This window comes from Thalassospira lucentensis, from assembly GCF_001613805.1.
Taxonomy (GTDB): Bacteria; Pseudomonadota; Alphaproteobacteria; order Rhodospirillales; family Thalassospiraceae; genus Thalassospira; species Thalassospira lucentensis_A.
In genome coordinates, this window is sequence record NZ_LPVY01000020.1 from 1 (window position 1) to 54054 (window position 54054).

68 protein-coding genes (1 of these 68 only partly in view) are annotated in these 54054 nt (G+C 55.9%); 53 read left to right on the forward strand and 15 right to left on the reverse strand.

Annotation, left to right across the window (positions count from 1 at the left end):
• The 34 genes from AUP42_RS21220 to AUP42_RS14665 form a co-directional block, all read left to right on the forward strand.
• A partial coding sequence (locus tag AUP42_RS21220) for an elongation factor Tu (protein WP_082817764.1) occupies positions 1–116 on the forward strand: 116 nt, incomplete at its 5' end.
• Between the two features lie 118 nt (positions 117–234).
• Positions 235–543 (forward strand): 30S ribosomal protein S10, encoded by a 309-nt coding sequence (gene rpsJ / locus AUP42_RS14505; protein ID WP_007091508.1) that lies wholly within the window; start codon positions 235–237, stop codon positions 541–543.
• 16 nt (positions 544–559) lie between these two features.
• Entirely contained in the window at positions 560–1279 is a 720-nt protein-coding gene (gene rplC / locus AUP42_RS14510; protein WP_062952329.1) for a 50S ribosomal protein L3, read from the forward strand.
• A gap of 5 nt (positions 1280–1284) precedes the next feature.
• A complete protein-coding gene (gene rplD, locus AUP42_RS14515; RefSeq protein WP_062952330.1) occupies positions 1285–1905 on the forward strand; it encodes a 50S ribosomal protein L4 in 621 nt (206 codons plus the stop codon).
• Positions 1902–2204 carry a 50S ribosomal protein L23 gene (locus tag AUP42_RS14520; RefSeq protein WP_007091505.1) on the forward strand — a complete coding sequence of 101 codons (303 nt, stop codon included), beginning with the start codon at positions 1902–1904 and terminating at the stop codon, positions 2202–2204. Before rplD ends, AUP42_RS14520 begins: the two co-directional genes overlap by 4 nt.
• Before the next feature lie 3 nt (positions 2205–2207).
• Complete coding sequence (rplB, locus tag AUP42_RS14525) at positions 2208–3035, forward strand: 50S ribosomal protein L2 (RefSeq protein WP_062952331.1); 828 nt, start codon at positions 2208–2210, stop codon at positions 3033–3035.
• Positions 3036–3051: 16 nt separating this feature from the next.
• Positions 3052–3330: a 30S ribosomal protein S19 gene (gene rpsS, locus AUP42_RS14530; RefSeq protein ID WP_007091503.1), complete on the forward strand. Its 279-nt coding sequence runs from the start codon at positions 3052–3054 to the stop codon at positions 3328–3330.
• 2 nt (positions 3331–3332) lie between these two features.
• Positions 3333–3713 (forward strand): 50S ribosomal protein L22, encoded by a 381-nt coding sequence (gene rplV, locus AUP42_RS14535; RefSeq protein WP_062952332.1) that lies wholly within the window; start codon positions 3333–3335, stop codon positions 3711–3713.
• Entirely contained in the window at positions 3713–4399 is a 687-nt protein-coding gene (rpsC, locus tag AUP42_RS14540; RefSeq protein WP_062952333.1) for a 30S ribosomal protein S3, read from the forward strand. Before rplV ends, rpsC begins: the two co-directional genes overlap by 1 nt.
• 12 nt (positions 4400–4411) lie before the next feature.
• The gene (gene rplP, locus AUP42_RS14545) at positions 4412–4831 is read left to right on the forward strand and encodes a 50S ribosomal protein L16 (RefSeq protein WP_007091500.1); all 420 of its coding nucleotides are present in this window, start codon (positions 4412–4414) and stop codon (positions 4829–4831) included.
• A 6-nt stretch (positions 4832–4837) separates the two neighbouring features.
• A complete protein-coding gene (gene rpmC, locus AUP42_RS14550) occupies positions 4838–5038 on the forward strand; it encodes a 50S ribosomal protein L29 (protein ID WP_007091499.1) in 201 nt (66 codons plus the stop codon).
• A 26-nt stretch (positions 5039–5064) separates the two neighbouring features.
• Positions 5065–5298 carry a 30S ribosomal protein S17 gene (gene rpsQ / locus AUP42_RS14555; RefSeq protein ID WP_007091498.1) on the forward strand — a complete coding sequence of 78 codons (234 nt, stop codon included), beginning with the start codon at positions 5065–5067 and terminating at the stop codon, positions 5296–5298.
• 34 nt (positions 5299–5332) lie between these two features.
• On the forward strand, positions 5333–5701 hold the full coding sequence (gene rplN / locus AUP42_RS14560; protein WP_007091497.1) for a 50S ribosomal protein L14: 369 nt from the start codon (positions 5333–5335) through the stop codon (positions 5699–5701).
• Positions 5701–6018, forward strand: a complete 318-nt coding sequence (gene rplX, locus AUP42_RS14565) for a 50S ribosomal protein L24 (RefSeq protein WP_007091496.1) — start codon at positions 5701–5703, stop codon at positions 6016–6018. Before rplN ends, rplX begins: the two co-directional genes overlap by 1 nt.
• A gap of 11 nt (positions 6019–6029) precedes the next feature.
• Positions 6030–6569, forward strand: a complete 540-nt coding sequence (rplE, locus tag AUP42_RS14570) for a 50S ribosomal protein L5 (protein ID WP_062952334.1) — start codon at positions 6030–6032, stop codon at positions 6567–6569.
• Between the two features lie 14 nt (positions 6570–6583).
• Positions 6584–6889 carry a 30S ribosomal protein S14 gene (gene rpsN / locus AUP42_RS14575; RefSeq protein WP_062952335.1) on the forward strand — a complete coding sequence of 102 codons (306 nt, stop codon included), beginning with the start codon at positions 6584–6586 and terminating at the stop codon, positions 6887–6889.
• A 12-nt stretch (positions 6890–6901) separates the two neighbouring features.
• A complete protein-coding gene (gene rpsH, locus AUP42_RS14580; RefSeq protein ID WP_062952336.1) occupies positions 6902–7300 on the forward strand; it encodes a 30S ribosomal protein S8 in 399 nt (132 codons plus the stop codon).
• 12 nt (positions 7301–7312) lie between these two features.
• Positions 7313–7846 carry a 50S ribosomal protein L6 gene (gene rplF, locus AUP42_RS14585; RefSeq protein WP_062952337.1) on the forward strand — a complete coding sequence of 178 codons (534 nt, stop codon included), beginning with the start codon at positions 7313–7315 and terminating at the stop codon, positions 7844–7846.
• 11 nt (positions 7847–7857) lie between these two features.
• A complete protein-coding gene (gene rplR / locus AUP42_RS14590) occupies positions 7858–8211 on the forward strand; it encodes a 50S ribosomal protein L18 (RefSeq protein WP_062952338.1) in 354 nt (117 codons plus the stop codon).
• Between the two features lie 11 nt (positions 8212–8222).
• On the forward strand, positions 8223–8804 hold the full coding sequence (gene rpsE / locus AUP42_RS14595; protein ID WP_007091490.1) for a 30S ribosomal protein S5: 582 nt from the start codon (positions 8223–8225) through the stop codon (positions 8802–8804).
• Positions 8805–8810: 6 nt separating this feature from the next.
• Positions 8811–9005 carry a 50S ribosomal protein L30 gene (gene rpmD, locus AUP42_RS14600; protein ID WP_007091489.1) on the forward strand — a complete coding sequence of 65 codons (195 nt, stop codon included), beginning with the start codon at positions 8811–8813 and terminating at the stop codon, positions 9003–9005.
• A 30-nt stretch (positions 9006–9035) separates the two neighbouring features.
• Positions 9036–9521, forward strand: a complete 486-nt coding sequence (gene rplO, locus AUP42_RS14605) for a 50S ribosomal protein L15 (RefSeq protein ID WP_062952339.1) — start codon at positions 9036–9038, stop codon at positions 9519–9521.
• Positions 9522–9602: 81 nt separating this feature from the next.
• On the forward strand, positions 9603–10949 hold the full coding sequence (gene secY / locus AUP42_RS14610; protein ID WP_062952340.1) for a preprotein translocase subunit SecY: 1347 nt from the start codon (positions 9603–9605) through the stop codon (positions 10947–10949).
• Positions 10950–10982: 33 nt separating this feature from the next.
• Positions 10983–11627, forward strand: a complete 645-nt coding sequence (locus tag AUP42_RS14615; protein ID WP_037990968.1) for an adenylate kinase — start codon at positions 10983–10985, stop codon at positions 11625–11627.
• Between the two features lie 120 nt (positions 11628–11747).
• Positions 11748–12116: a 30S ribosomal protein S13 gene (gene rpsM / locus AUP42_RS14620; RefSeq protein WP_007091485.1), complete on the forward strand. Its 369-nt coding sequence runs from the start codon at positions 11748–11750 to the stop codon at positions 12114–12116.
• A 15-nt stretch (positions 12117–12131) separates the two neighbouring features.
• Positions 12132–12524 (forward strand): 30S ribosomal protein S11, encoded by a 393-nt coding sequence (rpsK, locus tag AUP42_RS14625; RefSeq protein WP_062952341.1) that lies wholly within the window; start codon positions 12132–12134, stop codon positions 12522–12524.
• A gap of 120 nt (positions 12525–12644) precedes the next feature.
• Positions 12645–13661 (forward strand): DNA-directed RNA polymerase subunit alpha, encoded by a 1017-nt coding sequence (locus AUP42_RS14630; RefSeq protein WP_007091483.1) that lies wholly within the window; start codon positions 12645–12647, stop codon positions 13659–13661.
• Between the two features lie 196 nt (positions 13662–13857).
• Positions 13858–14289, forward strand: coding sequence for a 50S ribosomal protein L17 (rplQ, locus tag AUP42_RS14635; protein ID WP_007091482.1), 432 nt, complete (start codon positions 13858–13860; stop codon positions 14287–14289).
• Between the two features lie 235 nt (positions 14290–14524).
• Positions 14525–16000 carry a DegQ family serine endoprotease gene (locus tag AUP42_RS14640; protein ID WP_062952342.1) on the forward strand — a complete coding sequence of 492 codons (1476 nt, stop codon included), beginning with the start codon at positions 14525–14527 and terminating at the stop codon, positions 15998–16000.
• A 39-nt stretch (positions 16001–16039) separates the two neighbouring features.
• Positions 16040–17350 (forward strand): replication-associated recombination protein A, encoded by a 1311-nt coding sequence (locus AUP42_RS14645; protein ID WP_062952343.1) that lies wholly within the window; start codon positions 16040–16042, stop codon positions 17348–17350.
• 119 nt (positions 17351–17469) lie between these two features.
• Entirely contained in the window at positions 17470–18075 is a 606-nt protein-coding gene (locus tag AUP42_RS14650) for an FMN-dependent NADH-azoreductase (protein WP_062952344.1), read from the forward strand.
• Between the two features lie 201 nt (positions 18076–18276).
• Positions 18277–18804 (forward strand): DUF1499 domain-containing protein, encoded by a 528-nt coding sequence (locus AUP42_RS14655; RefSeq protein ID WP_062952345.1) that lies wholly within the window; start codon positions 18277–18279, stop codon positions 18802–18804.
• Positions 18805–18906: 102 nt separating this feature from the next.
• Positions 18907–19299, forward strand: coding sequence for a fluoride efflux transporter CrcB (crcB, locus tag AUP42_RS14660; RefSeq protein ID WP_062952346.1), 393 nt, complete (start codon positions 18907–18909; stop codon positions 19297–19299).
• On the forward strand, positions 19296–20387 hold the full coding sequence (locus AUP42_RS14665; protein WP_062952347.1) for an RluA family pseudouridine synthase: 1092 nt from the start codon (positions 19296–19298) through the stop codon (positions 20385–20387). The genes crcB and AUP42_RS14665 overlap by 4 nt, the downstream gene beginning before the upstream one ends.
• 91 nt (positions 20388–20478) lie before the next feature.
• Here the strand turns inward: AUP42_RS14665 and AUP42_RS14670 are convergent, their stop codons facing one another.
• On the reverse strand, positions 20479–20751 hold the full coding sequence (locus tag AUP42_RS14670) for a hypothetical protein (RefSeq protein ID WP_062952348.1): 273 nt from the start codon (positions 20749–20751) through the stop codon (positions 20479–20481).
• A 202-nt stretch (positions 20752–20953) separates the two neighbouring features.
• Here AUP42_RS14670 and AUP42_RS14675 point away from each other — a divergent pair, with 202 nt between their 5' ends.
• Complete coding sequence (locus AUP42_RS14675; protein WP_062952349.1) at positions 20954–21652, forward strand: HAD-IA family hydrolase; 699 nt, start codon at positions 20954–20956, stop codon at positions 21650–21652.
• Entirely contained in the window at positions 21642–22127 is a 486-nt protein-coding gene (locus AUP42_RS14680; RefSeq protein ID WP_062952350.1) for an SRPBCC domain-containing protein, read from the forward strand. The genes AUP42_RS14675 and AUP42_RS14680 overlap by 11 nt, the downstream gene beginning before the upstream one ends.
• Before the next feature lie 68 nt (positions 22128–22195).
• Here the strand turns inward: AUP42_RS14680 and AUP42_RS14685 are convergent, their stop codons facing one another.
• A complete protein-coding gene (locus tag AUP42_RS14685) occupies positions 22196–22810 on the reverse strand; it encodes an HAD family hydrolase (protein WP_062952351.1) in 615 nt (204 codons plus the stop codon).
• 280 nt (positions 22811–23090) lie between these two features.
• Between AUP42_RS14685 and AUP42_RS14690 the strand changes: the two genes are divergently transcribed.
• Positions 23091–23915, forward strand: coding sequence for a dienelactone hydrolase family protein (locus AUP42_RS14690; protein WP_062952352.1), 825 nt, complete (start codon positions 23091–23093; stop codon positions 23913–23915).
• Positions 23916–23991: 76 nt separating this feature from the next.
• On the opposite strand, the gene AUP42_RS14695 is transcribed toward AUP42_RS14690, so the two are convergent.
• The 3 genes from AUP42_RS14695 to AUP42_RS14705 all read right to left on the reverse strand — a co-directional run bounded on the left by AUP42_RS14695 (position 23992) and on the right by AUP42_RS14705 (position 26678).
• The gene (locus AUP42_RS14695; protein WP_062952353.1) at positions 23992–24762 is read right to left on the reverse strand and encodes an ABC transporter permease; all 771 of its coding nucleotides are present in this window, start codon (positions 24760–24762) and stop codon (positions 23992–23994) included.
• A gap of 16 nt (positions 24763–24778) precedes the next feature.
• Entirely contained in the window at positions 24779–25564 is a 786-nt protein-coding gene (locus AUP42_RS14700; protein ID WP_062952354.1) for an ABC transporter ATP-binding protein, read from the reverse strand.
• 91 nt (positions 25565–25655) lie between these two features.
• Positions 25656–26678 (reverse strand): ABC transporter substrate-binding protein, encoded by a 1023-nt coding sequence (locus AUP42_RS14705; protein WP_062952355.1) that lies wholly within the window; start codon positions 26676–26678, stop codon positions 25656–25658.
• Positions 26679–26943: 265 nt separating this feature from the next.
• Between AUP42_RS14705 and AUP42_RS14710 the strand changes: the two genes are divergently transcribed.
• Positions 26944–27663, forward strand: coding sequence for an ATP12 family chaperone protein (locus AUP42_RS14710; RefSeq protein ID WP_231858302.1), 720 nt, complete (start codon positions 26944–26946; stop codon positions 27661–27663).
• Between the two features lie 16 nt (positions 27664–27679).
• On the opposite strand, the gene AUP42_RS14715 is transcribed toward AUP42_RS14710, so the two are convergent.
• Entirely contained in the window at positions 27680–28657 is a 978-nt protein-coding gene (locus AUP42_RS14715; protein WP_062952357.1) for an ABC transporter transmembrane domain-containing protein, read from the reverse strand.
• Positions 28658–28964: 307 nt separating this feature from the next.
• Here AUP42_RS14715 and AUP42_RS14720 point away from each other — a divergent pair, with 307 nt between their 5' ends.
• The 7 genes from AUP42_RS14720 to AUP42_RS14750 all read left to right on the forward strand — a co-directional run bounded on the left by AUP42_RS14720 (position 28965) and on the right by AUP42_RS14750 (position 36335).
• Complete coding sequence (locus tag AUP42_RS14720; protein ID WP_062952358.1) at positions 28965–30497, forward strand: acyl-CoA carboxylase subunit beta; 1533 nt, start codon at positions 28965–28967, stop codon at positions 30495–30497.
• Between the two features lie 29 nt (positions 30498–30526).
• Positions 30527–32533, forward strand: a complete 2007-nt coding sequence (locus AUP42_RS14725) for an acetyl-CoA carboxylase biotin carboxylase subunit (protein ID WP_062952359.1) — start codon at positions 30527–30529, stop codon at positions 32531–32533.
• Between the two features lie 241 nt (positions 32534–32774).
• The gene (locus tag AUP42_RS14730) at positions 32775–33524 is read left to right on the forward strand and encodes an HAD family hydrolase (RefSeq protein WP_062952360.1); all 750 of its coding nucleotides are present in this window, start codon (positions 32775–32777) and stop codon (positions 33522–33524) included.
• 16 nt (positions 33525–33540) lie between these two features.
• Positions 33541–33900: a DUF1244 domain-containing protein gene (locus AUP42_RS14735; protein ID WP_062952521.1), complete on the forward strand. Its 360-nt coding sequence runs from the start codon at positions 33541–33543 to the stop codon at positions 33898–33900.
• Positions 33901–33937: 37 nt separating this feature from the next.
• Positions 33938–34252, forward strand: a complete 315-nt coding sequence (locus tag AUP42_RS14740; protein ID WP_062952361.1) for an acylphosphatase — start codon at positions 33938–33940, stop codon at positions 34250–34252.
• A gap of 192 nt (positions 34253–34444) precedes the next feature.
• Positions 34445–35299, forward strand: a complete 855-nt coding sequence (locus tag AUP42_RS14745; RefSeq protein WP_062952362.1) for a 5'-nucleotidase, lipoprotein e(P4) family — start codon at positions 34445–34447, stop codon at positions 35297–35299.
• A gap of 121 nt (positions 35300–35420) precedes the next feature.
• The gene (locus tag AUP42_RS14750) at positions 35421–36335 is read left to right on the forward strand and encodes a DMT family transporter (protein ID WP_062952363.1); all 915 of its coding nucleotides are present in this window, start codon (positions 35421–35423) and stop codon (positions 36333–36335) included.
• 16 nt (positions 36336–36351) lie between these two features.
• Here the strand turns inward: AUP42_RS14750 and AUP42_RS14755 are convergent, their stop codons facing one another.
• The 3 genes from AUP42_RS14755 to AUP42_RS14765 are packed head-to-tail and all read right to left on the reverse strand — an operon-like array spanning position 36352 to position 39585.
• Positions 36352–37101, reverse strand: a complete 750-nt coding sequence (locus AUP42_RS14755) for a DUF4336 domain-containing protein (protein ID WP_062952364.1) — start codon at positions 37099–37101, stop codon at positions 36352–36354.
• A gap of 37 nt (positions 37102–37138) precedes the next feature.
• Positions 37139–38554, reverse strand: coding sequence for an FAD-binding oxidoreductase (locus AUP42_RS14760; RefSeq protein WP_062952365.1), 1416 nt, complete (start codon positions 38552–38554; stop codon positions 37139–37141).
• A 35-nt stretch (positions 38555–38589) separates the two neighbouring features.
• Positions 38590–39585, reverse strand: a complete 996-nt coding sequence (locus AUP42_RS14765; protein ID WP_062952366.1) for an L-threonylcarbamoyladenylate synthase — start codon at positions 39583–39585, stop codon at positions 38590–38592.
• Positions 39586–39844: 259 nt separating this feature from the next.
• Between AUP42_RS14765 and AUP42_RS14770 the strand changes: the two genes are divergently transcribed.
• A complete protein-coding gene (locus AUP42_RS14770; RefSeq protein WP_062952367.1) occupies positions 39845–41014 on the forward strand; it encodes an MFS transporter in 1170 nt (389 codons plus the stop codon).
• 302 nt (positions 41015–41316) lie between these two features.
• Here the strand turns inward: AUP42_RS14770 and cysQ are convergent, their stop codons facing one another.
• Complete coding sequence (gene cysQ / locus AUP42_RS14775; RefSeq protein WP_062952368.1) at positions 41317–42138, reverse strand: 3'(2'),5'-bisphosphate nucleotidase CysQ; 822 nt, start codon at positions 42136–42138, stop codon at positions 41317–41319.
• Positions 42139–42291: 153 nt separating this feature from the next.
• Complete coding sequence (ftrA, locus tag AUP42_RS14780) at positions 42292–43287, reverse strand: transcriptional regulator FtrA (protein ID WP_062952369.1); 996 nt, start codon at positions 43285–43287, stop codon at positions 42292–42294.
• 134 nt (positions 43288–43421) lie between these two features.
• Between ftrA and AUP42_RS14785 the strand changes: the two genes are divergently transcribed.
• Together AUP42_RS14785 and AUP42_RS14790 are read left to right on the forward strand one after the other, a co-directional pair.
• A complete protein-coding gene (locus AUP42_RS14785) occupies positions 43422–43823 on the forward strand; it encodes a rhodanese-like domain-containing protein (RefSeq protein ID WP_062952370.1) in 402 nt (133 codons plus the stop codon).
• An 86-nt stretch (positions 43824–43909) separates the two neighbouring features.
• On the forward strand, positions 43910–44392 hold the full coding sequence (locus AUP42_RS14790; protein WP_062952371.1) for a GNAT family N-acetyltransferase: 483 nt from the start codon (positions 43910–43912) through the stop codon (positions 44390–44392).
• Here the strand turns inward: AUP42_RS14790 and AUP42_RS14795 are convergent.
• On the reverse strand, positions 44382–44762 hold the full coding sequence (locus AUP42_RS14795; RefSeq protein WP_062952372.1) for a DUF2750 domain-containing protein: 381 nt from the start codon (positions 44760–44762) through the stop codon (positions 44382–44384). The genes AUP42_RS14790 and AUP42_RS14795 overlap by 11 nt on opposite strands.
• Positions 44759–46246 carry an AmmeMemoRadiSam system protein B gene (amrB, locus tag AUP42_RS14800; protein WP_062952373.1) on the reverse strand — a complete coding sequence of 496 codons (1488 nt, stop codon included), beginning with the start codon at positions 46244–46246 and terminating at the stop codon, positions 44759–44761. Before amrB ends, AUP42_RS14795 begins: the two co-directional genes overlap by 4 nt.
• A 325-nt stretch (positions 46247–46571) precedes the next feature.
• On the opposite strand from amrB, the gene AUP42_RS14805 reads away from it, so the two are divergent.
• From AUP42_RS14805 to AUP42_RS14815, 3 genes are all read left to right on the forward strand, one after another.
• Positions 46572–48434: an AAA family ATPase gene (locus AUP42_RS14805; protein WP_062952374.1), complete on the forward strand. Its 1863-nt coding sequence runs from the start codon at positions 46572–46574 to the stop codon at positions 48432–48434.
• A gap of 20 nt (positions 48435–48454) precedes the next feature.
• Positions 48455–49558, forward strand: coding sequence for an AmmeMemoRadiSam system radical SAM enzyme (gene amrS / locus AUP42_RS14810; RefSeq protein WP_062952375.1), 1104 nt, complete (start codon positions 48455–48457; stop codon positions 49556–49558).
• A gap of 73 nt (positions 49559–49631) precedes the next feature.
• Positions 49632–50096, forward strand: a complete 465-nt coding sequence (locus AUP42_RS14815; protein ID WP_062952376.1) for a GNAT family N-acetyltransferase — start codon at positions 49632–49634, stop codon at positions 50094–50096.
• A 13-nt stretch (positions 50097–50109) separates the two neighbouring features.
• Here the strand turns inward: AUP42_RS14815 and AUP42_RS14820 are convergent, their stop codons facing one another.
• Entirely contained in the window at positions 50110–50979 is an 870-nt protein-coding gene (locus AUP42_RS14820; RefSeq protein WP_062952377.1) for a LysR family transcriptional regulator, read from the reverse strand.
• A gap of 119 nt (positions 50980–51098) precedes the next feature.
• Here AUP42_RS14820 and AUP42_RS14825 point away from each other — a divergent pair, with 119 nt between their 5' ends.
• A complete protein-coding gene (locus AUP42_RS14825) occupies positions 51099–52070 on the forward strand; it encodes a quinone oxidoreductase family protein (RefSeq protein ID WP_062952378.1) in 972 nt (323 codons plus the stop codon).
• Between the two features lie 37 nt (positions 52071–52107).
• Here AUP42_RS14825 and AUP42_RS14830 read toward each other — a convergent pair whose 3' ends face one another.
• Positions 52108–53373 carry an NnrS family protein gene (locus AUP42_RS14830; protein WP_231858303.1) on the reverse strand — a complete coding sequence of 422 codons (1266 nt, stop codon included), beginning with the start codon at positions 53371–53373 and terminating at the stop codon, positions 52108–52110.
• A gap of 222 nt (positions 53374–53595) precedes the next feature.
• Here AUP42_RS14830 and AUP42_RS14835 point away from each other — a divergent pair, with 222 nt between their 5' ends.
• Positions 53596–54054, forward strand: the beginning of a protein-coding gene (locus AUP42_RS14835) for a leucyl aminopeptidase (protein WP_062952379.1). It continues 1011 nt past the right edge of the window; 459 of the gene's 1470 nt are visible here — the first part of the coding sequence; its start codon is at positions 53596–53598; the stop codon falls past the right edge of the window.

Consider the following 54054-nt stretch of genomic DNA (forward strand, 5'->3'; position numbering starts at 1 on the left):
TCCAGATGACCGCGACCCTCATTGCACCGATCGCAATGGACGAAGGTCTGCGTTTCGCAATCCGTGAAGGCGGTCGTACCGTCGGCGCGGGCGTTGTTGCCAAGATCATCGAGTAATTTTCTCTTGATCTTTGTGAAGCGGGCGGCTATGTAAGCCGCCCGCAACACTTTTGCGGCAATCGTCAACTCCAGTTGAGGGGCCGGTGTCCTTTTGAGGGCTCCGGTACATAATTACATGGATAGTCAGAACATTCGCATTCGCCTGAAGGCGTTTGACCATCGCGTGCTGGATCAGTCCACGCGCGAGATCGTCAATACGGCGAAGCGCACTGGCGCAGAGGTCCGCGGCCCGATTCCGCTGCCGACCCGCATTGAGAAATACACTGTTCTGCGGTCTCCGCACATCGATAAGAAATCGCGTGAACAGTTCGAAATCCGTACGCATAAGCGTCTTCTCGACATTGTCGACCCGACTCCCCAGACCGTTGATGCTCTGATGAAGCTCGACCTGGCTGCAGGCGTCGACGTCGAGATCAAACTTTAATCGGGAGTAAGCCGCAATGCGTAGTGGACTTATTACCCAGAAGGTTGGCATGACTCGCGTCTTCACGGACGAAGGCGTGCACCTTCCTGTCACCGTTCTGAAAGTCGATAACCTTCAGGTCGTTGCTAATCGTACCAGCGACACCGACGGTTACGTTGCTGTTCAGCTTGGCTATGGCAAAGCAAAAGTGAAAAACGTATCGAAGCCGATGCGCGGTCACTTTGCAAAAGCCAAGGTTGAGCCGAAAGCGAAACTTGCTGAATTCCGCGTTAGCGAAGATGCGCTGATCGAAGTCGGTGCCGAACTTTCGGCTGCCCACTTTGTCGAAGGCCAGTTCGTTGACGTTATCGGCACCTCCATCGGTAAAGGTTTTGCCGGTGCGATGAAGCGCCATAACTTCGGTGGTCTGCGTGCGTCGCACGGTGTGTCTGTATCGCACCGTTCGCATGGTTCCACCGGTCAGTGCCAGGATCCGGGCCGCGTCTTCAAAGGTAAGAAGATGGCTGGTCACATGGGTGCGGCTCGCGTTACCGTTCAGTCCCTGAAAATCGTCTCTACCGACGCTGACAAGGGTCTTGTTCTGGTTCACGGTGCTGTTCCGGGTCATGCTGGTGCGTATGTCCTTGTTAAGGATGCTGTGAAACGTGCTGCACCGGAAGGTCTGCCGTTCCCGGCCGCGCTTAAGGGTGCTGCTGCCCCGGCTGCTGAAGAAGCTGCCGCCGAGGATAAGGAATAAGCATCATGAAGCACGATATTCTGAAACTTGACGCGTCCAAGGCAGGTAACATCGATCTTGCAGAAGAGATCTTTGGTCTGGACGTTCGTCGTGACATCCTTCACCGCATGGTGAACTGGCAGCTGGCAAAGCGTCGCGCCGGGACCCATAAGGTCAAGGAAAAGAGCGAGATCTCTGCGACCACGAAAAAGTTCGTACGTCAGAAGGGTAGTGGCGGTGCACGTCACGGTTCCCGGAAAGCCGTACAGTTCCGTGGTGGTGGTGTAGCGCATGGTCCGCGTGTTCGCGATCATTCGCACGATCTGACCAAGAAATTCCGTAAGCTCGCGCTGAAAACCGCTCTGTCGGCCAAAGCAAAGGACGGTAAGCTTATCGTTCTGGACTCCGCGGAATTCTCGGACGCCAAAACCAAGAATCTGGTCGCAGTTTTCGCTAAGCTCGGCTGGAAATCTGCACTGATCATCGACGGTTCGCAGGTCAATGAGGGCTTTGCACGCGCTGCGCGCAACATCCCGCAGATTGATGTGCTGCCCGAGATTGGTGCTAACGTCTATGACATCCTGCGCCGTGACACCCTGGTGCTGACCAAGGGTGCGGTCGAAGCGTTGGAGGCACGTCTCAAATGACGATCATCAGCAAAGAGCGGATGTACGAAGTCATCCGCGCCCCGCATATCACTGAAAAGTCGACGCTGATTTCTGAACACAACGCAGTTGCGTTCAAAGTTGCGATCGACGCCACCAAGCCGGAGATCAAGGCTGCTGTGGAGGGTCTGTTCGGGGTGAAGGTCAAGGCGGTCAATACCTCTGTGGTAAAAGGCAAGACCAAGCGTTTTCGCGGTACTGTCGGTCGCCGGAGCGATTTCAAGAAAGCGATGGTTACCCTCGAAGAGGGTCAGTCCATCGACGTGACGACGGGAATCTAAGACATGGCTTTGAAGAAGTTTAAACCAACCTCTCCTGGTCGCCGTCAGCTGGTTCTTGTCGATCGTTCCGATCTCCACAAGGGCAAGCCGATCAAAGCGTTGACCGAAGGTCTTCGCAAGAAAGGTGGCCGTAACAACTCTGGTCGTATCACCGCCCGCCGTATTGGTGGTGGTCACAAGCGTCGTTACCGCATCATCGACTTCAAACGTACCAAGTTTGATGTCGTCGGTACGGTCGAACGTCTGGAATATGATCCGAACCGCACGGCGTTCATCGCCCTGGTTCGTTATTCCGATGACGAGTTGGCCTACATCCTCGCACCGCAGCGTCTTGCTGTCGGCGACAACGTTGTTGCTGCCGAACGCGTAGACATTAAGCCGGGTAATGCCGCACCGCTGAAGAATATTCCGGTCGGTACCATCGTCCATAACGTCGAACTGAAAGCCGGTAAAGGTGGTCAGATCGCACGTTCGGCAGGCACCTATGTGCAGCTTGTCGGCAAGGACCAGGGTTACGCCCAGCTTAAGCTGTCCTCCGGTGAGGTACGTTTGGTTCGTGGTGAATGCATGGCTACCATCGGTGCCGTGTCCAACCAGGACCAGCAGAACACAAACCTTGGTAAAGCAGGCCGCAATCGCTGGCTTGGCAAGCGTCCTTCGGTTCGTGGTGTTGCCATGAACCCGATCGATCACCCGCATGGTGGTGGTGAAGGTCGCACTTCGGGTGGTCGTCACCCGGTTACGCCGTGGGGCAAGCCTACCAAGGGCAAACGTACCCGCTCGAACAAAAAGACTGACGCGCTCATCATGCGCCGTCGTCATAAGAGCTAACGGAGGAGGCTAGACTATGGCGCGTTCCGTTTGGAAGGGTCCGTTTGTAGACGGATACCTTCTTAAGAAAGCCGAAACAGTCCGTGCTTCAGGCCGGAATGAGGTAATTAAGACCTGGTCGCGGCGCTCGACGATTTTGCCGCAATTCGTAGGCCTCACCTTTGGGGTTTACAATGGCCAGAAGTTTCTGCCGGTACTTGTGAACGAAGATATGATCGGTCATAAGTTCGGCGAGTTTTCGCCGACCCGTACCTACTATGGTCACGCGGCCGACAAGAAGGCGAAGAGGAAGTAACGATGGGTAAAAAAGCTGACATCCGTCGGCTGGCGGATAACGAGGCCGCGGCTTCGCTCCGGGCAGTACGCATTTCCCCGCGTAAGCTCAACCTCGTCGCCGAGTCGATCCGTGGTATGAAGGCAGAGGCTGCTTTGGCAGAGCTCACCTTCTCCAATAAACGCATTTCGCAGGACGTCAAAAAGCTGCTGGAATCGGCGATTGCTAACGCCGAGAACAACCACCAGCTTGATGTCGACCGTCTCTATATCAAAGAGGCGACTGTTGGTAAGGCATTCGTGATGAAACGTTGGCGGGCCCGCGCACGCGGTCGCGTTGGCAAGATCGTCAAGCCGTTCTCCAACATGCGCATCGTCGTCTGCGAACGTGAGGAGGCCGAGTAATGGGTCAGAAAGTAAATCCGATCGGTCTGCGCGTTGGCATTAACCGTACCTGGGATTCCCGCTGGTACGCCAACAAGTCCGATTTCGCTGGCCTTCTTCATGAAGATCTGGCGATCCGTAAATACATCTTCGACCGTCTGAAACAGGCGGGTGTTTCGAAGGTGATTATCGAACGTCCGGCGAAAAAAGCCCGCATTTCGATCCACTCCGCCCGTCCGGGTGTTGTGATCGGGAAAAAAGGCCAGGACATCGAGAAGCTCAAGAACGATCTGCAGAAACTGACCAAGTCGGAAGTGCAGGTTAACATCATCGAAATCCGTAAACCGGAAATCGATGCCAAGCTGGTCGCTGATAACATCGCCCAGCAGCTTGAGCGCCGTGTTTCGTTCCGTCGCGCGATGAAGCGCTCGGTTCAGAACGCAATCCGTCTCGGTGCTGGTGGCATTCGTATTAATGCTGCTGGTCGTCTTGGTGGTGCTGAAATCGCTCGTACCGAATGGTACCGTGAAGGTCGCGTTCCGCTGCATACCCTGCGTGCGGACGTTGATTATGGCACTTCGGAAGCTCACACCACCTATGGTGTTTGCGGTCTGAAGGTCTGGATCTTCAAGGGCGAAATCATGGCTCACGATCCGTTGGCTTCAGAGCGTAAAGCGCTCGAGTCGGCTGGTTCAGGTCGTAAGTAAGGAGATAGAGAGATGCTTTCTCCAAAACGTACAAAGTTCCGTAAAGCACACAAAGGTCGCCTTAAAGGTGAGGCCAAAGGTGGTACGGAACTTAATTTCGGCGCTTATGGCTTGAAAGCCTTGGAGCCGGAGCGTATAACGGCGCGTCAGATCGAAGCGGCTCGCCGCGCGATCACCCGCCACATGCGCCGTCAGGGCCGTGTGTGGATCCGTGTTTTCCCGGATCTCCCGGTATCGCAGAAGCCTGCTGAAGTCCGTCAGGGTAAAGGCAAAGGCTCGGTCGAATATTGGGCGGCACGCGTAAAACCGGGTCGGATTATGTTTGAACTTGACGGTGTTCCGCTGGATCTTGCACGTCGGGCTTTCGAGCTCGCAGCGGCAAAATTGCCGATCAAGACCAAGTTTGTCACGCGTCTTGGTGAAGGGGAGTAATTAGTGATGAAAATTGCTGATCTCCGCGCGAAAAGCGCTGATGAACTAAAACAGATGCTGCTCGACCTGCGTAAGGAATCGTTCAATATGCGTTTCCAGCAGGCTTCCGGTCAGTTCGAGAACACTGCGCAGGTCCGTAAGGTCCGCCGTGATATCGCCCGCATCAAAACCCTTCTCGGAAACGAGAAGGGTGCTACTGCGGCCTAACTGGACACGCATAGGAGTTAAGACACATGCCGAGGCGTGTATTGCAGGGGACAGTCGTTTCGACAAAAAACGACAAGACCGTGGTGGTCCGTGTGGAACGCCAGGTCATGCACCCGCTGTATAAAAAGTATGTGCGCAAGTCGAAGAAATTCCACGCGCATGATGAAGAGAACCGCTTCAAGACGGGTGACGTCGTTCGTATTCGCGAATGCCGGCCGATCTCGAAATTGAAGTCTTGGGAAGTAGTGGTCGAGGAGTGAGTCCTCAGCCCAACCATAGTCAAGGGGTAAACCCATGATCCAGATGCAGTCCAATCTGGACGTTGCCGATAATAGCGGCGCTCGCCGTGTTCAGTGCATCAAGGTGCTGGGCGGCTCGAAGCGCAAAACCGCTAATGTCGGTGATGTTATCGTGGTTTCCGTCAAGGAAGCCATTCCGCGCGGTCGTGTTAAGAAGGGTGCAGTTCACAAAGCTGTCATCGTTCGGACCGCAAAGGAAATTCGTCGTTCCGATGGTTCGGCGATCCGCTTTGACCGTAATGCTGCCGTTCTTATTAATGCGAACGGTGAGCCTATCGGTACGCGTATTTTCGGCCCGGTGACCCGTGAACTTCGTTCGCGTGGTTACATGAAGATCATTTCGCTTGCCCCGGAGGTGCTGTAATGGCTGCCAAGATTAAAAAGGGTGATCGCGTCATTGTTCTTACGGGTAAAGACAAAGGGAAAACCGGCGAAGTTATCGCCGCTTTCCCGACCGAGAACAAAGTTCTGGTTTCGGGCATCAACCTGGTGAAACGTCACCAGCGTCCGACCGGTGCTGATGCTGGCGGCATCGTCGAGAAGGAAGCGAAAATCAACGTTTCCAACGTGGCGATTGTCGACCCGAAAGAAAACAAGCCGACCCGCGTCGGTTTCAAGACCCTCGATGATGGTCGCAAGGTTCGCGTAGCGAAGCTCAGCGGCGAAGTCATCGACAACTGAGGGACGGAAAAATGACGCGCCTGCGCGAACATTACAAAGAAGTGGTGCGTGACGCACTCCAGAAGGAGTTCTCCTACGAGAACTCCATGGAGGTTCCGCGCCTCGAGAAGATCGTGATCAATATGGGTGTCGGCGACGCCACCCAGGATCGCAAGAAGCTGGAAGGTGCGGCAGCAGATCTTACTGCCATCACCGGTCAGAAGCCTATCTTCACCAAAGCGAAAAAGTCGGTAGCGGCTTTCAAGCTTCGTGAAGGCATGAACATCGGTTGTAAAGTGACCCTGCGTCGCGACCGTATGTACGAGTTCCTGGACCGTCTGGTCACTGTCGCGCTTCCGCGCGTTCGTGACTTCCGCGGCCTGAACAAAAAATCCTTCGATGGTCGTGGCAACTTTGCCATGGGCCTCAAGGAACAGTTCGTCTTTCCTGAAGTCGAGTACGACAAAGTCGACTCGGTTCGCGGGATGGACATCATCATTTGCACCACGGCAAAGTCCGACGCCGAAGCTCTCGCCCTTCTCAAGGGCTTTGATCTTCCGTTCGGAAACTAACTGGAGGTTGGCCCATGGCCAAGAAAAGCGCCGTTCAGCGCGAACTTAAACGTGAGCGCCTGGCTAAGCAGCATGCTGCCAAGCGTGCCGCCCTTAAAGCGGTCATCAGCAACCGCGAGACGTCCCCTGAGGATCGTATCGCGGCTGTGATCAAACTCGCCCAGCTGCCACGCAACTCGGCCCGTATCCGTCAGCGTATTCGCTGCCAGGTTTCCGGTCGTCCGCGCGGTGTCTATCGCAAATTCCGCCTGTCCCGTATCGCCCTTCGTGAACTTGCTTCGCGTGGTCAGATCCCGGGCATGGTGAAGTCGAGCTGGTAAGGAGGACATCACATGTCGATGACTGATCCCGTAGGCGATATGCTCACGCGTATCCGCAACGGTCAGCGCGTTGGTAAATCCAGCGTTGCTTCGCCGGCTTCAAAACTGCGTACCGGTGTGCTGGATGTTCTCCAGCGCGAAGGTTATATCCGCGGTTACAGCATTAATGAAATTCGCAAGGGCGTCAGCGAAATCAACATCGAACTCAAATATTTTGAGGGCGAAGGCGTGATTAAGCAGATCGACCGCGTCTCGACCCCTGGTCGTCGTGTCTATTCGAAGATCAAAGATCTTCCGAAAGTTTACAACGGCCTGGGCATCGCAGTCCTGTCCACTCCGAAAGGGGTTCTGTCGGATCAGGAGGCTCGCGAGCAGAATGTCGGCGGCGAAATCCTCTGCAAGGTATTCTAAGGAGGGCCAACGATGTCGCGAGTAGGAAAAAACCCGGTGGTCGTGCCTAACGGCGTTACCATCACCCTGACCGAAGAACAGATCAGTGCAAAAGGCAAGCTCGGTGAGCTTCGTCTGCCGCTGACCTCGGACGTAACTGTTTCACAGGATGACAACCAGATCACCGTGAAACCGGCCAACGATAGCAAGCGCGCACGTGCCCTTTGGGGTACCACCCGTGCCAATATCGCAAACCTCGTAACCGGGGTTTCGGACGGCTTCACCAAGAAACTGGAAATCACCGGTGTTGGTTACCGTGCGCAGGTCCAGGGCAATAAACTGGTTCTGCAGCTTGGCTTCTCTCATGACGTGGAAATGGAGATCCCCGCGGGTCTTAACGTCGTCGCAGAAAAGCCGACCCTTATCGCCATCTCTGGCGCAGATAAACAGCTCGTTGGTCAGTTCGCTGCAAATGCACGCGGCTGGCGCGGTCCGGAGCCTTACAAAGGCAAAGGTGTCCGTTACGAAGGCGAGTATATCTTGCGCAAAGAAGGCAAGAAGAAGTAAGGACTGGCACGATGAAAAACGCGAGAAACCTCTTCGAGCGCCGCAAACGCCGCGTTCGTTTTGCGATCCGCCAGAAAGCGGCCGGTCGCCCGCGCCTCAGCGTGCACCGTTCCAACGCGCATATCTATGCACAGATCATCGACGATCTGGCAGGCAAGACCCTTGCCTGCGCATCGTCGGCCGAGAAAGATCTCGGTGGCAAAGGCAGCAATGCCGAAGCAGCTGTGCTGGTCGGTAAAGCTATTGCCGAACGTGCCGTTGCCGCTGGTGTGAAAACGGTCGTATTCGATCGTGGCGGGTATTTGTTCCATGGCCGGGTGAAAGCTCTGGCCGATGCCGCCCGTGAGGGCGGTCTGGACTTCTAAGGAGCACGACCATGGCACGTAATCAGAATACACAACAGCAGCAGCAGGCGCCGAAAGCCCGTGAAGAAAACGAACTCGTCGACAAGCTGGTTGGTATCAACCGCGTCGCGAAAGTCGTTAAGGGCGGCCGTCGCTTTGCTTTCTCCGCAATGGTTGTCGTCGGTGACCAGCGCGGTCGCGTCGGATACGGCACGGGTAAAGCCCGTGAAGTTCCGGAAGCGATCCGCAAGGCTACCGAAGCAGCCAAGCGCAACATGATCCGCGTTCCGTTGCGTGAAGGCCGTACCCTTCACCACGATGTGCAGGGCCACTTTGGTGCAGGTCGGGTTATTCTCCGTTCTGCTCCGGCTGGTACCGGTATCATTGCTGGCGGTGCGATGCGCGCAGTTTTCGAAACCATGGGTGTTCAGGACGTCGTGTCCAAATGCACCGGTTCGAACAACCCGCACAACGTTATCCGTGCAACTCTTGACGCTCTGGTCAACGGCGCTTCACCGCGTCAGGTCGCTGCAAAACGCGGCCTGAAGGTTGGCGAGATCGTTGCCCGTCGCGATAGCGGTTCGGCTGCGGCCGCCGTTCTCGAAAAGGAGTAATTCGATATGGCTGCTAAGAAAAAAGCGACCGTACGCGTTACCCAGACGGGTTCGCCGATCGGACGTCCGGCTGATCAGCGCCAGACCCTTGTGGGTCTTGGCCTGAACAAACTGCACCGGACTCGTGAGCTGGAAGATACTCCGGCTGTTCGCGGTATGATCGCCAAGGTCAAGCACCTCGTCCGCGTGGACGAGGCCTGATTGGCCCCCAGATCGAAAAGGTGTTGATTAATGAAACTCAACGAACTTGCCGATAACCCGGGTGCCCGCAAGGCGCGCACCCGCGTCGGTCGCGGTATCGGTTCGGGCAAAGGCAAAACTTCTGGCGCAGGCCAGAAGGGTCAGACTTCCCGTTCCGGTGTAGCGATCAATGGCTTCGAAGGCGGGCAGATGCCAATCTACCGTCGTCTTCCGAAGCGCGGCTTTAAAAATCCGTTCCGGAAACTGTTCGGTGTTGTGAACCTTGGTACCCTTCAGACCGCCGTTGATAACGGTGTTCTTGAAGAAGGTGCGAATGTCACCATCGAAGTTCTGGTCGAAAAAGGCCTGGCCCGTCCGCAGAAAGACGGTCTGCGTCTGCTCGCCAAAGGCGAACTGAAAGCGAAACTGAACATCGAAGTTACCGGTGCTTCCAAGTCGGCTATCGAAGCCGTCGAGAAAGCTGGTGGTTCGGTCAAGGTTCTTGCTCCGGTCGTCGCAGCAGAAACCGCAGAATAAGCCTCTATGACTACGTGAGGGTCCGGTTCCCAAGATTACGGGACCGGACCCTCCAGTTTTAGCGTATTGGGAGATGAGTGCATGGCATCGGCCGCCGAGCAGCTTGCCGCGAACCTGAACTGGTCGTCTTTTTCTAAGGCAACCGAGCTTAAAAAGCGTATCTGGTTCACTTTGGGCGCGCTTATAGTTTACCGTCTGGGAACCTATATTCCTATTCCCGGCGTTGACCCGTCCATTCTTGCTGATATTTTCCAGCAGAATGCTGGTGGCGTCCTGGGCATGTTTGACATGTTTGCTGGTGGTGCGCTTGGGCGTATGACCATCTTCGCGCTGAACATCATGCCTTATATCTCTGCCTCGATCATCATTCAACTGATGACCACTGTTTCGCCAAGCCTTGAGGCTATGAAAAAAGAGGGCGAGCAGGGGCGTAAAAAGATTAATCAATATACCCGTTATCTGACCGTTCTGATCGCCACGATCCAGGCGTGGGGCATTGCCGTTGGTCTTGAAAGCATGAGCGGTTCAACCGGCTCTGCGGTTCATGATCCGGGCATGTTCTTCCGCTTTACCGCGGTCGTGACGCTTGTTGGCGGCACCATGTTCCTGATGTGGCTGGGCGAACAGATCACCCAGCGCGGTATCGGTAACGGCATTTCGCTTATCATCTTTACCGGCATTGTTGCGGGCCTTCCGGCAGCGATTGCGGGTACCCTTGAACTGGGCCGTACCGGTGCGATTTCGGCACTGGTGATCGTTGCGATCCTCGTGCTGGCTGTTGCTGTCATTGCCTTCATCGTGTTCGTCGAACGTGCGCAGCGCCGTGTTCTGATCCAGTACCCGAAACGCCAGGTCGGCATGAAGGTCATGGAAGGTCAGAGCTCGCACCTGCCGCTCAAGATCAACACGGCCGGCGTTATTCCGCCGATCTTTGCAAGCTCGCTTCTGCTGATGCCGCTTTCGGTTGCACAGTTCACTGCCGGTGCGGATGCGCCTGTGTGGCTCAGCACCGTGACAGCACTGCTTGGCCGTGGCCAGCCGCTTTATATCGGTCTGTATATCGCGCTTATCGTCTTCTTTGCCTTCTTCTACACCGCGGTTGTTTTCAACCCGGAAGATACGGCAGACAACCTGAAAAAACATGGCGGCTTCATTCCGGGCATCCGTCCGGGCAAGAATACCGCCAACTATCTGGATTTCATCCTGACCCGTCTGACGGTCATCGGTGCGGCTTATCTGGCATTTGTCTGTATCCTGCCGGAACTGCTGATCGCCGAATGGTCTGTGCCGTTCTACTTTGGTGGGACTAGCTTGCTGATCGTTGTCACGGTAACCATGGATACCGTAGCACAGATCCAGTCGCATATGCTGGCTCACCAGTATGAAGGCCTGATCAAGAAATCCAAATTGCGTGGACGCCGCCGCTAAGGCGGCGCCACCAAGACCGTCAGGGGGACGACAATGAACATTATCCTTCTTGGCCCTCCGGGTGCTGGCAAAGGGACCCAGGCAAAGCGTCTTGAAACCGGACGCGGCATGATTCAGCTTTCGACCGGTGACATGCTGCGCGCAGCGGTCGCCGCCGGTACCGAGCTGGGGCAGAAGGCAAAGGAAGTCATGGATGCGGGCAAGCTCGTCTCCGACGATCTGATGATCGGTCTGATTTCCGAACGACTTGACCAGGACGATACCAAGAACGGTTTCATTCTGGATGGTTTTCCGCGCACCACAGCCCAGGCACATGCCCTGGATGTGATGCTGGAAACCAAGGGACTGGCACTTGATTATGTGATCGAGTTGCGGGTTGACGATGCCGCCCTTGTGGCACGTATCGTTGGTCGCTACACCTGCGCGAAATGCGGGCAGGGATACCATGACGAGTTCCAGAAACCCAAGCAGGACGGTGTGTGCGACGTATGTGGCAGCACCGAATTCAAACGCCGTGCGGATGACAATGCCGAGACGGTCACATCGCGACTGGAAGCTTATCACAAGCAGACAGCACCGATCATTCCCTACTATGAGAATGCCGGTAAGCTGAAAACAGTTGACGGGATGGCCGAAATCGACGAAGTTACGCGCGAGATAGAAGCCATCCTGGGGTAATTTCCCGGGCAGGGCATTTTTTTGCTGGCGGGTTGGCAGTATTGCTGGCCCGCTTTTGCAGCGCCCCGTCCTACCGGATCTGCCGCAGGGTTTGTTAACAGGAAACAGGAGTCTCACACAGTGGCTCGTATTGCTGGCGTAAACATCCCGACCGCTAAGCGTGTCGTGATTGCGCTTACCTACATCACCGGCATTGGCCCGGCGAAAGCTAAAGAAATTTGCGCAAAGGTTGGCATCGAAGCAGCAACCCGCGTTCATCAGCTCTCTGATGACCAGGTTCTCAAGGTGCGTGAAGTCATCGACGCTGATTACACCGTCGAAGGCGACCTTCGTCGTGAAACCGCAATGAACATTAAACGTCTGATGGACCTGGGCTGCTATCGCGGTCTGCGTCATCGTCGCGGTCTCCCGGTACGCGGTCAGCGTACCCACACCAACGCCCGCACCCGCAAGGGCCCGGCTAAGCCGATCGCTGGCAAGAAGAAGTAAGGTAGGGGACAGACAATGGCAAAAGCTCCTCAGACTCGCGTGCGTCGCCGCGAGCGGAAGAACATTACGAACGGTATCGCGCACGTAAACGCGACCTTCAACAACACCATGATCACCATCACCGACGTTCAGGGTAACACCATTTCCTGGTCGACCGCTGGTGGTATGGGTTTCCGCGGTTCGCGTAAATCGACCCCGTATGCTGCACAGATTGCTGCTGAAGACGCAGGTAAAAAAGCTGCTGAACACGGCATGAAAACCCTTGAAGTTCAGGTTAAAGGCCCGGGTTCGGGACGTGAATCTGCTCTTCGTGCGCTGCAGGCGGTTGGTTTCACCATTACGTCGATCAAAGACGTAACGCCGATTCCGCACAACGGTTGCCGTCCGCGTAAACGTCGCCGCGTCTAATCGCGCCGATCTGCGGACGACCCCGCGTTTGGGCCCGGGCGACCGGGCCTCTTCGCGTTTCTCGCGGGGGCCAATTTTGTGCCCCCCTTACCATAGGCTCCAGTTGCGAAGGTGGGTCTCGTGATTCAAAAGAACTGGCAGGAACTGATTAAGCCGACCAAGCTTGATGTTACTCCGGGTACGGATGCCAGCCGCATCGGTACGATCGTGGCGGAACCGCTGGAGCGCGGTTTTGGTCAGACTCTGGGTAACGCGCTGCGTCGCATTCTGCTGTCGTCGCTCCAGGGTTCGGCGGTTACTGCGATCCAGATCGACGGTGTATTGCACGAATTTTCGTCGATCCCGGGCGTGCGTGAAGATGTCACCGACATCATCCTGAATATCAAGACCATGGGTGTGCGCATGCATGCCGAAGGTCCGAAGAAAATGGCGCTTAAAGCGACCGGTCCGGGTGCTGTCACCGCGGGTCAGATCGAAACCGGTGCCGACATCGAAATCCTTAACCCGGATCTCGAGCTGTGCCATCTTGATGATGGTGCGACGCTGAACATCGAATTCACCGTTGATAACGGTAAAGGCTATGTTGCTGCGACCTCGCATCGTTCGTCGGATGCGCCGATCGGTCTTATTCCGATTGATGCAATCTTCAGCCCTATCCGTAAAGTGGCCTACAAGGTGGAAAACACCCGTGTTGGTCAGGATACCGATTATGACAAGCTGTCGCTGACCGTTGAAACCAACGGCTCGGTCACCCCGGAAGATGCAATGGCACTTGCTGCCCGTATCCTTCAGGACCAGTTGTCGCTGTTCGTCAACTTCGACGAGCCGGAAGCGGTTGTCGAAGAGAAGAAAGAAGACGAACTGCCGTTCAACCGCAATCTGCTGCGCAAGGTCGACGAGCTCGAGCTGTCGGTCCGTTCGGCAAACTGCCTCAAGAACGACAACATCATCTATATCGGTGATCTGGTTCAGAAAACCGAAGCAGAAATGCTTCGTACGCCGAACTTCGGCCGTAAGTCGCTGAACGAAATCAAGGATGTTCTGGCTCAGATGGGTCTGCATCTTGGTATGGAAGTCGGCGGTTGGCCGCCGGAAAACATCGAAGAACTCGCTCGCAAGTTCGAAGACCCGTTCTAAGAACGGATCTTCGGCCTTCGGGTCGGTACTTTGGACTGCCGGGGCAGGCGTTCTGCCCCAACCAGAAACCCGGTTTTCGGAATTTCTGGCGGGCTGGTGCCCAAAACCGCACGTGCATGACCTGATTTAATCAGGGTGGCGGCGCGGTATCACAATCGGTTTCGTGAGCGAAGCCAAGGCAATAAGGAGAGTTCCTATGCGTCACGGTATGCAAGGCCGTAAGCTTAATCGTACGTCGTCCCATCGTAAGGCGATGTTCTCTAACATGGCGGTTTCGCTGCTCACCCACGAGCAGATCAAAACCACTCTTCCGAAGGCCAAGGATCTTCGCCCGTATGTCGAAAAACTGATTACGCTGGGCAAGCGGGGCGACCTGCATGCACGCCGTCAGGCCATTTCGATCCTGCGTGACGAGAAAGTCGTTGCCAAGCTGTTCGGCGAAATTGCTGATCGCTACAAAGAGCGTTCGGGTGGTTACACCCGCGTTCTCAAGGCTGGCTTCCGTTATGGCGATGCTGCTCCGGTTGCTGTGATCGAACTCGTTGATCGCAACCCGGAAGCAAAAGGCGCGGAAGACCGTGCTCGCCTTGAAGCAGAGGGCGAAGGCGAAGAAGCGTCTGCTGAATAAGCAACGTTTCGGCCTTTAAGATAGAAACGGGCGGTGCCAATGGTACCGCCCGTTTTCTTTTGGCATTATCGCGCATTGGAAATATTTCGAAATTCATCATATTTCCGCCAAGGTTGCGCGCAAATCCTGATCACCCTAATTTCTGTCGGGGATCTAGAACCCGACCAGACTGTTTTCCGCCCTGATCGGGGCATGTATCCCTTGATACGGCCGATTTTGTTCTATCAAGGGATAGATGCGCTGGCTTTATGAAGAAAAGAGAGAGTTCGACGTGCAGGCACGATTGATTGCGACCGTCATGACCGGGATCATGATTGTATCGGGGGCCATGTTTGGCCAGATTGGGTTGGCATCGGCACAGGATCGGCGCCTGCCCGAAAGCCAGACCGAAATAAAGATGTCCCTGTCGCCGCTGGTGAAGCAAACCGCCCCGGCCGTGGTCAATATCTATACCAAAAAGGTCGTCACCACCCAGCAACGCAGCCCGTTTTTCAACGATCCGTTCTTCCGCCAGTTCTTTGGCGACCGTTTTGGCGGGGCATTTGGCGCACCGCGCCAACGGGTTGAACGCTCGCTTGGTTCCGGGGTGATTGTCTCGTCGGATGGCACAATCGTGACCAACCACCACGTGATCGAAGGGGCCAGCGAAATTCGCGTCGTTCTGCATGACAATCGCGAATTCGATGCCGAACTGGTTGGTTCGGACGAACGCACCGACCTTGCCGTTCTGCGCCTGCGCGATGTGAAGGATGAATTGCCGGCGATTACCCTTGGCGACTCCGACGCGGTCGAAGTCGGTGATCTGGTCCTTGCCATCGGCAACCCGTTCGGGGTCGGGCAGACCGTCACCAGCGGCATTGTTTCCGCATTGGCACGTGCCGGTGTCACGGGGCAGGATTACCAATCCTTTATCCAGACCGATGCCGCGATCAACCCGGGGAATTCCGGCGGGGCGCTTGTCGATATCGATGGCAAGCTGATCGGGGTAAACTCGGCGATCTTTACCAAATCGGGCGGATCGAACGGCATTGGTTTTGCCGTTCCGGTCAATATGGTCAAGGTGGTGATGCGCGGCCTGATCAGTGGCGATTTGCGTCGCCCGTGGCTGGGAGCAGCCGGGCAGTCGGTGACCGCCGATCTGGCATCGTCGCTTGATCTGGATCGCCCGCACGGTGTTCTGATCAACGAAGTACGCCAGGGCAGCCCGGCCAATCGGGGCGGGCTGCTGCCCGGTGACGTCGTGATTGCGGTGAATGGTCTGCCGGTCGATAACCCGAACGAGCTTAAATTCCGTATCGCGACGCTGGAACTTGATCACGATGCGGAACTTTCCGTGCTGCGCAAGGGGCAGGAAGTGATGCTCCGGATGCCGCTTGAAGTCGCCCCGGAACTGCCGGCGCGCGATGAAACCGAGGTCGAGGGTCGCAATCCGTTCAGTGGATCAAAAATCGCCAATGTGAACCCCGCACTTGCCGATGAAATTGGCATCGATACGCTAAGCAACGGTGTGGTCGTCCTTGCTGTAAAACGCGACAGCCTTGCGCGGCGGGCGCGCATCCAGCCCGGCGATTATATCGTCGAGGTCAATGGGGTGCCGATTGACACGGTGGCCCGCCTGACGGAAGTTGTGAAGGCTGGCGAACGCGCCCGTGAATGGTCGATTGCGGTCAAACGCGATGGCAAGGTTCTGACCGCTGAATTCACGCTGTAACCGGCCGCCGCAACGCTTACCAAGGATCAAAGGCCCTACATGGTATCACTGTTTGAAAGTCAGGCATCCCGGCCCTTGGCCGACAGGCTGCGTCCGGCAAAGCTGGATGAAGTCGTCGGGCAGGGGCACCTGTTTGGGGATGACGGGCCGATCACGCGGATGATCAATACCGGGCGGGTGCCATCGGTGATTCTTTGGGGGCCGCCCGGTTGTGGCAAGACAACACTGGCCCGCCTGATGGCCAATGTTGCCGATATGGCGTTTGAACCGCTTTCGGCGATCTTTTCCGGGGTTGCCGACCTGCGCAAGGTGTTTGACCGGGCACGCGGGCGGCGGGCAACCGGGGCGTCGACCCTGTTATTCATCGACGAAATCCACCGTTTCAACAAGGCCCAGCAGGACAGCTTCCTGCCATTCGTTGAAGACGGCACCATTACCCTGATCGGGGCGACAACCGAAAACCCGTCGTTCGAACTGAACGCGGCATTGCTGTCACGCTGTCAGGTGCTGGTGCTTAAACGGTTGGATGATCAGGGGCTTGAAGAGCTTCTGGTGCGGGCGGAAAAGGAAATGGGGTTCGAGTTGCCCCTGTCGCCCGAGGCACGGGTCACGCTGCGTGCCATGGCCGATGGTGACGGGCGCTATTTGCTGAACCTTGCCGAAGAACTGTTTCTGTTGCCGCCCAGCGACGATGGCCCGCTTGGCGTTGCCGAACTGTCGCGCACGGTGCAAAAGCGCATGCCGCTTTATGACAAGGGCGATGACAGTCATTACAACCTGATCAGTGCCCTGCATAAATCGGTGCGCGGGTCGGACCCGGATGCGGCCCTGTACTGGTTTAACCGCATGCTAGCCGGGGGCGAGGACCCGAAATTTGTCGCACGCCGCATCACCCGCATGGCGGTCGAGGATATCGGACTTGCCGATCCGCAGGCGCAGCAGATTTGCGTGGGTGCGTGGGAGGCGTACGAACGCCTCGGAAGCCCGGAAGGTGAACTGGCGCTGGCACAGGCGGTGATCTATCTGGCGCTGGCGCCCAAATCGAATGCCGGTTATGCCGCCTATAAACGGTCATTGAAGGTCGCGCGCGATACCGGGTCGTTGATGCCGCCGGCCCATATCCTAAATGCCCCGACCAAGCTGATGAAGGATATCGGATATGGCACCGGCTATGCCTATGACCATGATCAGGAAGACGGTTTTTCCGGGCAGAATTATTTTCCCGATGGCATGCGCCGCCAGAATTTTTATGAACCGGTCGAACGCGGTTTTGAACGTGATTTGAAAAAACGGGTCGAATATTTCGACAAATTGCGCCGGGAACGTCAAAAGCAGCGCGGTGAAGACTAACCGGCAGGTGTGTTGTTCTCTTTTGGTCAACAATCTGGTGAAAAGACATCAGATAATCATCGTCATGGAAACTGTTAAAGTCAGGGCAACAGAAACAAACCCGGACTTGGAGAATTCACATGACTTCGATCCTGCATATCAATGCCTCGGTTAACGGCGAAAATTCCAATTCGCGCCAGATCGCATCCAAGCTGATCGAACGCATTGTTGCCGCAACCCCGGCTGCCAACGTTGTTGAACGTGACCTGAACGATAAATCGATCCCGGCCCTGACCGGCGAGATTGTCGGCGCGTTCTATACCCCGGCTGAAAACCGTTCCGGCGCACAGAAAGACGTGATCGCCGTTTCCGACAAACTGGTTGCCGAACTTCAGGCATCCGACGTCGTTGTCATCGGTGCGCCGATGTACAATTTCTCGGTTCCGTCGACCCTTAAGGCATGGGTTGACCTGATCGCCCGCGTCGGCGTGACTTTCAACTATACCGAAAACGGCCCGAAAGGCCTGCTTGAAGGCAAGAAAGCCTATATCGTTGTTGCCACCGGCGGCGTTCCGGTCAACAGCCCGGCGGACTTCGCGACCCCGTATCTGAAACAGGTTCTTGGTTTTGTCGGTATTTCCGATGTTGATGTTATCGATGCATCCGGTTTTGCCGTAAATGCCGAGGAAGCCATGGAACGCGCGATTGCCAATGTTGCTGCCGCACCGCTTCCGAAGGCGGCATAACGCACTGCCTGTTGCCCGCGGAAATCGATAGTCGCACCCATTCCCCCCCCGATGTGGCTTGCTGGTTTCCAGATTATGCCCGAACGAGTATCTCGTTCGGGCATTTTTGCATTTGTTAACTTGACGAATTACAACAATTAACCGGTATTTAGGGAGTCCTGCGGTAGAGCAGGTCTCACAAAATGGGAACGGGGAATTTTTGTGAAACGCTTGGCGATTGTACTTGCATGGCTTCTGTTTGTTGGCGGGCTGACTTTTGCGGTGATCCGTTTTAGCGGATTGCTCGACAGTATGCTGGTCGCAGGAGAACCGGCGGATATCAGCCTGGGCCCGGATATCGAGCTGCCAAAGTCGCCGACCTATTTCCTGATCTGTCCGCTTGAAGCATGTCCATCGACGCATCGGAATGCCCAAAGCCCGGCATTTGACGCCGCACCCGATACCGTTGCAACCGCCTTGCAGGCAACGGCGGGCGAGCTGGGCATGAAACTGGTTGAAGGCGATGGCCTGTCGCTTGAATTGCGTTTCCTTGCCCGGACACCAATATTCCGTTTTCCCGACTGGGTTGATGTTAAAGTCATCCCCAGCGAACAGGGGGGCAGCCGTGTCTTTGCCTATTCCCGGTCGGTTTATGGCAATGACGATTTCGGCCAGAATGAAAAACGTCTGAAATCATGGATGGCGGCAACCGTTGCCCTGATCGGTCAGCAGGCCGTGCCGCAAAACTGAGTGTTCCCTTTGGAGCCGGGGCGGCCTGGCGTATTGTTATGCGACCCGCCTATGATGTTTTCACACGTGACTTTTCAAAACCGAAAGACTAGGTTCCGCGCCATGCAATTTTCACCGTTGTTTATCGCATCCATCGCATTGGGCGGAGCTATCGGGGCGGTTGCCCGATATGGTGTTTCGGCCTTTATGGGGGCGATGCTTGGTCACGGTTTTCCCTGGGGGACGTTGACGGTCAATATCGTCGGGTCTTTTGTCATGGGGCTTCTGATCGAGCTTTCGGCGGTCAAGCTATCGCTCAGTCCTGAAATGCGGGCCTTTCTTGTGACGGGCTTTTTGGGGGCGTTTACAACGTTTTCTACTTTTTCGCTCGATGTCGCGACCTTATATGAACGCGGCAACCTTGGCCTTTCGGGGCTTTATGTTGCGGTTTCGGTCTGCGTTGGCATCGCAGCATTGTTCGGCGCGATCGCGCTGGTAAGGGGAGTTCTGCAATGAGTGGTGTCACTCTGCGCAAGGTTAAGAATGATGAAGCCGAAATGCGGCTTGATCGCTGGTTCAAGCGGAACTGCCCGGAATTTACCTTTGGGCAGGTTCAGAAGCTGCTGCGTGGCGGCCAGATCCGTGTGGATGGCAAACGTGCCAAGGCCAATCAGCGGCTTGAGCCCGGACAGGAAGTGCGTGTTCCACCCGCACCGGTCATGTCGGGTGGCGGACTGGGGCCGTGGGCCGAAGGCAATTACGATGCGGCCAACGCGGCACAGCATGTGAAATCAGGCCCGTCCAAGTCGGATGCGACCGAGGAAGAACTTCAGGCGCTGCGCGATTCCGTCATTTTCTATGACGAGGTGGTTCTTGCGATCAACAAGCCCGCGGGGCTTGCGGTGCAGGGCGGGACCAATACCGACCTGCATGTCGATGGCATGCTGGATGCGCTGAAACTTGATAGCAAGGAACGCCCGAAGCTTGTTCACCGTCTTGACAAGGACACCAGCGGGGTTTTGCTGCTGGCACGTTCGGCATCGGCGGCCAATGCCCTGACCAAGGCGTTCAAGGACAAAACCACGCGCAAACTGTATTGGGCGATTGTTACCGGCGCACCCGATGAACGCGAAGGCCTGATTGATGCGCCGCTTGCCAAACATGGCGGCAAGGGTGGCGAAAAGATGATGATCGACGAGAAAGAGGGCAAATCGGCCCAGACGATCTATCGTCAGCTTGCCCGTGCGGGGCGTCGGGCAGCGTGGCTTGCCCTGTCGCCACTGACCGGTCGTACCCACCAGCTTCGCGCCCATTGCCAGGCAATGGAATGCCCGATCTTGGGCGATGGTAAATATGGCGGGGCCAAAGCATTCATGGATGGTCTGTCAAACCAGATGCATCTGCATGCGCGTGCGATTGATTTTCCCCATCCGGTGACCGGCCATCGGGTCGTGATCGAGGCGCCGGTGCCCGAACATTTCAGCGCAACCATCAAGGCGCTGAATTTCGATCCGAAAACGCCGACCAAATTCCTGACCCCGGAAATCCACCGGGAAAAGGAAGTAAAGCCAAAGCCGAAGCCGTCGAGAACACGCAAAAGATAGGTGTTCGAAAAAGCTTTCCGAAACGCGAAAAGCCGACGCACTGCGTCGGCTTTTTCGTCCCTGTCAACGGCGTTGATGACAAATGGTTTGGTTACGGGCGCGCGACCATTTTACCGAAACGGTTAACAAACGCATCGTGAACCCGGCGTAAATGCTGGGCGTGAACCGTGTTTCCCGTGCGTTCGCAGATTTCGGCCTGGCTTTTGATCATGACCGCGATCCGTTTGCGGCCACGTGGTGTGTGCACCATGCTTTCGCCTTCCTCAAGGGCGGTGAGAAGGGGGATGTGTTCACACTCGGCAATCGCGAGAATTTCTTCTTCGCGCAGATCGCTGAAATCGATGCAGTCCCGAAGCGTGAGCATATTTGCCTCCGCAGTTCGCGTGCCAACCCTGTTATCGTATCCCTACCTTGGGGTGTTCGAAAGCGGGATGAAATTCACCAGTGGTTTCCATTGCTTGCCGCATAGCAAAAAATGCATCTGCGTTGCATCGGCTAGAGACTCGATATTTGGCGAAGTTTGGAATAATCTCCGGCCCGATATAAACAGAACTGGATGACTTTTGATGGCGAACGATCCGCTCAGGCTTGTGGTATTTGATTGTGACGGCACGCTGGTTGATAGCCAGCATGCGATTGCGCATTGCATGGATCATGCCTTTGCCGCACATGACCTTGATTGCCCCGGCCTTGAAAAGACACGTACCATCATCGGTCTGAGCCTGCCCGAAGCGATCCGCAAGCTTGCCACACCGGGCATGCTTGATGACGCGATTATCGAAGGCGTTACCGCGGCCTATAAGGCGGCATTCCTTGAATTGCGCCAGACCCCGGATTTTTACGAGCCGCTTTTCCCCGGCGTGCGCGAAATGCTGGCCGAACTTGACACACGCAACTGGCTTTTGGGCGTTGCGACGGGCAAGGCGCGCCGCGGGCTTGATGCGGTTCTGGCGCGCAACGCGCTTGAAAGACGGTTTGTTACCCTTCAGACCTGCGACAATCATCCATCCAAGCCCCATCCATCGATGTTGCATGCGGCGATGGATGAAACCGGTGTCGATGCGCCCAATGCGGTGATCATTGGTGATACGGCCTATGACATTGAAATGGGGCGGGCTGCCGGAATGCTGGCCATTGGCGTCAGTTGGGGCTATCACGATGTTGAAACGCTCAACAAGTCCGGGGCACATGCCGTGATTGATCATTTTGATCAGTTGCCCGGGCTGCTGGAAACCATGTGGGGAACTGGCCGCGATGCTGCCTGAAGCCGATCACAAAGACGACGATCTGAAACCGATCCGGGTCGAAATTACCGTCCCGGTCGAGCCCGAATATGCGTTCGAGGCGTTCACCAACGGCTTTGGCAACTGGTGGCCGACCGACAGCCATTCACTGGCGCGCGAAAACTGCAAATCGGTCGAGATGAATCCCGGGCTTGGTGGCAGGATCGTTGAACATGCCAAGGGTCGCGACCCTGTGGTCTGGGGGACTGTCGATATCTGGCAGGCGGGCGAGCATATTGCCTTTACCTGGCATCCCGGCTGGGAAGAAGGGGCCTATACCCGCATCAGCGTCACGTTCGAGCAGAATGCCTTTGGCCGTTGCGTGATCCGGCTCAAACACTGGGACTGGAAAAATCTGGGTGAAATCGCCCCGATGGTCCGCGACGGGTATGAAAGCGGCTGGAAATATGTTTTCGAACAGTGCTTTGCCAATTACCTGACAGCCAAGCGCCACTGATCGGCTGACCATCGCACAAAAAAGGGCGCCCGGTGTGGCGCCCTTTGTCATTCTGGTTCGGTCCGCGATTACAGAAGACCATATTCCATCAGGTCACGGCGCAGGCGGATCGGGTCACGGAACCAGTGGGTGGCAAAGCCCATTTCGCGCGCCTGCTGAATGTTCTTTTCGCTGTCATCGATAAACAGGGTTTCGCGCGGATCAAGTTTGAAACGTGCTGCCGTCAGATCGAAAATCTGTGGATCGGGCTTGGCCAGTTTTTCCTGACCTGATACCAGAATGCCTTCGAAATGGCTTAGGAAACCGAACCGTTCAATCGCATGCGGCCAGGTATCCGCCGACCAGTTGGTCAGGGCAAACAAACGCACATTGCCGCGCGATTTCAGTTCTTCCAGGATGTGAACGGTGCGGTCAATCGAGCCTTTCATCATTTCCGGCCAGCGTTCCATCCATGCCGCGATCTGATCGCTATATTCCGGATAGCGATGCTGAAGATCGGGGATTGATTTGGCAAAGCGAAGCGCACCCTTGTCATGCAGGAAATTCCAGTGCGGATGACAGATTTCGGTCAGGAAGCGTTCCATTTCGGCCGGGTCGGTGAAAATCTTGCGATACAGATGCCGGGGGTCCCAATCGACCAGAACGCCGCCCAGATCAAAAAGAACCGTTTCGATAGTACGCATGATTTCCTCGGGATGAATTGCAGCACGATTGCAGTCGGCTTGTTAAAGCAGGCAAGCGGGGCCGGGGCAAGGGGGCATTTTGATGACAATTGCCGCCATGATCATACAAGGGGTTGATCCGTAACGGATTTGGGCGCGTACTCTTTGCGATGACAGGGATTTATGACGCGCGTGTGATTTGCAAATTCTTCGCATCTTGCGAAATGATGACGCGAAGAGCATCATGCAAAATACAACCTGAAAAAACGCCTGATCGTAACAAGACAGAGGAGGCTTGAATATGTGCACGCTTGACGGATGTGGCGTAAACGACCATCTCGGCCCGCCGCCGAAGGCCACGGATGAAGATCGCCGTCTGTTCCTTAAAGGCGCGGTTGCCTTGCCACTCGCAGTCGTTCTGGCCGACCCGATTTTGGCCCATGCCGCGGGATCGATGTTGGAGCCGGTGACGATCACGACCCCTGGCGGGGAAAAAATGACCGCCGAAATCGCCATGCCAGCAACCCTTCCGGCTCCGACCGTCATTCTGATCCATGAATGGTGGGGGCTTAATGATCAGATCCGTGCGGTTGCCGCCGAATATGCCAAGCAGGGCTATATCGCGCTTGCGGTTGATCTGTATGGCAAACCGGCTGCGACCACGCCGGACGGGGCCAAGGCCCTGATGTCGGCGGTTGATCCGGCGATTGCCACCGAAAAATTGCAGGAATCCGTCAAATTCCTGAAAAATCACAAGGATTCAACCGGCAAGGTCGGAACGGTTGGCTGGTGCTTTGGCGGGGGCTGGTCGCTCAATACCGGGCTTGCCGCCGATGTCGATGCGGTTGTGGTCTATTACGGCAATGTCAAAAAGACCGCCGAACAGGTCTCGACGCTAAGCGCGCCATTGATGGGGCATTTCGGCACGCTTGATAAAAGCATCAACAAGCCGATGGTCGAAGGGTTTGAGGAATCCCTCAAGGAAGCCGGAAAAACCGATTATCAGATTTTCTGGTACGAGGCCGATCATGCCTTTGCCAATCCGACCGGCGGGCGTTACGACGCCGAGGACGCGATGCTGGCGTGGGAACGCACGATGGGCTTCTTTGATACCCATCTGTCCTAGGCGTCAATACAATCGTCTGCATATAAAAAAGGCCGGGGTTTTCCCGGCCTTTTGCGTATCTAAGCGGAGCCAGCTATTAATTCGCAGGATTGCCGCGATTGGCCCATTTGGTCGACCGGCGTTCGATGATGTTAAACAGCTCGTACATCGCAATCCCCATCACCGCGATCACCAGCAACCCGGCAAATACCAGCGGCATGTTGAATTTCGACGATGCCGACAGCATCAGGTAACCGACGCCAAGGTTCGATGCGACGGTTTCCGAAATCACCGAACCGACAAAGGCCAGCGTGATCGCGACCTTGAGCGATGCAAAGAAATAGGGCATTGCACGCGGGAAGCCGACCTTGACCAGAATATCGCGTCGCGTCGCGCCAAGGGATCGCAACACATCGCGCAATTCGGGTTCAAGGGTCGCCAGCCCGGTCGCCACATTGACCACAATCGGGAAGAACGAAATCAGGAATGCGGTAATGATCGCCGGAACCGTGCCGATGCCAAACCACATCACAAGGACCGGGACCAGGGCGACCTTCGGGACCGAGTTAAACCCGACCAGAAGCGGATTGGCCGCGTCGTAAACCGCCTTGCTCGACCCCACCAGCGCCCCCAGAATGACGCCAAACACAACCGCAATGGCAAAGCCCGCAAGCGTTGTATAAAGCGTCTGAAGCGCGTGCATCCAGATGGCGGCCCGAAATTCCCAGCCGACCATGATGCTTTCGGACGGTGTTGGCAGGACATAGACCGGGATATTGAAAATCCGCACGATCAGTTCCCACAAAACAAAAAGCCCGATTGCGCTGAGCCACGGTGTTGCTTTCGCGAAGTCTTTTTTCTTGGTCATGATGCAAAGCCTTCCGTTATGCCGCGCGCACGTCACGGATGTGACTGCGCAATTCGTAGACCAGATCGGTGAAAGGCTGCGTGAATGTCGTTTCCTGATCCCGCGGGCGGGGCAGGGTGTTTTCCCGCTGCACCAGAATCATGCCGGGGCGCTTTGACATCACATAGATCGTATCGGCCAGATAGGCCGCTTCGCGCAGATCATGCGTCACAAGGATGACGGTAAAGGGCCGCACCATCCAAAGATTTTGCAGGATGTCCCAAAGCTCTTCGCGGGTGAAGGCATCAAGCGCGCCGAACGGCTCGTCCAGCATCAGAAGATCGGGTTCATGGATCAGCGACCGGCAAAGCGATGCGCGTTGCTGCATCCCGCCCGACAATTCCCACGGATATTTGTCTTCATGCCCGGCAAGCCCGACACTGGCCAGAAGCTTTCGCGCGCGGTCTTCGTATTCGGCACGGTGCTTGCGCAGGCGGTTGCGATGCGGTTTGACGATTTCCATCGGCAGCAGCACGTTATCAAGGGTCGTGCGCCATGGCAGAAGGGTCGGGTTCTGGAATGCCATGCCAACGATTTTAAGCGGCCCGGAAACCTCCTTGTTATCGACGATAACCGTGCCTTCGCTGGGTGGCATCAGTCCCGATACCAGTTTCAGCAGCGATGACTTGCCACATCCCGAAGGACCGACAACGGCGATAAATTCGCCCTTGTTGATCTTCATGTTTGTTGTTTCCAATGCCAGATCGTCACCTTCGCTGTAACGAAGCCGGACATTGTTAAGTTCGACAAAGCTGTTCGACACGGCAGTCAGTCCCCCTGCGTATCATTATTTGTGATTTCTTATGGATCGGGGCCGGTTCGCCCGGCCCCGTTTGCGTTGTCTGACGTGCCGATTATTTCAGCATGCGGTCTTTTTCGCCGGGCATGAAGATGTCGGTGAAGATGTCCGCAACGGTTGGCTTGTTTTCAATGCCAAATGCCAGGCTGACCTGATCAATCGCCTTGTTCATGCGATCGGTCTTGATCAGGCCCATGCCTTCTTTAAGCGTCACCTCGGTCACAACGTTTTCGTCAATCGTCATCTGAAGGCGCTGCAATTCAAGGGCCGGGTCAATCAGCGGATCGGTTTCCTTAAGTGCTGCAATGGCTTCTTCGGGGTTGGCAATCGCATCACGCCATCCCTTGACGACCGCACGCAGGAACGCACGCAGTTCTTCCGGATGGTTTTCCATCATGTCGGGCGATGCGATCATCGCGTTGCCATAGAAATCCATGCCGTAATCGAAATACTTGAAAACGGTCAGGTCGTCCTTGGAAATACCCTGCGCCTGAAGGTTCAGGATCGATGTGAAATAGTGGCCGGTGATCGCATCAACGTCACCACGCACCAGCATCGGTTCGCGCAGCGGCGGGTCCATGCTTTCCCATTTGACATCGTCAAGTTTAAGCCCGGTTGCCTGTGCAAAGGCCGGGAACAGCTTGCGCGATGCATCAAATACCGGCGCGCCAAGCGTTTTGCCAATCAGGTCCTCGGGCTTGGTGATGCCGCTTTTCTTCAGCATGAAAAGCGAGAAGGGCGGGCGGTCATAGACCATGAAGATCGACTTCATCGCACGGTCGGGGTTCGATGCATTGAATTCCAGCATCGAGTTGATATCGGCAAATCCGACATCATAGGCGCCGCTGGCAACGCGCGTGATAGAACCGACCGATCCGTTGCCCGAATCAATCGTGACATCAAGGCCTTCATCGTCGAAATAGCCCTTTTTCTTGGCCAGCACATAGGGTGCTGCCGGGCCTTCGAATTTCCAGTCGAGTGTGAATTTGATCGCCATCTGCGCCATCGCGGATTGCGCACCAAGTGCAACGGCAATGCCGACGGTCGCGCCAAGTAGCCGCGCTTTAAGTCTCACCATTAATGAAGCCTCCTGTTTCGGGTCTTTTTGACGACCCATTGACCGAATGATACCCCTGATCGCACAGCAATGCCTGTGCCAAATCCCTTTTTTGTCGGTTTTCCTGATATGAAGGGACTGTTACGGGCAGAGTACGGTTGTTTAATAAATGGTCAATGGGGTAAATTGACCAAAAATTATACAGAAATTCTTGATAATCGCCTTTGAAGATAGCGGTCCCATCAAATCGCTTGCACATGGAAACGGATTTGGGCATATCGCCATCATGCTTACAAAATCGATCAACCGTTTTTATAAAAAAGCCGAAGCCGTGCGCGACGAAGATGCGCAGGGCTGGCGTATTCATCTGGACGGAAGGCCTGTAAAATCGCCGTCCAAGGCCGAATTCGTATTGCCCGCCGAACGGCTGGCGCATGAAATTGCGGCTGAATGGGATGCGCAGGGCGAAAAGGTTCTGCCGACCACGATGCCGATCATGCAACTGGCCGCAACCGCGATTGACCGGGTGCGCCCGCACCGGTTTGCGGTGATTGCGGAGCTGACCGGGTTTGGCCGGTCTGACCTGTTATGCTATCGCGCATCTTTCCCCGATGATCTTGTGCGCCAGCAGGCCGAAGCATGGCAGCCGTTACTTGACTGGGCGCATCATGAACTGGGTATTTCGCTGAAAGTGACCGAAGGCGTCATGCCGATCACGCAGGAAGACGAGGCCCTTCTGCGCATTCAGGACGAGATCGAGGCGCTTGATGATTACCATCTGACAGCGCTTCACACCCTGACGACGGTTTCGGGATCGGTCATCATCGGTCTGGCAACCCTGCGGCGCCGGATCAGTGCCGAACAGGCGTTTGAAGTTTCCCAGCTTGATGAAAACTATTCCATCGAACATTGGGGGGCGGACGCCGAAGCCGTCGCGCGCCGCGAACGCCATCGGGCCGAATTGCTGGCCGCGGGGCGGTATCTTGATCTGATCGGGCAGCGATAAACATTCGTTGCCCTGATCAATTCATCCATTTCGCGATCATTCTGTGCTGTACGGCTGCCTGTGCCGCCATCCGGTAATAGGACAGCAATTCGCGCATTGGTGATGACATCCGGTCAAAGCCGGAAATGAAGGCGACAATAATCCCGACCGATGTTTCGCCCTTGATCGCAAGATAACCACCGACGACCAGCACGCAAAGCGGGGCAAGGGCATTCAGCAGATTGATCAGGGTTTTCATCCCGAACTTGAGGATGAAAAACCACATGCGGTTGTTATAAAGGTAACTGATGCCGCGATGGATCGGGTCCAGAAGTTCCTTGTGATCGTCATCTTCGCCGGGGTGGAGTTCGCTTAGCTCGTCGCTGACTTCGCGCATTTTTTCCACGCGCTTTTCAATCAGCCGGTTGATCTGTTTTTGAATGACCGGCACCAGTGCGATTTGCGGGATCAGGGCAAGAATGCCGATCAGACCAATGATCGGCTCGACACTGACCATATAGCCGATCCCGAAAATCAGCATCCCGGCATTGACGACCGGCTGAGAAAGGCCATCGCCCACAAACCCGCCGAGTTTTTCGATTTCTGATCCGATGATCGATACCGCCCGCCCGTTTTCGCCTTCGCCATTGCCAGTGCGGTCTTCGGCGTAAAGGCGGCTGAGATGGCGGCGGTTATGACGGATCGCACTTTCACTCAGCCAGCCTTCGTAAATCCGAAGCGTGAATTTGGCCGCCGACTGCACCAGCACCACCGCCAGATAGATCGCCGCCAGTACGGTCAGAAGCGACATGTCCTGTTTGCTGATCGCATCGTCGACAAGCCTGCGTTGCAGTTCCAGCGGCACAATGCCAAGAACGGCAACCGATATGGCAATCAGGCAGACAACGATCTGGTGTCGGCCACTCATCAGCCAGATATAACGCCATAAGGATTGCGCAGGGCGATCATCGCCGGTGGATTTCGGCTCGTGCGGGCGGATGCGAAACAGCTTCATGAAAGGACCGTTCTGGTGGATATCATAAGGCCTTAACGCGCCAGAACCCGTTTGGTGCCCGCACCGTTCGAAATGCCGGTATTTCCCGACCGGCTTCTAGACTTTAGTCCAGCCCGCCCACACATATCGCAATGACGTTAGGGAAATCAGGCCTTTGCGGGCCATTTTGTTCCTGTACCAGACTGTGAAAAATAATTGGCATTCCAGTACCGAATAATGCTATTTCAATTCATCATTCAGATTGCATCACCGGCATGACCATCGTCATGAATGCATTCCGGGCGGCCCAAAATAAGGATCACGCAATATGCAGGATATTATCGCCAAGCTCGAAGCCAAACGCGCAGAGGCGGCCATGGGCGGCGGCCAGCGCCGCATCGACAATCAGCATGCCAAGGGCAAACTGACCGCGCGCGAACGGCTTGATGTGCTTCTTGACGAAGGCTCGTTCGAGGAATGGGACATGTTTGTCGAACATGATTGCGTTGATTTCGGCATGACCGAAAACCGCATTCCGGGCGATGGTGTGGTCACCGGGCATGGCACGATCAATGGCCGTCTTGTGTTTGTCTTTTCACAGGATTTCACCGTGTTCGGTGGTGCGCTTTCGGGCGCGCATGCGCGCAAGATCTGCAAGATCATGGACCAGGCGATGAAGGTCGGCGCACCGGTGATCGGGCTTAACGATTCCGGCGGTGCGCGTATTCAGGAAGGTGTCGAAAGCCTTGCCGGTTATGCCGATGTGTTCCAGCGCAATGTCGAGGCATCCGGTGTTATCCCGCAGATTTCCCTGATCATGGGGCCGTGTGCGGGCGGGGCGGTCTATAGCCCGGCCATGACCGACTTCATTTTCATGGTCAAGGACAGTTCATATATGTTCGTGACCGGCCCGGACGTGGTCAAGACCGTGACGCACGAGGAAGTCACCCACGAGGAACTTGGCGGGGCGATGACCCATACCAGCATTTCCGGTGTGGCCGATCTGGCGTTTGAAAACGATGTTGATCTGCTCTTGCAGACCCGTCGTTTCATGGATTTCCTGCCGCTATCCAATAAGGAAAAGCCGCCCGCACGCCTGTGCGAAGACCCGATCATGCGTGATGATTTCTCGCTTGATACGCTGGTTCCTGAAAATCCCAACATGCCCTATGACATGAAGGAACTGATCACAAAGGTCGTGGATGAAGGCGACTTTTATGAAATTCAGCCCGATCATGCCAAAAACATCATTATCGGTATGGCGCGCATGGATGGCCGCACGGTTGGTATCGTTGCCAATCAGCCGATGGTTCTGGCCGGTTGCCTTGATATTGCATCCTCGAAAAAGGCCGCGCGGTTTGTACGGTTCTGTGATGCCTATAACATCCCGATTGTCACCTTTGTTGATGTACCGGGCTTCATGCCGGGAACCGCACAGGAATATGGCGGCATCATCAAACACGGTGCCAAACTGCTTTATGCCTATGCCGAGGCGACGGTGCCAAAGGTCACCGTCATCACCCGCAAGGCTTATGGCGGGGCTTATGACGTGATGGCGTCCAAACATCTGCGCGGTGATGTCAACTATGCCTGGCCGACCGCCGAGATTGCGGTGATGGGGCCAAAGGGCGCGGTGGAAATCATTTTCCGGGCCGATATGAACGACCCGGCCAAGATCGAGGCCCGCACCGAAGAATACCGTGAAAAATTTGCCAACCCGTTTGTCGCGGGGCGCAAGGGCTTCATTGATGATGTCATCATGCCGCATGGCACGCGCCGCCGCGTGTGCAAGTCGCTTGCGATGCTGCGCAACAAGGACATCAAGAACCCGGCCCGCAAACACGGCAACATTCCGCTTTAACCCGCGACGTCAAATTGGGAGCAAACAATATGTTCAAGAAAATCCTGATTGCCAACCGCGGTGAAATTGCCTGCCGCGTGATCAAATCAGCCCGGAAAATGGGCATTGCCACGGTCGCGGTTTATTCCGATGCCGATAAAAATGCCCTGCATGTGCAGATGGCCGACGAAGCCGTGCATATCGGCCCGGCACCCTCCAACCAGTCCTATCTGGTGATTGATAAAATCATTGATGCCTGCAAATCCACGGGGGCCGAGGCTGTCCATCCCGGCTATGGGTTCCTTTCGGAAAATCAGGCATTTGCCAAGGCGCTTGATGCCGCCAAAATCGCCTTCATCGGCCCGCCGGTCGGCGCGATTGCCGCGATGGGCGATAAGATCACATCGAAAAAAATCGCTGCGGAAGCCGGAGTTTCCACCGTTCCGGGCTATATGGGCGTGATCAAGGACACCGACGAAGCGATCAAAATTGCCAATGATGTCGGCTATCCGGTGATGTTGAAGGCATCGGCTGGTGGTGGTGGCAAGGGCATGCGCATTGCGCGCAACGATGCCGAATGCCGCGAGGGGTTCGAGCGCGCCACGTCAGAAGCGGCAAGCTCGTTTGGTGATGATCGCGTCTTTATCGAGAAATTCGTCGAAGAACCGCGCCATATTGAAATTCAGGTGCTTTGCGATAAACATGGTCATGGCATTTACCTTGGCGAACGTGAATGTTCGATTCAGCGCCGTCATCAAAAGGTCGTCGAAGAAGCGCCGTCACCCTTTATCGACCCCGAAACCCGCAAGGCGATGGGTGAACAGGCCGTGGCACTGGCGCATGCGGTGAATTACTGCTCTGCCGGGACGGTGGAATTCATCGTTGATAAGGACAAGAACTTCTACTTCCTTGAAATGAACACAAGGCTTCAGGTCGAACATCCGGTGACCGAGCTGGTGACCGGCGAGGATCTTGTGGAATGGATGATCAAAATCGCCAATGACGAAAAGCTGACGCTCGCGCAGGATGACGTCAAGCTGACCGGCTGGGCGATGGAAACCCGCATCTATGCCGAAGATCCGTTCCGTGAATTCCTGCCGTCCACCGGGCGGTTGGTGCGGTATCAGCCACCGGCTGAAAACGCATCCGTGCGTGTCGATACCGGCGTGTTCGAAGGCGGCGAAATTTCGATGTATTACGACCCGATGGTCGCCAAGCTCGTGACTTACGGCGAAACCCGTGATGATGCGATTGCGGAAATGCGCGCCGCCCTTGATGCCTATTACATTCGTGGTATTTCGCACAATATCCCGTTTGTTGCCGCCGTGATGGCCAATAAACGGTTCCAGTCAGGCAATATCACCACCAATTTTATCGCCGAAGAATATCCCAACGGCTTTTCTGCCGATGATCTGCCCAATGATGACCCGGCGATGCTGGTGGTTGTTGCCGGATACCTCAATCAGCGGGTGGCGGAACGCAATGCGCGGGTGACCGGGCAGGTCAGTGATCATCCGTTGACCATCGCCGAAAGCTGGGTCGCGGTATCGGGCGATGATCACACCGCGTTTGATATCGAAATTGACGGTGTTAACAATGACTACATCGTCGCCATCGGGGATCGCAGTTATGGCGTTTCATCGGACTGGAAAATCGGGGATGCGCTGTTTGTCGGCGAAATTGACGGTGCGCCGGTCTGCGTGCAGATTGATGTCGAGGGTGTCGGCTATCGCCTGTCGGCCAACGGCATCCAGCGCAGCTTCAAGGTGATGCTGCCCCGCGTGGCCGAATTGCAAAAACTGATGCCGTTCAAGGCGCCGCCGGACATGTCAAACTTCCTGCTGTCCCCGATGCCGGGGCTGCTGGTCAAGGTGTCGGTTACCGAGGGCCAGACCGTCCAGCCGGGCGAGGAGCTTTGCATCCTTGAGGCCATGAAAATGGAAAACGTGCTGAAGGCCGAAAGCAAAGGCGTGGTCAAAAAAATCCATGCCGAGCAGGGCGCGAACCTTTCGGTGGATGCGATCATCATTGAGTTCGAAAAAGACGAGGCAGCCTAGGCCGGATTGTCATCTGATCGGCCATTGACTGAAACGTGATCGGCGTCGGGGGAACATTCCCCCGGCGCTTTTTGTTTCATACCTGTTCGATCGGACGGGTTTGCAACCCCTTTCGAACAGTTGCAACGCATATTAAATACAGAAAACGGGGCTTTACGGCGATTTCCGGCTGACCTATGGTCGCGGATTGAGGCCCGATGCTTTGACATGGCCATCCAATAACAAGAAACGAGGGCTTGGAATGACCTATAAACTGATTGCCTTTGATGGCGACGATACGCTTTGGCATAACGAACCGCTGTTTCGTGACGCCCATATCCGCCTGAGTGAAATGCTTTCGCATTATGGCGATGCCGATACGGTCAATGATCGGCTCTATCAGGCGGAACTGGCCAATCTTTCGATCTATGGATATGGCATCACTGGCTTTACCCTGTCGATGATCGAAACCGCGATCGAGCTTTCCGACAAGAAAATAAGTGCGGCCGAAATTCATGAACTGGCCGAAATCGGCAAATCGATGCTGCGTGCGCCGACCCGCCTTATTGAAGGGGCCGAGGATGTTTTGCGCCATTATGCCGCCCATCCGGATCGCAAGGTCGTTCTGATCACCAAGGGTGATTTGATCGCCCAGCAGCTTAAAATCGAGCGTTCCGGCCTTGAAAGCCTGTTTGCCGGGGTCGAGATCGTGTCGGAAAAGGACCCGCTGACCTATCGCAATATCTTTGGCCGCTATGGTGTGGAGCCATCCGAGGCGGTGATGATCGGCAACTCGTTAAAGTCCGACATCCTGCCCGTCCTTGCGTGCGGCGGGTCTGCGATCCACATTCCCTATGAAATCACATGGGTTCACGAAATGGTCGATCAGACGGAAATCGATAATGATTATTTCGTCACGGTCGAAAGCATCGCCGAGGTGCCCGAAAGCATCGAAAAACTTGAAGAGGACCTGCCTGCCTATGGCACGGTCGGGAGTATGGAAAATGTCTGATTGCGCCGGTTCGGAAATGTCGACCGAAGCATCCCTTGCCAATGGCCCTGCGGCAAATCTTGATCCGCAGACCAAGCTGGAACTTGAAGCCGCAGCCTTTCGCGGACTTGTGCAGCATCTTCAGGACCGCAAGGATGTGCAGAATATCGATCTGATGAACCTTGCGGGTTTCTGCCGAAACTGCCTTGCCAAATGGTATCTGGCCGCGGCACGTGAACGCAGCGTTCCGATGGATTATGATGGTGCACGCGAAGTCGTTTACGGCATGACCTATGATGAATGGAAAGACAATCATCAGGCCCCGGCAAGCGCCGAACAGAAACAGAAGTTTCAGGACACCGCCCATCTGCACGCCAATATCCCCGGCGCGAAATAAAAGTCGCGAAATAAACATCACACCAAAGGATGTTGTCATGACCACCACCGAACCCGACCCGCAAACCGGCACCGGAAACATTTCCGTGCATGCCCGGATTGAAGGCCGGGTGCAGGGCGTGTGGTATCGCGCCTGGACGGTCGAGGAAGCGCGCAAACGTGATCTGACCGGCTGGGTGCGCAACCGCGCGGATGGCACGGTCGAAGCCCTGTTTTGTGGCCCGGTGGCCGGGGTGCAATCCATGATCGCGGCCTGTCATGACGGCCCGACGCATGCCAATGTCACCCGCGTGCATGAAGAACCCGGCCTTGAAGACGGGTTCACTACTTTTGAAAAACGCCCGACTGTCTGACCACTGGCCGCCGGATTGGCGCCTTTATCCAATCGCGTTCAAAGCCTTTTTCCGCCCCGATGCAGAAAAAGGCTTTTTCTTTGGTGCGGTGCGGTGGCATGCTCTTGCAATCCTGTCCGGCTGGTCAGTCCGCTATTTTGCGTATCGGGTGTGTGCAGGCCGGATCGGGAACCAAACAGGGAGAATACAAAGATGAAATTGACGACGAAATCATTTGGCGTTGCCGTTCTTCTGGCGGGGTCGGCCTTTGGCGCGTTTGGCGCACAGGCACAGGAACCGGCACAGAATGACGGTCTGAACGCGTCGCTTTGGTATCAGACCTCGGTCGAATACAAAACCACGGCCCTTTCGGTTTATGCCGGTGCGCAGCGTCTTCTCGATGCCGCGATTGGCGATCATGACTGGACCGCGGCCCTTGAACAGGATGGCAATTATTCGGCCAAGCCGCCGGCGATCATCCTTGATGTTGATGAAACCGTGCTCGATAACTCGGCCTATCAGTCATGGGTTGTGACGGCCAATACATCTTACAGCTCCAAAACCTGGGCGGCATTTGTCGAAGATGCGATTTCAACCCCGACGCCGGGCGCGCTGGAACTGACCAAGGCCGCGGCTGACAAGGGCGTTGAAGTCTTCTATGTCACCAACCGCAAGGCTGCCGAAGAAGCCGCGACCATCAAAAACCTGCAGGAATACGGTTTCCCTTACGCCGATGCGGACCATGTGATGGTGCGCGGTGAAAAGGAAGAATGGGGTTCCGCCAAGGCCACCCGTCGTGCGGCCGTTGCGGCTGATTTCCGTGTCATCATGATGTTTGGCGATAACTTCGGTGATTTCACCGACGATATTGACGGCTCCATCGACGAACGCCTTGAAGTCATGGACAAATACGCGACCTATTGGGGTGAACGCTGGTTCATGCTGCCGAACCCGACCTATGGGTCATGGGAATCCGCGGCATTCGGCAATGACTGGAAAAAATCCCCGGAAGCCCGCCGTCAGGACAAGCTCGACGCGCTCAATAGCTGGTCCGGCCCGAAAGAATAATCTTTGGTACATCGTGATATGAAAAGGGGTACGTCATGATTGGCGTGCTCCTTTTTTTGACCGCACGGGATCAATGTGCTTGTGTTGGCTTTCACCAAGTCATGCATCCGAAAGGGGAGTGATGAACCGCACTGATGCCCCAAATGCGAAGGCCGATAATATTCCGCTTGCGGTTGGGACGATTATCCTCACGGTTCTGGCGCTGTCGCTCGGTGATGCGCTGATCAAACAATCCAGCACGTCATTCGTGATCTGGCAGATTTTTGTCATTCGCTCATTGATCGCGATACCGTTTCTGGTTGTTTATCTGGCGATCCGATCCCCGGCATCCCTGCGCCTGAGCGGTGCAGTTAAATGGATGGCGTTGCGAAGCTTCATGCTGGTTGCAATGTGGATCAGCTATTATCTGGCCTTGCCCCATCTGACCTTGTCGGTCGCGGCGGCGACCTATTATACCCTGCCGATCTTCATCACGCTGTTTTCGGCTGTCCTTATTGGAAACCCGATAAGTCGTATGGGATGGACGGCAGTTTTCATGGGATTTCTTGGCGTCTTGCTGATCCTGCGGCCGACGGCGGACAATTTCAATTTATACGCCCTGCTGCCGTTGCTTTCGGCGATGCTCTATGCACTGGCGATGATCCTTACCCGTACCAAATGCCGGGCCGAACATCCGATCATGCTTTCGCTGGCATTGAATTGTGCCTTTGTGATTGTCGGCGGGATTGCTGCGGCTGTTATCAGCACGCTGTCTGACGAGATGCGCCATGGTTTTCTGCTTGCCCGCTGGGCGGTCATGACGCCTTCTGACTGGGGCATGATGGCGATGCTTGCGGCTTCGATCCTGATTGGCAGTGTCGGGGCGGCCATTGCGTATCAGAATGGCCCATCCCAGATGATCGGGACGTTTGACTTTGCCTATGTCGGCTTTTCGGTGATCTGGGGAATTGTCTTCTTTGCCGAAAGCCCGGATGCACTATCGGTTCTTGGCATTGCGATGATTGTCGGGGCAGGGGTGATATCGCTTCGGGAATGACCGCAATGCGGCTGCTTTATCGCATCGCCCAACGAAAGGCGCGTTTGATCTCCGCTGTGCCGTTGTGATCATACCAGCGGCCATGCGCCATAATCACCCGTTCCGGTGCCCAGTCGATCATCTGATTTACCGCCTTGCGAAGACTTTCCCTGTGTCCGGCAAAGGTCATGCGCATATCGCGCGGTGCGCAGCCATCCGGGTCCATCGAGCCAAACATCCGCACCAGCCAGCGCCAGACCGGGCTTTTGATCTTGTGGGCTTCGAAATTTTCAATCAGGTCGGTCAGGATCAGGGTGTTTGATTTCGGGTGGTAAAATACCGCCTCGGACAAATAACCGCCGCGCACCATCACCTGTTCAATCTCGCCCGCCCATTCGTGTTCAACGCTGTCGGCAAGTTCGGCATCAAACGATACCGTCATGCCGACCGATTTTGCCCGTCTGACCACACCGGGCGCACAGAAACTTTGCGCCGCCGGATAGGCCGCCTGCCATTCCGGCACCCCGGCATAATGGATGGTGTTGGGCGCAATCAGACAGGCAACTTCGCCCAGTGCATCAACACTGGCCTTAAGCTCCGCCGTCAAACGGATCGGTGAATGGACAAACAGCTTTCCCGATGCCAGCCGGATGATCGTCATCCGGGTCGGAAACGGCAGTTTCATGCCCAGATACTGAAACCCGATGACCGGGCCATCCACGATCCAGATATCGTCCCCGACGGCCTTGGGAACGTTTAGCGGATCATAGGTATCAATCGAAAACATCGCGGACCTTTTTGGGATGGGGTCGCTGGGTTCGGGGTTATTTCACGATCTTGCCGGGGTTGAGCATTCCATCTGGATCAATCGCGGCTTTGATCGCGCGCAAAAGTTTCATCTTTTCCGGGCTGGCATAACGGGCCAATTCATCAAGCTTCAGCTTGCCAATGCCATGTTCGGCACTGATCGATCCGCCAAGATCGGCAACAATGTCATGGATCAGGCGGTTTAACGTTTCCCAGCAATCGAGAAACGCCTGCTTTTCCATCTCGACCGGCTGGGTGAAGTTGAAATGGATATTGCCATCGCCGACATGGCCAAACGGGCAGGGGCGAATGCCCGGAATGAAATCACCGGCTGCGGCCATGCCGCGTGTCAGCAATTCCGGCACCCTGGAAACCGGAACCGAAACATCATGCTTGATGCTGCCGCCTTCAAACCCTTGCGCCTCCGGGATGCCTTCGCGGATTGCCCAAAGATTGGCGCGCTGGGCCTCGGACTGTGCCAATGTCGCATCGCTGGCAAGGCCTGCCTCAAGGGCGCTTTCGAGAAGGTCGCTTAGAACCTCGTTCAAATCATCCTTGGGCCGTGACGAGGTCAGTTCGATCATCACATACCAGTCCGAAGGGGCGGCAAGTGGGGCGGATAGCCCCGGCAGATGGGCGACGGCCATATCATGGGCAAAGCCGCACAACAGCTCGAACGCGGCAATCGCATCACCGCTTTCACGCCGCGCAAGCGCCAGAAGATCAAGGGCGGCATCGGGGCTGGGGACGGCAACCCACGCGGTCGCGACATGGCGCGGCTTGGGAAACAGTTTCAGCGTTGCCTTGGTGATAATGCCAAGGGTGCCTTCGGAGCCGATAAACAGATCGCGCAGATCATAGCCGGTATTGTCCTTGCGCAGGGATGACAGGCCGTTCCACACGCTGCCATCGGGCAGGACGACTTCAAGCCCCAGAACCAGATCACGCGCATTGCCATAACGGATGACGTTCAATCCGCCCGCATTGGTCGCGAGGTTGCCGCCAATCTGGCAGGAGCCCTCCGACCCAAGGCTTAGGGGGAAAAGAAGGTCACGGTCGCCTGCCGCATCCTGCACGGTTTGCAGGATCGCACCGGCCTCAACCGTTGCGGTGAAATCGCGGGCATCGATTTCGATGATCCGGTTCATCCATTTCAGGTTCAGGATCACCTCGGCCGCATTTGCAACCGCCCCGCCGCATCGCCCGGTATTGCCGCCCTGGGGCACAATCGCAATGCCATGTGTTGCACAGATCGCGACACATTTGGCGACTTCGTCGGTATTGGCCGGATAAAGCACCATGTCGGCATCGCCAGCAAATTTGCCGCGGGCCTCGGCATTGTGCGTGGCCAGAATATCGGCCTCCATGCTCCAGCCTTTCGGGCCAAGGGCATCCTGAAGTTCCTTGATCGCGCTGGCGGGCAGGATGTGCATGGGGCTGTTTTCCGCTCGGCTGAGGTTTGGAAAAATTAAGGGGTCGGATGAAGGGCGCGGGGCGCGCTGGCGCGTTTCATCCGGTCATTGATCGCAAGCCCAAGACCGGTATCGGGGATCGGCGCAATCGCGATCCCGTCAAAGCGCGGCTGATCGGCTTCGTGCAGCTTGGCAAACAGGTTGGCGGCGGCTTCGCGGTCATCACCGGTTTTCGAAAGCCACAGGACCTTGTCAAACCCCTTGGTCACGCAATCCCCGAATGCCAGCAATATTTCATGGCCGTATTTCTTCTGATCTGGTGCATCGGCATTCAGCCGCACCGGAAGGCCGGGTGCATAATGGCTGGTCAGCATGCCAGGGCTTTTGGGCGCATTGTCATCTGTTTCGGCCATCACGACGTCGCATCCCAGAACTTCCGCCACCTGATCACGCGTAATCCCGCCGGGGCGCAGCATCACCACCTGATCGGTGGTAAGGTCAATCACCGTACTTTCAAGGCCAACCCCGCACGGCCCGCCATCCAAGATCATGCCAATCGCATTGCCAAGGGATGCTGCCACATGGGCCGCCGTCGTCGGGCTGATCCTGCCTGACCGGTTGGCCGAGGGCGCTGCAATCGGGCGACCGACCGCACGTAATAATGCGCGCGCCATGTCATGTGCGGGTACACGCACCGCGATGCTGGGCAATCCGGCGGTGGTCAGGTGCGAAACCGTGCTGTCATCGCGTTTGGGTAAAACAAGCGTCAGGGCACCAGGCCAGAACGCATCGGCAAGCTTATCGGCACGCGCATCAAAAACCGCATGCTGGGCGGCGGCATCGCGATCAGGAAAATGGCTGATCAGCGGGTTGAAGCTTGGCCGTTGCTTGGCGGCAAAAATGCCCGCAACCGCATCGTCATTGGTGGCATCCGCACCCAGCCCGTAAACCGTTTCGGTCGGAAACGCGACAAGCTCGCCCGCGCGCAACTTGGCCGCGGCCTGTGTCAGGGCACCTTCGGAATAGGGGCGGATCGTCAAAGCCGGGGACATCAAGCATTCCATAAAAAATATAGCCTTGTGAAATACCTAGCGACGATAGGGCTTAATGACAAGCTGGAACCGACTTTATCGCTGTTTGGATTGATCGAATGATCGTCCCGGTTTAGGGTGTCGGTCGCAGGAAGAACCCGATGATTGATCCGGGTTCGCACGTGGTGCGTGTCAAAGCCTGCATCGCTGATATCCGGCCTGCTGCAAACACCCGCCCAGGTCCTCGAAACGGTGTAATCCATCGCAAGGAGGGCCTTTTATGCCTTTGCACATGCCATCCATTCCGCCGAAAATTGCCATACCGCTGGCGCTGATTAATCTGGCGTCCTTCGTTTCACAGATAATCCAGATCGGCGTGATCGATACGCTTTTACCCCTGGCACTGACCAATGCCGGGCTGGGGGAACGGCATGGCGGCATGATGCTGTCGCTTTACTGGATTGCTGATCTGATCGGCGGGTTCTTTGTGGCGGCGGTTTTACGCAAAACCCATCCCTTCGTCCCGCTTCTGATCAGTGGCCTGTCATTCTTCATCCTGATTGTTGTGGTGATGTTTGCGCCGCAATCGGCTCTTGTCCTGCCGGCAACCCTGTTTGCCGGGGTGGGGTTGATCCTGCGGTGGGTGGTGTGTGACGGTTTGATCGTGCAACTGGCCCCGCGCGATAAAATGGGCCGGGTGGTTGGTTTTCATGAAACCCTGATGGGGCTTGGCATTGTTCTGGGACCGATCCTGATTGGCTGGTTTGGGGATAACGCATTCGTCATGTCGGGCATTGCCCTTGCGGCCGCCATCATTCCGCTTTTCTGTGCCTTTGCCATGCCCCGCATTGAAATGGCATCGACCCAAAAGGGGGCCGGGGCTGTATTCAGGCGCTGGATCGATCATTGGGATCTGGTGCTGATTGCCTTTGTCGCGGGGTTTGTCGAAATCTGCTTTTTGTCGGTCCTGCCCTTGCAATCGCAACGCGACACCGGGCTTGCCGATGCCGGGCTCTGGATGGCGGCAATATTTGTGTTTGGCGGCACGATCTGCCAGCCGCTTGTTGGCTATGTTTCCGATAAAAGCGGCCCGATCAAACTGGCATGGCTGTGCTTCGGATTGCTTCTGGCGGGGGCGGTGCCGATGGCGCTTGCAGGCTACGGCATCTTTGCCGCCGTCATTCAGTTTGCATTGGGGATCGCGGTGGCCGGGCTTTATACCGCTGCCGTCCTGATCGCGGCCAGTGGCCGGGGGCAGGGATATCAGGTCGGCGTTCTGGTGATCGTCTCGCAAAGCTATACGCTGGGGGCCATTGTCGGCCCGTCGGCGGGGACGTCGCTTCTGGTGATGATCGGAAGCTGGGCCTTGCCGATCCTTGTTCTACTGTCGGCAGGCATATCGGTACTGCTTTTGATGATGCGCCGGACCACACCGGCACCGGGAACCTAGCCCCAAACAGCGCAGAGCCGCCATCAAGATGGCGGCTCCATTTTACGCTCTAGCCCGGTGGTCGCTCCGCGGCAGTGACCCGGACCGCGTCGCCGTGATTCCGGCGGCTATTTACGTCACCTACACTTTGTGTGGCGATGGCGCGATCATCATTCAAATTGCCAAAAATGTCAAGGTTTCTGCGGTCTGGCATGCATCGTGATATGCGCCATATGCAATGCGGCCTGCCTTTGGTGCGTCGCACAAAAGACAAGCCGCTATGATCGTTCTGTTATTCGGATCGCCTACCGCTTCGCGATAGATCAGGATTGGTAGGTCACCGGCACGGATGGGCTGCGTGCGATGAAGAACGGGTTGCGGAAATCGGCCTTGCCATAGGCAAACCGAGTCCCGTCCATATTCTCGACCACGCCACCGGCAGCCACCAGAACCGCATGACCGGCCCCGATATCCCATTCCATGGTCGGGCCAAGCCGCGGATAAAGGTCCGCCACCCCTTCGGCCAGCAGGCAGAGTTTAAGCGAGCTTCCCGCCGGGCGCAGTTCCTTGACCGCAAGATCACCCAGAAACGCCTTCATCGCGTCGGGATCGCCATGCGACCGTGACCCGACAACCACAACGCCGTCTTCGGGCATGTCGCGCACGGTGATGGCGCGCGTACTGTCGTTACCATCACCACTGCCTTCAATCAGCTTCGCGCCATCCGGCCCGCCGTAATAAAGCTTTTCAATTGCCGGGGCATAAACCACGCCCAGAACCGGCGTGCCCCCGGCAATCAGGGCGATATTGACGGTAAACTCGCCGTTGCGTTTGATGAATTCCTTGGTCCCGTCGAGCGGATCAACCAGCCAGAAGAAATCGGTATCCCCGTTGACATCGGGAATGTCACCTGCGGCCGCACTTTCCTCGGACACGATTTTGACATCCGGGGTCAGGGCGCGAAGACCGGGCAGGATCACCGCCTCGGCGGCGTCGTCGGCCTCTGTTACGGGGGATGCGTCATCCTTCGACCGGATTTCGAAATCGGTGTCATAGATTTTCATCATGGCGGCACCGGCACGGCGCGCAATTTCAATCAACCCGTTTTCAAGGGCACTGGCATCGGCCGGAAGGGCAATCGTCATGGCAATCTCGTCTGGTTAATCTTTTTGCGTGCAAAGGGCATAGGGAATTTTGCCCATCACGTCCAGTAAGACCGTTCCATTATGGCGAGATCACGTTCACTTTCCTGTTCACGTTCATCATCGCCATCGCCTCTCATCAGGCCCTATGCCCGTTCACGCCGGTTGACCGATCCGAAACCGGTTGCGATAGCGGGCCGGGGGCACGTGGGCGATATCGCGAAACGCGATGCGAAATGTTTCCATCGACTGGAACCCGCATTGCTCGGCAATGTCACCCAGCGGCAAACTGGTTTCTTCAAGCAATTTCATCGCACGCAATACCCGTTCACGCCGCAGCCATTTAAGCGGCGCCATGCCGGTGCCTTCGCGGAAACGCCGTAAAAACGTTCTTTCGCTGAGTCCCGAAAAGTTGGCCATTTCGCCGATTTCAATCGGTTCGGCCAGTTTGCCGCGTGCCCAGTCCAGAACGGCTGCAATCGATTTGCCCGGTCGTTCCTGTACAGGTGCTTCGACATATTGCGCCTGTCCCCCATCACGATGGGGCGGCATCACCAACCGCCGTGCGACCACATTGGCAACCTGCGCGCCATGATCGGACCGGATCACATGCAAACAGGCATCAATCCCCGCACTGCTGCCCGCCGATGTGATGATCTGGCTGTTTTCGACATATAAAACATCATCGACAATCCCGATATCGGGATACATCGCGTGCAGCCGGTCGGTATATCGCCAATGCGTCGTCGCCCGCCCGTTTGCCAGCAACCCGCTTGCCGCCAGAACAAACACGCCCGAACAGATGCTTACCAACCGGCATCCGCGGGCATGAGCACGCCTTAACGCATCACAAAGTGCCACATCGGGCATCACATCCGCCCCGCGCCAGCCGGGGATGATCACGGTGTCGGCATGATCAATCAATTCGATCCCGGCATCGGTCGCCACCCGAAATCCGCCCATCGCGCGGATTTCCGGGTCAATTCCCGCAATCGAACAGCGATACCACGGAAAATCAAACTCCGGCCGGGACAGGGCAAATGCCTCTAGGGCGATGCCAAATTCAAATGTGCAAAGCCCGTCATAGGCCAGCACCACAACATGATGCAGGGCGTCGGTTGGTTCGATATTTGCGGCACGATGATCGAGCATGATCGGATTTGATTCCGTTAAAATGCGGTTTGGCGAAAAATTACCGAATAATGGCATTTTGGCCACTATCACAAAAAATGGCAATCGTTACGATCATCCCATTCCCCATGATGATTGAAAACGGAGCCACCCGAATGAAAAGCCTGATCAATGAAACCGCGCCCGCACCGTCGCATATCGCACGTGCCCATTTTGATGCGATGCTGCAATTTGAAACCGATTGCTGGGATACGCATGCAAGCCTGCAATCCGGGGCCGATGATTTCATCCTTGTCGATGTCCGGTCCCCCGCGCTGTATCACGGCGGCCATATCGAAGGCGCGATCAACATCCCGCACGGCAAGATGACCGAACGCCGCATGGCCGAATATCCCGCCGGTAAAACCTTTGTGGTCTATTGCGCCGGTCCGCATTGCAATGGTGCCAACAAGGCTGCCTGTCGGCTGGCCGCCCTTGGCCTGCCGGTCAAACTGATGATTGGTGGTGTGACCGGTTGGATCGACGAGGGGTTCAGCCTGACGGAGCCGGATGCCTGATTTGACGGTAACCACCGCCCGCCAATATGGGCTGACAGGATCGCTGCCTGTCGGCCCATCGTATTCTTTGCCACCGGATCGCACCAATGACGTCATCACCAGTGCCGTATGAAATCCGCACCGCCGTCCCGAATGATCTGCCCCGTCTGATTGACCTGATTGCCGATCACGCGGATTTTGAACGCCAGAAGGTCAATCGCGCCCATCTGGCCGAAAACCTGCCCCGATATCTGTTTGGCGCGGATGCCCGCCTGAGCGTGATGGTGGCGGGCAGGGGTGGGGAACTGGTCGGCTATGGTGCGGCCAGTATCGAATTCTCAACCTGGAAGGCCGCCTGCTTCCTGCATCTGGATTGTCTTTACCTTGCGCAGCAAAGCCGTGGGGCCGGGCTTGGCGCGCGGATGCTGGCCGCGTTTGAAAATCTCGCACGGCAGCAAAACCTTGGCTGGATGGAATGGCAAACGCCCGACTGGAATATTGATGCTGCCCGGTTTTATGAACGCAATGGGGCACGGGCCCTGCCAAAGCTGCGCTTTGCGAAAACGCTGTCCCACATCCCTAGCCGGTGATCGATTTCTTTAACACGGCCATCAAATCATCATGCAATGCCAAATGCCCCGGCAGGATCGGGCCATCATCGCCGGTCGGTGAAATACCGGGTTCAATCCTGTTTCGGGCAAGATCGGGCAACAGATTTTCGGTCAGTTCAACCAGGGTGATCGCGGTCGGGACATAGCCGGTTTGCGCAATCTCGTTCCATGTATCCGCATGGTCATGGCTTGCGAAAAACGGGCAATATCGGGTGCCATCATTGCCGGGGCACAACAGCCAGCCCTTGTCATAAAGCCCCCAAACACCTTCCCACGCGATCACGCTTTCAATGAAGTAACGATAACGGGCGTCGCAGGCATTGATGTTGTCTGATCCGGCAATGCTCATGGCATCGGGGTCGATTGCTGCCAGAAATTCCTGGGCGCGATGTCCTTGCCCGATATGCCGCGCGTGACAAACCGTTGGGCGCGCATGCGATCCGACCAGTGATCCGTCGAAAGCCCGGCCTTGCGTTTCAACTGCGCCACGAAATCCGCCGGATCGGGCAATTGCTCCCAGACTTGTGGCAGGAACAAGCCACGATGATTGCCATCCGACAGGATGATGCCATCTTCATGGGGTGTCAGTTTCGCGATCAGATCGGCCTCGTTTTCAAACGGAAAATCACGCGGCGGGGAGAGGACCGAAATCGATAATTCCAGATCGTCATTCAATTCATCCTGGCGAAGGGCTGGAAAGCGCGGGTCGCCAAACCCGGCCTTGAAGGCATTTTCACACAGATCCGTCGCCAGATCGCGATGCGCCATCACCGATCCGATGCAGCCGCGAAGCTGGCCTGATTTCTTCAATGTGACAAAACACGCGCCCGGTTGCAGAAGTTCGGGCGATACCGATGCCGGATCAATGCGAAGCGGCCCGCCATGCTTGATCCCGTGCCAGATCGATTGCCGCGCAAGGTCGATCATCGTCGCCCCGTGATCGGCCAGAAGCTTTTCGGTCGCACCGATGAAACCGCCGGATGATTTGTTCGTCTTTTCATCCTCGCGCATATCCGCTGACCCCGCATAAACAGCCCACGCGCCATAGCCGACCACGCGCGATTTATCGCCCGTGATATCGCCGGAATTACACATGCCAAGTGTCCTGATCCGCATGCCGCGATTGCGCGCCGATATCAGCATTCCGGCAACCGGCAACGCGCCGCACGCATCCCCGCTTGTGATGCTTTCGGCGTCAAACCGCTCGATCATCATGCGCGTTTGATCATCCATGCGCTTTGCGGTGTCGTAGTCATGAAAATGCGACAGGTCCGATGAAATCACGATCAGGGTTTCCGGTCCGCCCCAAAGGGCCTCGATTACCTCATGCACCTGCCGTGCGGCGCACCGGCTGACCAGTAACGGCACAATGCCGATATCGGCATCTTCGCCAAACAATCGCTGGATAAACGGCAATTCGATCTCAAGCCCGTGCTCTTGCGTGTGCGCCTCGTCCAGAACCTGTACCTGCGGCCATGCAAGGGCGGCCTGCAACCCGGCCAGATCACAGCGCACATCGCCAAGCGGTGTGGCAAACCCGTCCGCCTTGGCAATCGCAATCCCCTGAAACGCCATGCGATGCGCCGGACCAATGATCACGATCCGTTTGACCGTGCCCTTTAACGCCCGAACCGTGGCAAAGCCCAAACCGGCAATCGCGCCCGAAAACATCGAACCGGCATGGGGCACGATAATCGCCTTGGGGATTGGCGTATCATTCTCTGTCTGGCTCTCGACCGCCGCATGGATCAACCCGTCAATCTCGCTGCGCAACATATCGGGTGCTGCGGGATAAAACGTTCCGGCAATGGCGGGAGGACGGATAATCTTCATGATGCTTCCGATGCTGAGCTTTCTTTGAAAAACATAGCGATCACGACTGGGTTTTCAAAGAGGAAGCTAGGTCTTGGAGAAGCTGATGGCTGTTGTGCAAATTCATACGAGATTATGCCTGTACTATTTAGATGGCCTTATAATTCTTATGCTTTTTCAAACTTAGTTCTTGAGAAAATGGATAGTGCCAGACAGAAAGTCGCTTAGTCTAGATGATATTAAAGGTGGAATTTCTGTATATGATATTTATCTCATGGTAATCATGAGGGGCACAGGTCATGCAAGGCCAAACTTTTATTACTGAGTTAGATCGGATGAGATCCTTATGCGCATATCTTCAATCAAAGTTGAGAATCAACCACCTATAAATTTGTTTGAGGTCGATAATCTGTCTGACCTCGTTGTGGTCGCGGGACCGAATGGCGTAGGAAAGACCCGACTTATAACCTCTCTGCTGGCTGCGTTTCGTGGTTCCTCGACTGGTATCAAAATGACAATTGAAGCAACGTCGAAGGAAGAGGAGAAAACCTTGGGTGGAAAGTCGATCTCAACTCCTGAAGGGCAGCAGAGACTAATATCCTTACTTAAAGCAAACAAGTTTCGGCGAAACTACAAAAGTGGAGTTTTATATTTCGAGAGCGGGAGATCTATTAAAAATGTAAATGCATTGTCATTTGCTTTTGAATTTGATGATCCTTACGATGAAATAGTTTCTTGGGATTTTCCTATGCAAGGATTGGCTGGTCGATGGCAAGATACACAGCATGCTATATTTAAGAAGATACAAAGCCAAAAAACTTCAATCGCAAACCGTGCTATCGAATTAAGAAGTCAGGGGCGCGATTCGATGAATTTACAATTCTCAGATCCGCTTGACCCATTTAAAGATGCATTTTCTAAGCTTTTAGGGCCGAAGAAATTAACTCGCGCGGATCTCAGTGCGCAAAAGTTGATGTACGAAGAAAATGGTGAAGAGCGCCCAATCTCAACACTCAGTAGTGGTGAGCAAGAAGTTCTCAACGTTACCTTCGATTTTCTGCTGCGTAACCCTAATGATTGTATAATATTCTTTGATGAGCCGGAAGTGCACCTTCATCCAGAGCTTCTGATAAGAATGGTTTCTACGCTTCGTACAATCGGCCGCAACAATCAGTTTTTCTTAATCTCTCATTCGCCAGATCTAGTGAGCAGTTCACTAGAGGATAGTGTTGTGTTTCTTACACCCCGGAAGGCAGATGGCTCTAACCAAGCTATTTTAGTAAAACCGGATGATGATACCTCACAAGCGATGCATCAACTTGGTCACTCAGTTGGGGTGCTATCTCTTGGCCGAAAAATCGTGGTGGTAGAGGGGGCGAGCGCGAGCCTCGATAAGCGTACATACTCACAAATACTAGAAAATAGATATCCAGATCTGGTTTTGGTGCCGGGTGGGGGGCGACGTGTTGTCGAGAATTTTGGGCATCTAGTTACAACTGTCTTGGATAAAGCGGTTTGGGGAGTGGAGTTCTTCATGTTGACAGACCGAGATTCTGGACCTGTTAACTCTGACACCCAAAAGATAGCCCAATTGCCGCGTTACCATTTGGAAAATTACTTCCTCGATAGCGATTTATTGGCCGAGTGTTTTGAGAATATTGAAGATCACGGATCTTGGCTACGAGATGCAAAAGAAATTGAAAGGGTATTGTCGGAAATTGCTGTCTCGAATGTCGGTTATGCTGTTGCACTGAAGGTTGCGCACACCTTCCGTCAATTGTGTGGTAACGTAAGTATCATGCCGAGTGGTGCACACAAACTGGACCGAGAGAGCCTAATTCGGGCGATGGCGGGAAAGGCTGAGGAAGAAAAAGCTCGCACAGCCCGCTCATTGGAGTTGCAATTTGTTCGTGACGAAGTCGCGAAGACATTTGACGAATTTTTGGCTTCGATTTCTGATGGCACTGGGGATTGGAAGGTAAACATTCCAGGTAAGTTGATACTGAACACCTTTTGTGGTCGGGCCAATATTCAGATTGGGAGGCTGAAGAACCTTTATCTCAAGTCTGCACAAGCGCAAGGATTAGATGTATTTGCGGATGTCATAGAGATATTCGATAAGTTTTCAAGCTTTGCTGCGATTCCTTCGGTTGAGGGCGGGGACGTGGTAAGTACGTCCGAGGAAGTCGATCTAAGTCCGGCCGGATAGAAGGTGCGGGCAGTGTTTTTATGAAGAGGCATTCTACTTTTGCTCGTCACTGGCACCATCTCGATGATGGCCGCATCCAGTGCGATGTCTGCCCGCGCTTTTGCAAGCTGAAGGACGGGCAGCGGGGGCTGTGCTTTGTCCGGGCGCGCGAGGATGATCAGGTGGTTTTGACCACATGGGGCCGGTCATCGGGCTTTTGCATTGATCCGATCGAAAAAAAGCCTCTTAACCATTTCCTGCCCGGGACCCCGATCCTGTCCTTTGGTACGGCGGGCTGTAACCTGACCTGCAAGTTCTGCCAGAATTACGAGATTTCCAAGGCGCGCGAAATGGACAGGCTGGGATCGCTTGCGACGCCTGAAATGATTGCCAGAACGGCAAAGCAATATGGCTGTTCGGCAGTTGCGTTTACCTATAACGATCCGGTGATTTTTCTGGAATATGCGGTGGATGTGGCGCAGGCCTGCCGGGAGGCGGGCATTCGCACCGTCGCCGTCACGGCGGGTTATATCGGCGATAAAGCCCGCGAGGAATTCTTCCGCCATATGGATGCGGCCAATGTGGACCTTAAGGGCTTTACCGAGGACTTCTATCACAAGCTTTGTTCCGCCCATCTGGCCGATGTTCTTGAAACGCTGAAATACCTTAAACATGAAACCGGGGTGTGGTTTGAACTGACCAATCTGGTGATCCCTGGCGAGAATGACAGTGACGTGGAATTTGATGAAATGACGTCATGGGTACATGATGAACTTGGCCCCGATGTGCCGATGCATTTCACCGCCTTTCATCCCGACTGGAAAATGATGGATCATCCGCGCACCCCGCCCGCGACCCTGATCCGGGCGCGCGAGATCGCGATGAAAAACGGCATTCGGTATGCGTATGTCGGCAATGTCCATGACAAGGCCGGATCAAGCACCTTTTGTCATAACTGCGGTCACATCCTGATCGGGCGGGACTGGTATCAGTTATCGGACTGGAACCTTGATGCAAACGGGGCCTGTACTCAATGTGGTACCCATTGCGCAGGTGTGTTCCAGCCACGCCCCGGCACATGGGGGCCAAAGCGCCAGCCGGTGCGTCTGGTCGCGCCAACTGCGGGTTCGGCATCATCATCCTGATGGTGTTTTTGCTTCCATTTCGGGCAAAGCAGGCTAAATTGCCGCCAGTTTCGTTTGGACCCAAAATCACCCCATGAAAATCCGCAAAGCCAGCACCTCCGACGTTAGTGCCATTTTCGCCATCCGAAGCCGGGTGCGCGAAAACCATCTGTCCGTCGATCAACTGGCCGAACGCGGCATCACCAAGGCCGCCTTTGGCAAATGGATTGTCGATGGCTATGGCATGTGGGTGGCCGATCTGGACGGGGCCGCGGCGGGCTTTGCCATTGCCATCCCGCGCGAAGCCACATTATGGGCGCTGTTCGTTGATCCCGATTTCGAAGGTCGCGGGGTGGGCAGGGCACTTTTGCGTGTGGCCGAGGAATGGCTGTTTGCCCAAGGCTGCAACGACATATCGCTCACCACCGATGCCGATCCCAAAATCCGCGCGCATGGCTTTTACGAAAGCCACGGCTGGCACTGTACCGGCGATGCGGACAAGGGGCAGGTCGAATACATCAAATCCAACCCGACCCTGTCGCTGTTTGATTTTGGTTAGGCGACAAATCCGATCAGTCGTTTGGCGAAACGGGCGTTTCGCGCCTTAAAATCCCAAGCGCTGCATCAACCACCGGCGGCCTGCGGTCATGGGCATAAAGGCCATATTGTACCGTCACGGTATGGGGAACGCCCGCAGGTGGTTTGAACAGCCGCATTGTGGCGGGTCGGATCGCATCGGCGGGCAGCAACCCGACACCAATGCCATTTTCAACTGCAGCCTGAAGGGCCGTGATGCTTTGGCTGGTCATTGTCATGCGATGATCAATGCCCGCCGCCACCAGACTTTCGACCATGCGCCGCCGCCACGGGCAGCTTGACGGAAAGGCGACAAGGTCAAGCGCGCGGGAGAAGTCCATGTCATGATCCCTGGCGCAAACCCAGTGCATTTCGATATTCCAGACCGTTTGCGCATCTGCCGTGGTCACCGACGTTGGCACAATCATCAAATCAAGCCCGTGTTCATCCCAAAGCTGCCCCAGTCCGACGCTGCTTTGTACCGTGATATCAAGCCGGATGTCGGGATGGGCACGATGCAACCGGCCAAGGGCCGCCGGCAGGGCGGCCGTTGCGACTTCCTCGGCCAGACCGATGCGGACATTGCCGCTGATTTCTGTCTGGCGCAAGCGGGCATGGGCTTCTTCGTTAAGGGCAAGAATGCGCGTGGCATAACCCAGAAACAATTCCCCCTCTGCCGTCGGAATAACACCGCGCCCGGTCCGCTGTAACAAGGGCCGTTCCAGAAGGTTTTCAAGGCGCTTGATCTGCATGCTAAGCGCGGATTGGGTGCGCCCGGTCTGGGTTGCAACACGGCTCATGCTGCCTTGCTGGCAAACCGCGACGAAGGCGCGCAAAAGGTCAGGACTGATTTGATCAGATATCATGATATTTGAACTCTGTTATCATCACTATCAGTCTACAGTGATATCATTGATCGCGCTATATCCCTTTCATGCAAGCCATTCGGGCCCCAGCCGGGCCCGTGACATGAAGGGAATATCCCATGAAAGCCATTCGATTTCACCGGCATGGCGGGCCGGACGTCCTGCAATATGAAAACATCGAAATCCGCCAACCCGGCCCTGGCGAAATCCGGGTCCGCAATCATGCTATCGGTGTTAACTTTATCGATATCTATATGCGGACCGGTGCCTATCCCGTCCCCGAATTACCATTCATACCAGGCAAGGAAGGCGCGGGAGAGGTTGTTGCGCTGGGTGATGGCGTCGATGAATTTGCCGTGGGGGACCGGGTTGCCTATGTCGAGGCGCCCGGTGCCTATGGCGCGGAACACAATGTTCCCGCCCGCGTTGCCGTGCATCTGCCCGATGCCATTCCGTTTGAAATGGCGGCATCCATGATGCTCAAGGGGCTGACCGCACAATATCTGTTGCGCCGGACCTATCCGGTCAAACCCGGTGACACGGTCCTGATCCATGCTGCCGCTGGCGGGGTGGGGCAGATCGCCACCCAGTGGGCGAAGCATCTGGGGACGACTGTGATCGGCACGGTTGGCTCAAGGCAGAAGGCAGAACTGGCACACCTGAATGGTTGCGATCATGTGATTGACTATATGACCGAGGACCTTGTGGCGCGGGTGCAGGAGATTACCAACGGACATGGATGTGACGTTGTTTATGACGGGATTGGCAAGGCGACATTTCCCGCATCGCTCGATTGCCTGCGCCCGTTTGGTTATTTCGTCAGTTTCGGCACCGCGTCCGGTCCGATCCCGCCATTTGATATCATGACCCTGGCCGCCAAAGGATCCCTGTTTACCACCTGGCCGTTGCTGCCGACCCACATCGCAAAGCGCGAGGACCTGATTGACATGAGCCGGGACCTGTTTGACGTCATCGCCAGCGGGGCTGTGAAAATACCAGCACCAAACCGTCTGAAACTGGCCGATGCTGCTATGGCGCATCATCGTCTTGAAACGCGGCAAACCACCGGGGCGACGATCCTGTTGCCCTGAAAACGAAAAAGCGGGGTTTGATGCCCCGCTTTTGTCCTTATTTCACTGGAATGCCGCGTGTCTTTTTCTGGCTTGGTCCCAGCAATATCGGCGCATAACCGATCAGAAACGCCAGCCACCCGCCAATCCAGCATAAAGTCGCCGCCGCCAGAACCGGGATATAAGCATCCGGGAACTGACCGACCAGAAGCCGCAGCACGGTTGAAATCCACACAAGCCCGAACGCGGCATTCAGGGCAAGGCTTGCGCGCAATTCCCGCCCGGTATGGCCAAGGGCGGCCCGCCCGCCAATTGCAATGATCATGCAGGCCATCGCCCCGCCGGTAAGCCCATGCAGGGCATCACGCGCCGCAATCACATCCGGCCAGATATGGGCAATGCCAAACAAAGCCAACCCGGCCGGTACCCAGAAATAGGCGAAATGCAACATCGCCACCAACGGATCACGCAGCGTCAAATGCCCGCGCCAGCGCGCCATGCGAAACCCGTGCAGGGTGGCCGTGATCAGCAATGCCACGCCAAAGATGATGCCATCCGTATCCACCATCCCGATCACGATGGTGATGGCAAGGGCGGCAAGGCAGGCACCGTCAAAACGCGTAAACATCACCGGCATCGCGGCATCCGGCTGTTCGCGTTGCAGCCAGTTGCGCGTAAAGGCCGGAATGATCCGCCCGCCAATCAGGGCAATCAGAAGCACAATCAGCAAAATCGCACTTTGGTAAATCACCATCGGGTCAAGCGCGATCAGGCCAAGAGCACTTGCGATAAACACCCCGTCAAAGGCGGTGATCAGCCCAAGGATGCCTAAGATTTTAAGGTTGCGGTAATTTCGCCCCAGCACAAGCTCCCGCCCGGCAATCACGATAAGGGCGATGAAATAGCCAAGGCCGCCAATGATGGTCAGGGCAGGGGCCAATACCTCGCCAAAGCCAATCGCCAGCCGCGCGATAAGCCAACAGGCGGCAAGCACCATCAGCAACCCGCCCGAAACCCCCGGCCGCCCCGTCCAGTTGGCGATCGCGGTTAGCAAGAAGCCGCCAATCGCCGCCCCGCCAAAACCGAAAATCATTTCATGCCCGTGCCAAAGTGATGGCGTACCAAGCGACGGTGTCGCCACCCCATGCGCCATCCCCGCCACCCACCAGACCACGGCCACAACCGCAATCAGTCCGGCAAACAGAAACATCGGGCGAAACGCGCCGCTCCAGAATGGATGTGGTGCGGTGACAGGTTCGGAGATCGAGATCGGCGTGGTTTTGGCATTCATCATGGCACCAAGGCAAAGGTTTGAATGCGTCATAATAGTGTCCCACCATCCCGCCGCCTTGACATCGCGCAATTCGTGAAAATTGTCGGGGCGACTGTCTTCTCTTTGCAATATCGGTAAAATCCCGCAGGTTTTTGAGCAATAAGCCTTTTCTTCGCCATTTAACGCGCTAGATTAGGGAAAGCATTCCAGCATCGGCGGGCTTGCCGGTGCAGACCCCACACATGCCCGAAAACATGACAGGAGCCTTTTTTCATGAAGATCACGTTTTCTGATCTCGCCATCCCGACCTCGGGTGCTGTGATCGCCTTTGCCACCGATGGCGGCGATCTGATGCCAAGTGCCGTGGCGCTGGACGAAGCAACCGGCGGTGCACTTGCCAAGGCGATCAAGGGATCGACCTTCAAGGGGAAGGCAGGGCAAAGCCTGCAGCTTCTGGCACCGGTCAATACCGATCTTTCGCGCATCATCGTGTTCGGGATTGGCAAGGAAGCCGAGTTTGACGTGATCGCGGCCCAGAAGCTTGGTGGCAATGTCACCGTGCGCGCCCTTTCGACCGGCGAAAAAGACGTCACCGTCCTGTTTGACATGGAAGGCATGGCCTGTGATTTCGCCACCGGTGCGATGCTGCGCGATTATCGTTTCGATAAATACCGCACCACCGAAACCAAGGAAGACAAACCGGCCCTGAAATCCATCGCGATTGCCGCGCGC

Bases quoted from the DNA above. Each gene is read 5' to 3' on its own strand.
- rplC (WP_062952329.1), top strand. From the start codon at position 560: ATGCGTAGTGGACTTATTACCCAGAAGGTTGGCATGACTCGCGTCTTC.
- AUP42_RS14705 (WP_062952355.1), bottom strand. From the start codon at position 26,678: ATGGTGAGACTTAAAGCGCGGCTACTTGGCGCGACCGTCGGCATTGCC.
- AUP42_RS14755 (WP_062952364.1), bottom strand. From the start codon at position 37,101: ATGTTTTCGATTGATACCTATGATCCGCTAAACGTTCCCAAGGCCGTC.
- ftrA (WP_062952369.1), bottom strand. From the start codon at position 43,287: ATGCTCGATCATCGTGCCGCAAATATCGAACCAACCGACGCCCTGCAT.
- AUP42_RS14725 (WP_062952359.1), top strand. From the start codon at position 30,527: ATGTTCAAGAAAATCCTGATTGCCAACCGCGGTGAAATTGCCTGCCGC.
- AUP42_RS14735 (WP_062952521.1), top strand. From the start codon at position 33,541: ATGTCGACCGAAGCATCCCTTGCCAATGGCCCTGCGGCAAATCTTGAT.
- AUP42_RS14745 (WP_062952362.1), top strand. From the start codon at position 34,445: ATGAAATTGACGACGAAATCATTTGGCGTTGCCGTTCTTCTGGCGGGG.
- rpmD (WP_007091489.1), top strand. From the start codon at position 8,811: ATGGCTGCTAAGAAAAAAGCGACCGTACGCGTTACCCAGACGGGTTCG.
- AUP42_RS14710 (WP_231858302.1), top strand. From the start codon at position 26,944: ATGCTTACAAAATCGATCAACCGTTTTTATAAAAAAGCCGAAGCCGTG.
- AUP42_RS14720 (WP_062952358.1), top strand. From the start codon at position 28,965: ATGCAGGATATTATCGCCAAGCTCGAAGCCAAACGCGCAGAGGCGGCC.
- amrB (WP_062952373.1), bottom strand. From the start codon at position 46,246: ATGAAGATTATCCGTCCTCCCGCCATTGCCGGAACGTTTTATCCCGCA.
- AUP42_RS14820 (WP_062952377.1), bottom strand. From the start codon at position 50,979: ATGATATCTGATCAAATCAGTCCTGACCTTTTGCGCGCCTTCGTCGCG.
- rplP (WP_007091500.1), top strand. From the start codon at position 4,412: ATGCTTTCTCCAAAACGTACAAAGTTCCGTAAAGCACACAAAGGTCGC.
- AUP42_RS14795 (WP_062952372.1), bottom strand. From the start codon at position 44,762: ATGAGCATTGCCGGATCAGACAACATCAATGCCTGCGACGCCCGTTAT.
- AUP42_RS14750 (WP_062952363.1), top strand. From the start codon at position 35,421: ATGAACCGCACTGATGCCCCAAATGCGAAGGCCGATAATATTCCGCTT.
- rpsC (WP_062952333.1), top strand. From the start codon at position 3,713: ATGGGTCAGAAAGTAAATCCGATCGGTCTGCGCGTTGGCATTAACCGT.
- rpsE (WP_007091490.1), top strand. From the start codon at position 8,223: ATGGCACGTAATCAGAATACACAACAGCAGCAGCAGGCGCCGAAAGCC.
- rplO (WP_062952339.1), top strand. From the start codon at position 9,036: ATGAAACTCAACGAACTTGCCGATAACCCGGGTGCCCGCAAGGCGCGC.
- rpsJ (WP_007091508.1), top strand. From the start codon at position 235: ATGGATAGTCAGAACATTCGCATTCGCCTGAAGGCGTTTGACCATCGC.
- amrS (WP_062952375.1), top strand. From the start codon at position 48,455: ATGAAGAGGCATTCTACTTTTGCTCGTCACTGGCACCATCTCGATGAT.
- crcB (WP_062952346.1), top strand. From the start codon at position 18,907: ATGCAATTTTCACCGTTGTTTATCGCATCCATCGCATTGGGCGGAGCT.
- AUP42_RS14805 (WP_062952374.1), top strand. From the start codon at position 46,572: ATGCGCATATCTTCAATCAAAGTTGAGAATCAACCACCTATAAATTTG.
- rplF (WP_062952337.1), top strand. From the start codon at position 7,313: ATGTCGCGAGTAGGAAAAAACCCGGTGGTCGTGCCTAACGGCGTTACC.
- AUP42_RS14760 (WP_062952365.1), bottom strand. From the start codon at position 38,554: ATGCACATCCTGCCCGCCAGCGCGATCAAGGAACTTCAGGATGCCCTT.
- rplE (WP_062952334.1), top strand. From the start codon at position 6,030: ATGACGCGCCTGCGCGAACATTACAAAGAAGTGGTGCGTGACGCACTC.
- AUP42_RS14685 (WP_062952351.1), bottom strand. From the start codon at position 22,810: ATGCGTACTATCGAAACGGTTCTTTTTGATCTGGGCGGCGTTCTGGTC.
- AUP42_RS14770 (WP_062952367.1), top strand. From the start codon at position 39,845: ATGCCTTTGCACATGCCATCCATTCCGCCGAAAATTGCCATACCGCTG.
- AUP42_RS14815 (WP_062952376.1), top strand. From the start codon at position 49,632: ATGAAAATCCGCAAAGCCAGCACCTCCGACGTTAGTGCCATTTTCGCC.
- AUP42_RS14740 (WP_062952361.1), top strand. From the start codon at position 33,938: ATGACCACCACCGAACCCGACCCGCAAACCGGCACCGGAAACATTTCC.
- rpsN (WP_062952335.1), top strand. From the start codon at position 6,584: ATGGCCAAGAAAAGCGCCGTTCAGCGCGAACTTAAACGTGAGCGCCTG.
- rpsK (WP_062952341.1), top strand. From the start codon at position 12,132: ATGGCAAAAGCTCCTCAGACTCGCGTGCGTCGCCGCGAGCGGAAGAAC.
- AUP42_RS14520 (WP_007091505.1), top strand. From the start codon at position 1,902: ATGACGATCATCAGCAAAGAGCGGATGTACGAAGTCATCCGCGCCCCG.
- AUP42_RS14680 (WP_062952350.1), top strand. From the start codon at position 21,642: ATGCTGCCTGAAGCCGATCACAAAGACGACGATCTGAAACCGATCCGG.
- AUP42_RS14830 (WP_231858303.1), bottom strand. From the start codon at position 53,373: ATGACGCATTCAAACCTTTGCCTTGGTGCCATGATGAATGCCAAAACC.
- secY (WP_062952340.1), top strand. From the start codon at position 9,603: ATGGCATCGGCCGCCGAGCAGCTTGCCGCGAACCTGAACTGGTCGTCT.
- AUP42_RS14765 (WP_062952366.1), bottom strand. From the start codon at position 39,585: ATGTCCCCGGCTTTGACGATCCGCCCCTATTCCGAAGGTGCCCTGACA.
- rplB (WP_062952331.1), top strand. From the start codon at position 2,208: ATGGCTTTGAAGAAGTTTAAACCAACCTCTCCTGGTCGCCGTCAGCTG.
- rpmC (WP_007091499.1), top strand. From the start codon at position 4,838: ATGAAAATTGCTGATCTCCGCGCGAAAAGCGCTGATGAACTAAAACAG.
- AUP42_RS14645 (WP_062952343.1), top strand. From the start codon at position 16,040: ATGGTATCACTGTTTGAAAGTCAGGCATCCCGGCCCTTGGCCGACAGG.
- rpsQ (WP_007091498.1), top strand. From the start codon at position 5,065: ATGCCGAGGCGTGTATTGCAGGGGACAGTCGTTTCGACAAAAAACGAC.
- cysQ (WP_062952368.1), bottom strand. From the start codon at position 42,138: ATGACGATTGCCCTTCCGGCCGATGCCAGTGCCCTTGAAAACGGGTTG.
- rpsH (WP_062952336.1), top strand. From the start codon at position 6,902: ATGTCGATGACTGATCCCGTAGGCGATATGCTCACGCGTATCCGCAAC.
- rplQ (WP_007091482.1), top strand. From the start codon at position 13,858: ATGCGTCACGGTATGCAAGGCCGTAAGCTTAATCGTACGTCGTCCCAT.
- AUP42_RS14785 (WP_062952370.1), top strand. From the start codon at position 43,422: ATGAAAAGCCTGATCAATGAAACCGCGCCCGCACCGTCGCATATCGCA.
- AUP42_RS14715 (WP_062952357.1), bottom strand. From the start codon at position 28,657: ATGAAGCTGTTTCGCATCCGCCCGCACGAGCCGAAATCCACCGGCGAT.
- AUP42_RS14730 (WP_062952360.1), top strand. From the start codon at position 32,775: ATGACCTATAAACTGATTGCCTTTGATGGCGACGATACGCTTTGGCAT.
- rplD (WP_062952330.1), top strand. From the start codon at position 1,285: ATGAAGCACGATATTCTGAAACTTGACGCGTCCAAGGCAGGTAACATC.
- rplV (WP_062952332.1), top strand. From the start codon at position 3,333: ATGGGTAAAAAAGCTGACATCCGTCGGCTGGCGGATAACGAGGCCGCG.
- AUP42_RS14825 (WP_062952378.1), top strand. From the start codon at position 51,099: ATGAAAGCCATTCGATTTCACCGGCATGGCGGGCCGGACGTCCTGCAA.
- AUP42_RS14675 (WP_062952349.1), top strand. From the start codon at position 20,954: ATGGCGAACGATCCGCTCAGGCTTGTGGTATTTGATTGTGACGGCACG.
- AUP42_RS14650 (WP_062952344.1), top strand. From the start codon at position 17,470: ATGACTTCGATCCTGCATATCAATGCCTCGGTTAACGGCGAAAATTCC.
- AUP42_RS14615 (WP_037990968.1), top strand. From the start codon at position 10,983: ATGAACATTATCCTTCTTGGCCCTCCGGGTGCTGGCAAAGGGACCCAG.
- rplX (WP_007091496.1), top strand. From the start codon at position 5,701: ATGGCTGCCAAGATTAAAAAGGGTGATCGCGTCATTGTTCTTACGGGT.
- rpsS (WP_007091503.1), top strand. From the start codon at position 3,052: ATGGCGCGTTCCGTTTGGAAGGGTCCGTTTGTAGACGGATACCTTCTT.
- AUP42_RS14695 (WP_062952353.1), bottom strand. From the start codon at position 24,762: ATGACCAAGAAAAAAGACTTCGCGAAAGCAACACCGTGGCTCAGCGCA.
- AUP42_RS14670 (WP_062952348.1), bottom strand. From the start codon at position 20,751: ATGCTCACGCTTCGGGACTGCATCGATTTCAGCGATCTGCGCGAAGAA.
- rplR (WP_062952338.1), top strand. From the start codon at position 7,858: ATGAAAAACGCGAGAAACCTCTTCGAGCGCCGCAAACGCCGCGTTCGT.
- AUP42_RS14690 (WP_062952352.1), top strand. From the start codon at position 23,091: ATGTGCACGCTTGACGGATGTGGCGTAAACGACCATCTCGGCCCGCCG.
- AUP42_RS14790 (WP_062952371.1), top strand. From the start codon at position 43,910: ATGACGTCATCACCAGTGCCGTATGAAATCCGCACCGCCGTCCCGAAT.
- rplN (WP_007091497.1), top strand. From the start codon at position 5,333: ATGATCCAGATGCAGTCCAATCTGGACGTTGCCGATAATAGCGGCGCT.
- AUP42_RS14640 (WP_062952342.1), top strand. From the start codon at position 14,525: ATGCGCTGGCTTTATGAAGAAAAGAGAGAGTTCGACGTGCAGGCACGA.
- AUP42_RS14665 (WP_062952347.1), top strand. From the start codon at position 19,296: ATGAGTGGTGTCACTCTGCGCAAGGTTAAGAATGATGAAGCCGAAATG.